Raw genomic sequence first — 57671 nt, 5'->3', positions numbered from 1 at the left:
ATAGCGCGGTAACCCCACCAAATCGTTTTGAAATGTTGCGCATCTTGACCAATGGCTCAGACGACATAACGGCACCTTTCTTGAGTTTGCAAAGCTCCGCCATGTCCGGAAAGTCCGGAAAACAGAACGCTTTGAAATTTTTAAAAAATGGTGGCGAAGAAAGCCTTTCGACGCCACCAGTTCAGGGGAGGTTCCTTATTTGCCCCAGATCGCACCGTACGCAGCGCGATATGGCGAATCTGGATCAAACGAATTGCTGTCGCCGAGTTTGGCTAGTCCTTCTTGAGTCACCAAGGCCGGTGAGGTGATGTAACCCGAACATGCTTCCCCAGAAATCGCTCGGTTCAACTCATCCACAAGCTGCCAACCCTGAAGATTCAAGGGCTCGGCCACTGTGATTGCTTGGTACTGGCCTGTACGGATCCGCTGGAACGCAGCTTCTGAGCCATCGCCGGCCGATCCGGCAAGTGGCGCGCCGTCACCTTTGATGCCAGCAGCGGCGAGGGCAGGGCCCATAAAGTCAAAATACAGGTCATTGATCGCTAACGCGTGTGTCCAGCTGCTGCCATATTTTTGCAAAAGGCTGGTTGTTAGTGGTCCCATCCGGCTGGATGTATCTGCAATCGGTGTGTCGACATATTCAAGAACTGTGCCGCCCATCGCTTCGATGGTTTCTTTGATCCGGTCCGCTTTGTCGATCGCAATCTGGTAGGTGGAGTCTGTGAAGATTACCGCACCGACATTGTCGCCACCGTCTTCTATGGCCCATTTTGCGGCCACTTCAGAAACGGTCATTGCGTTTGTGGACACGTTGGCGAAAATGCCGCCCGGCGCGTCACACCCGATTTTGGGGCCAGAGTGCCAAGAAACCATTGGGATGCCGGCGGTAGAAACGCCTTCCAGCGCAGCCTGCTGTTCCACTGCATCAAAGCCATTGATGATGATGCCATCTGGCTGCAACGCCATGGCTTGACCAATTGCGCCAGTGCGGCCTTGGATTGAACCCGCGCCGTCCAAGACACGAACGTCCCATCCGATCACTGCCGCTGCTTCTTCGATGCCTGTCGTCACACCAAGAATGCCGCCGTTTTTCAGGTCACCCGCCAAGATAACAATTGATTTGCCTTCGGCAGCGACTGGACCTGATGAGGGTCCGTCAAAAGCTGTTTCGGCGAACGCTGATGCACCCGTGCTGACAAGTAACGTCGTAGCAAGAAGCACCTTCATTGTTGTTCGTCGTTGCATAATATTCCTCCCTATATGCATGTCGTGAATTATGATGATTTCGCGCCCTTGTTGCGTTGCGCGTAGCCTGCGATCCCGATGGCGATCAGCAAGGTTACGCCATTAAACATTGGCTCAACCCAGAACGATCCGCCGAATTGCTGGATGCCTGAGATACCCACCGCAAGCACCGCAACACCGATGATCGTTCCAAAAACGTTGACCCGACCGGGCTTGATGGTGGTCGATCCCAAGAAGGCACCAACCAATGCAGGCAGCAGAAACTCTAGGCCCACGCTGGCTTGTCCGATACGCAATTTGGATGCCAAGATGACCCCGGCAAGAGCCGTCAAAAAGCCCGAGCTCATGAACGCGCCGATGACGTATTTGCGTGTTGGGATGCCGCTCAATTGGGCGGCCTTTTGGTTCGCGCCAATTCCATAAAGATAGCGACCCATCGGGGTGTATTCCAATACGATCCACATGATGATGGTGATGGCCGCCACGTAAAACCCAGTGATGGGCAGCCCAAATACAAACGTTCCGTTGATTGCATAAAAGCCGTCCGGAAGCAGGCCAACCATCTGGCGCCCCCCCGTGTGCCAAAGCGCCAAGGCATAAAGCACAGTGCCGGTACCCAGCGTCGCGATAAAGCTGTCGATCTGGGCCACTTCAACCAGAAGGCCGTTCAAGAAACCGGTGAACAAACCCAACGTCAAGACAATGCCAACCGCAATTGGCCACGGAATTCCGTAAATTGTCTGCAAGGAGATGGCGAGGATGTGCCATAAAACGATGCCATAGCCGACTGTCAGATCAATCCGCCCCGCGGCCATCGGGATCATCGCACCCAACGACAGCAACGCGATGATGGCTTTGTCAGAAATGATCGCGCGCAGGTTCAAAATCGTTGGGAATGTGTTGGGCAACAAGATTGAGAATAAAAGGATCAGCACCCCAGTGATGATCACCAAGCCGTAGACCGGCAACAGGCGCATCATGCGGCCGGCCAAGGTTAGCTTACTGAGCTCTGCCCGCGTCGGTTCAAGGGCATTAGACTTAAGAGATTGCATGGGGGTTTTCCTTCGCCAATCCATGATTGCCTGCCGAGGCGGCTTGGATCAGGTTTTCTGATGTTAGTCGGGTGCCTTTGAGCTCGCCAACGATCTGGCCTTGGCTAAACACAATCGCGCGATGGCAGATAGCGGCTACTTCTTCGAAATCTGTAGAGACGATTATTATTGCAACGCCAGCTTCCAAAGCCTTGTTCAACAAGGTGTAAATCTCTGCCTTAGCACCAACGTCTACGCCCGCTGTTGGATCCTCGCAAATCAACAATTTACGGTCTGTCGCAAGCCAACGACCCATCACCACCTTTTGTTGGTTTCCACCAGACAAGGCCTCGATTGCGAGGGTTGGATCATTCGGGCTCAGGGCGATGTCCTTGCCGATTTGAACAGCGGCTTTTGTTTCGTCGCTTCCCCACATAAAGGAAAAGGCCTTGCGGCCAACGGCTGCCGGATTAAGAAACGTGTTTTCGCGAATTGTGAGGTTCATAGCAATTGCTTCGCCGGTACGGTCACGGGCAACGAGGCCGATACCGGCATCCAAAGCTGACTGCGGTGAACTTAGATCAGGTATCGTACCGTCCAGAACGATGGTGCCGCGAAATGGCTCAACACCAAAAAGGGCACGGGACACATCCTCATGACCTGCACCGCGCAATCCAACCAGCCCAACAATTTCATTGCGGTGCAAGTCAAAGTCGACCGGCCCAGCTTCGCCCACATAAAGATCCTGAACACTCAATGTTTTTTCGCCGCGCGCTTCGGTCGGCTTGTGCACTTCGCGTGTCGCACGACCAACAATCATGTTGACCAATTCCTCGGGCGAGGTGTGGTCGATGGCGCGCACACCAACAACCTGGCCGTCGCGTAAAACTGCAACGCGGTCCGCAATGTCAAAAATCTCGTCCAACCGATGTGAAACGTAGATCATCCCAACGCCCTGTTCGCGCAATGGGCGCAGGGCCTTGAACAATCGATCCACTTCGTCCGCGGGCAATGACGCCGTTGGTTCATCCAAAACAAGAAAGTCACAATCGACAGCCAATGCGCGGGCAATCGCGACGAGCGATTTTTCCGTGCGTGATAAATCTTGAACACGGGTTGTCGGATCAAACGTGCAGTCGACCTTGGCCAAAGCCTGCCGTGCGAATTCGTTGACCTTGCTCCATTTGATTAACCCGTTTTTGCGCGAATATCCCAAAGCCAGAGCAATGTTCTCGGCGACGGTCATCCATTCAATCAAGCCCAGATCTTGGTGGATAAACGCTACTTTTTGACGTTCTCCAAAGCCGCTGGGGCGATGTGCATAGGGCTGGCCATCGATTAAAATCTGGCCGGCATCAGGTGCGTGAATGCCTCCGAGGACTTTGATGAGGGTCGATTTTCCGGCACCGTTTTCGCCCAGCAAAGCAACAATCTCGCCGCGCTCAACAGCGAGCGATACCGACTTAAGAGCGTAGGTGCCCCCAAAGTGCTTTTCGACTGAATCAAAAAATAAGCCGCCTTGCAAACGTTGCACCAGAATCCCCCCCCGTTCGAGTTTTTAACACTCAACTGCCTCTCCCAAGACTGTTGAGTTACCCGTAACGTATTGCTATCATTGTGGTGGAACCCGTCGCTGTCAACGCAAAATGTTACGGGTAACGTAAGCGGCCGTGGAGAGACACTATTTCTATTAAGAACAATCGAGTAGGTGTAAATGATGTGGCCAAGGCCGCAGGCGTTTCCAAGATGACAGTGAGTCGCGTTCTGCGTGACGAAGGCGGCTTTTCAGAAACTACGCGTGTCAAAGTGATGACGCAAATCGAACGATTAGGGTATCTGCCGAATCGACTCGCCGCTGTTTTTGCAGGCGACACGCGATCTACCTTTGTCGGGGTCGCTATTCCTGAGTTGGCGAACGAAGTATTCGGTTTGATTTTGGAGGGGGTTGATCGAAAGCTGGGCGCTTTCTCTCATCAAACGGTTCTTGGAGTTACCCAGCACGCGCTTGATCAAGAAGAGAAATGGATCGAACGGGTCCTTTCTTGGCAGCCCGCTGGCCTTATTCTGACAGGCCGTGCGCATTCTCAAAAATCGCAATCCATGTTGAGGTCTGCAGGGATACCGATCGTCGAGATTTGGGATCTCAATTCGTCTCCGATGGATATGTGCGTCGGGCTGGATCACTATGATAGCGGGTATGACATGGGTCGCCATTTGCTGTCCAAGGGCTACCGTAAATTTGGCTATGTCGGCACATCTCATATTTCGGCAAACGCTGCATCTGCGCGAATGGATGGTTTTGCAAAGGCCGTGACGGATTCTGGTGGGGAAGTGACCAAGCAGTTGTGCCTACACGATGTTCCCGGTTTTTATCCCGGATATTATGGCACGGAGCAGCTTTTGGCGTCGGCTCCGAATGTCGAAGCGGTGTTTTATCAAAACGACAACATGGCCGTTGGTGGTATGCAATATTGCCAAGCGCGGGGCATGGCGACGCCTGACGATATCGCAATTGCGGGGTGGGGCGACCTGCCGGTTCTTTCTATCCAACCATACCGCATGACGACTGTTCGCATCCCACATCTCAAACTTGGTCAGACCGCGGCTGAAGTGCTTCTTGACGCGCTGCAAGGTAGCCCCACCCAGAATGTCCATGACATCGGGTATTTGTTGGTGCCCGGGTCGACCACCTAGATCTGTACAGTTCCTGCAAAGCGGCTTGGTTGCCTTGCGAAATCAATCGCCAAACTTAACTTCGGCGGATAGAGCATCTGCGCAAGAAGGGAATTATGAATAACTGATATGTTCGTATATTCCATCTGACAGGAGCCAAACATGAGGGAGTTTTTATCACTTCTCCCAGCACGGATAGTTCTGCGCAGAGTAAATCATACCGCTGGGATTAGATGGCGAGTTCAGCATGGTACGTTTGGTCTTTGGCTTAATGGCAGTATCCAGCTGCTGTGGTGTGATTTTGAAGTTCTGTTAGGGCCCGCAGATCACAGTTATGGGGTGCCCGAGCTATGACTGAATCTGGTGTTTGGGGGATTTGAAGGTTGGCGGCGTATCTGGTTGATTTGTTGTTGCGAGACAGCAGCCCAACCGAAGGAGATACACCACCATGGAAACGACTAACATTGTTGATTTTTCGCGTCGAGACGGGATCACGGACGCGCTGACGGATTTATTGAGAACAGGAGCGCAGCAATTGATCGCAACAGCCGTTGAAGCTGAGCTTGAAAGCTATCTGTCTCAGTTTACCACCGCGCGCACTGAGGCCGGTCATGCGACTGTTGTGCGCAATGGGCATCATCCCGAGCGCCCGTTCCAAACGGGCATCGGCCCCGTGAACGTGCGCATTCCCAAGGTTCGCTCAAAAAACGGCCAGCCCGTGACATTCCATTCGGCCCTGGTGCCACCGTACGTGCGCAGAACCAAAACGTTGGAAGCGGCCTTGCCATGGCTGTATCTGAAGGGCATCTCCAGCGGTGAAATGGGCTCGGCTCTCAAGGTTCTTCTGGGCCCTGATGCGGCGGGATTGTCGGCAAATACGGTCTCACGGCTCAAGCGCGATTGGGCCAACGAATACGGCGAGTGGAGAAAGGCAGCGTTGGACGATGAGCCCTTGGTCTACATCTGGGCTGACGGTGTCCACAGCGGCCTTCGGGGCGAGGATGACAAGCTCTGCGCCCTTGTGATTGTGGGGGTAACAGCCCGTGGCAAGAAGCGGTTCTTGGCTATTGAGGACGGGGTGCGCGAGTCCACGCAGAGCTGGCGCGAGGCTCTCCTCAGCCTCAAAAGCCGGGGAATGAACGCCCCGAAACTTGCTATTGGAGATGGTGCCATGGGGTTCTGGGCCGCCATAGATGAAGTCTATCCTGAGACCCGTCATCAACGCTGTTGGCAACACAAAACTATGAATGTGCTCAACTGTTTGCCCAAGCTGTCTCAGCCAAAGGCCAAAGCTGCGATCCACAACATCTGGCAGGCTGAGACCAAAGATGATGCGGGCAAGGCCTTAGATTTGTTCATCAAAACCTACGAACCCAAATACCCCAAGGCGACGCTGTGCCTGCAAAAGGACCGCGAGGAACTCATGGCATTCTTCGACTTTCCAGCACAACACTGGCAAAGCATCCGCACCAGTAATCCAATTGAATCCGCCTTTGCCACGATCCGTCATCGCACCAAACGATCAAAGGGCTGCCTCTCACGCGACGGCATGCTGCACATGATGTTCAAGCTGGGGCAATGCGCCGAGCAAAACTGGAGGAAACTACGCGGCTTTGACTACCTCGCCAAAGTCATCACCGGCGTCGCATTCAAAGACGGAATTGAAGCCACTGAAAACAGCCAGATCGCCGCATGACCAGAAACCCTTAAACACCAGATTTGACAATAACTCGGGGTGCCCTCGAACAGGGTGATCACATCGATGTAGGGTGTCCAACAGGGCGCAGGAATGATCACCTGCTTGGCCTCTGTGCATACGTTCACACACTTGGACAAGGCCAGATTGGCAATGCGGTCAGCTTTTCGAACGGCATTCGACCCTCTTGGAACGCCTGATTTAGGCGACGTAAAGCGCACCGGTTGGTGTCGCCAGAAAGTCTGAAAGGGAGATATCCTCTTGTTTCAGGAACCCTTTATTGGGCAGTTTGCCATCGCGCACCATCTCGATGATGGCAACGACCGATCCGGCAGTTGTCCATGCAATGGCTGTTCGAGATTTTCCGGCGATCTCAATTGGCCGGTAACCACGTACAAATTCTCGGCGCGCCAGTTTGCCGTCCTTTGTGCCCTCTGCGGCGACGTGGACATAGACGACATCATCATCCACTGGCGGTTTTGCGTTGATCAGGATTTCGCCAGCTTCTTTGCGGCGATCACGCATCAATAGCTCATGAAAGAAGAAGTTCATTTGCGCGGCATGACCGGGGTAGCGCATTGTTTTATAATCAATATTTTTGACCTTCGCGAGGTAGGTTTCGCACATCGTGCCCAACCCGCCTGAAGTCGTGAAAGCCTCAAGTTTGATGCCATCAATATATATGTCCTCGAGCCATTCCATTGCGGACACCCATTTGATTTCCCCGTCTTCAATGACTTCGCAATCGTTAAGGTATTCGTTCACAACGCCTTCAGGCGACCAGTTGAACGCGTATCCCATTAAACCCGTCGGGTTTTGGGGCAGGGCACCTACCCGCATTTTGCAACTGCGGCAGTCATCCAAAGAGGCGATCAAATCGGCACCCACAATCCCAACAAACCCGGGCGCAAGCCCGCATTGCGGTGCCATCAGGCCTTTGGACGTCGCGCTCAATTCAATGATGGACTTGGTGGTAGCGACATCCTCAGTCAGGTCAAAGTAATGGATGCCAGCATCATGCGCGATCTTTGCGAGGCGTTTGTTCAACATGAACGGCAAGCAAGATAACACCGCGTCTTGTTCCGCGAATTCTTCGGCAACGCCAGCATCAGAGGACAGATCCAAAGCCTTGACGGAATAGGGTGTGTCTGGGGCGCTGGGGGACAAATCAATGCCCGTTACTTCAAACCCCGAACCAAGCAGCAAATCTGCCGCCAGTTTCCCCACTTTCCCGAGACCAAGCACTGCAATCTTTTTCATACTGTTAACCTTTTTTTTGGATGAGAAATTATGGAGCGCCTTGCCCAAAATAACTGGCGCCTGTCCTTTCTCAAAATATCTAGATGTCGAACTTAATGCCTTGCGCCAGCGGCAACTCGCGAGAGTAATTAACCGTGTTAGTCTGGCGCCGCATATAGGCCTTCCACGCGTCCGAGCCGCTTTCGCGCCCGCCACCTGTTTCCTTTTCACCGCCAAATGCCCCCCCAATTTCTGCGCCGGACGGTCCGATATTAACGTTGGCAATGCCGCAATCGGAGCCGGAGGCAGATAGGAACGTCTCAGCTTCGCGCAGATCGGTGGTGAAGATGCAGGAGGACAGACCCTGGGGGACATCGTTTTGCAGTGCGATTGCCTCTTCAAGGGTTTTGTACTTCACCGCATAGAGGATCGGCGCAAATGTCTCGTGATGCATGATGGCAGATTGTTCGGGCATCTCGACGATTGCGGGTACGACATAGGCCCCATTAGGAAATTCGTCCGCCAACGCTCGCCCGCCACCGTGCACTGTCCCGCCTTGCGACTTTGCTGTCTCAAGCGATGTCATCATCGCTGTCAGCGCGCCTTGATCTATCAGCGGGCCGACAAGAGTCTTGGCATCAAGGGGGTCCCCAACGGGTAGGGTTGAGTAGGCTTTTATCAAGCGCGGGATCAGTTCTTCATAGATGTCTTCGTGCACAATTAGGCGCCGCAAGGAGGTGCATCGTTGCCCGGCAGTTCCAACTGCTGAAAACACGATGGCGCGCAATGCCATTTCCAGGTCCGCTGAAGGAGCCACGATCATCGCATTGTTCCCGCCCAGCTCGAGGATCGTTTTGCCAAGGCGCTTTGACATGTTTGTCGCGACGGCCTTGCCCATTGGCACGGATCCTGTCGCAGAAATGAGCACCACATCGTCCGAATTTGTGAGTGCCTCGCCTAAATCGCGCTCGCCAATGAGGGATTGGATCAGACCTGCAGGTGCGTCTGTACCAAACCGTGACATGGCGCGTTCGCAAATGATCTGCACAGCCATTTGCGTCAGAGGTGTTTTTTCGGAAGGTTTTGCGATGACTGGGTCACCACACACAAGCGCTAGCGCCACATTCCAACACCAGGGGGCAACCGGAAAGTTGAAGGCCGTTATCACGCCGCACGTGCCAAGAGGGTGCCAGCTTTCACGCATCGCGTGACCGGGCCGTTCTGACGCAATAGTTAACCCGTAAAGTTGCCGCGACAGGCCCACGGCAAAGTCGCAAATATCGATCATTTCTTGGACTTCACCCAGCCCCTCCTGATAGATCTTGCCGCATTCTAGCGTCACGAGACGCCCCAGGTTTTCTTTTTCAGCGCGCAACTCTTCGCCAAGAATACGGACCAGTTCGCCGCGGCGTGGACCGGGCACCAACCGCCATGCTTTGAACGCATCGTTTGCTAGGGCGATCATGGCAGCGGCCTCTTCGATCGAATGCGTCTTCACTTTGGCAATTTCAGACCCGTCAACGGGCGTAGTGACAGACAATGATCCACCGGTTGTGACGTCTTCGGTCAGCCCGCAGGCAGTCAAAATCTCTTGAAACGACATGTGGTTTTCCTTTGATTTGTTGTTCGCCTGAGATGAACCGATCCGCGCCCTCGGCGCATCCCAGTAAATTGCCAGGTTTTTGGAATTTTCCGACATTTTGCTGGATCATGCTCGATCAACTGGTTCCGCAATGTCAGATCAACAAAGGAGATTATGATGTTAGGTTCAGACATACTTGTCGAAATGCTGGAGCTGTATGGCGTTGAGCACATTTTTGGCGTCCCGGGTGATACCAATGTTCCGCTCTATACTGCCTTGCAGCGGCGGGTCGGCAACATCGAGCAAATTATGTGCCGCGATGAACGCAGCGCGGGTTATATGGCAGACGCCTATGCGCGTATTTCTAACAAGGTCGGCGTGTTTGAAGCGCCGTCAGGTGCGGGTGCGATGTATTCACTACCACCAGTGGCCGAGGCGCATGCATCTTCTGTTCCGGTTATCTTGATGACAATTGACGTCCCGCTGCCCGGCGAAGGGCGCGGTGTGATCACTGAATTGGACACCGTCAAATTGTTTGAACCGGTGACCAAAGCGTCCATTCAAACTAAATCCCCAGAGAAAATTCCCGAAATTATCCGCCGTGCCTTCCGTATCGCGACCACTGGCAAACCTGGCGCTGTGCACATCGTAATTCCCGAGGACATGTTGCTTGCAGAAGTGCCGGTTGGAGAATTTTCTCTTCACGGTGAGGAGGAATGCAAGTCGTTCCCTGCATACCCAACCATGTCTGAGCCCGGTAAGGTTGAGGCTTTGGTTAATCTGATCGACAACGCCAAGCGGCCCTTGCTGATCGCAGGTGGTGGCGCAAATCGGTCGCAAGCACGCGCAGAGCTGCGGCGCTTTGCTGAGCAGATGAATATCCCTGTCGTAACGACGATTACGGGCCAGAGCACGATGCCCGATAATCACCCTCTTGCGATCGGCGTCATTGGCGATAATGGCTATCATCCGCATGCAAATATGGCGATGGAAGAAGCCGATTTGCTTGTGTATCTCGGCTCAAAGGTCGGCTCAGTGGTGTCGATTGGCTGGTCCTTTCCGTCCCACAATCCTGATCGTTTGGTCGCGCAAGTCGATATCGATCCGCAGGCCTTGTCCAATGTGACGAACAACACATTATCGATTGCAGGAGACGTGCGTTTGGTGCTTGGAGCATTGACTGAGGCCGCCAAAGATCATGCACCCAAAGGGAATGTGTGGATTGAAACGCTGAATGGCTACCGCACAGAATTTTGGGAGGGGGCAGAGCCCCTGTTTCACGACACCACTTTGCCATTGCGGCCCGAACCCGTGGTGCGCGCGTTCTCTGAGCGGCTGACCCATCCGGTCAATATTCTCTCGGATGCGGGTACGCCCACGCCTTATATGACGCGGTTTTTGCGGATGGGTGACACCGACAGCACATTCATTATTCCACGTGCTTATGGAGGATTGGGATATGCGATCCCTGCCGTTGTCGGGGCATGGAAAGCCGAGCCCGAAAAGGCGGTCATTGGGTTGTTTGGTGATGGATCTTTCAACATGAGCGTCGGCGAGTTGGAAACACTTGTCCGCCTGAATTGCCCGGCCACGCTGATCCAGTTCAACAACGGGTGTTTCGGGTGGATCAAGGGTCTTCAAAGGATGCAGGGCCGAGGTGTGAATGATTGCTATTCGGTCGATTTTACCAAGGCCAATGCCGCCGCAATTGCTGAATCGTTTGGCTTAAAATCTTGGCGTGTTCAGACATTGAAGGAGTTCGAGAGGGCCTTTGATGCAGCGCTTCTGCACGATGGTCCGTGCTTCATAGATGTCATTGTGGAATCTCTAGCTGAACGCATTCCCCCGGTCTTCTCGTGGCTGAAGAAAACCGGACGTGATCCGCTGTCGTTAACCTCAGAATCCTTGCCGTTCTGACCCATTCCAGATCATTTGCGCAGCGTCGAGGATGCTAAAGACAGGACGATCTGTCGCTGCGCGAATGGGCTCTGCATAGGGCGGCAAATTCCCGCATTCGAGCAAGAAACATTTGATACTCGGATTTCGCTGTAGCAGTGATTTCGCCTGGCTGATGGCGAAGGCCTCTATCTCTTGCGCATCGAGCGTACTGGGCTGTGATAGCTTCTCAGCGAGGATCGCATCTGAAAAAGGTTTGCAGCCATCAAGCCCTGCAATTTCCACGCCGCCAGGATCAATGCCTGCTGCCTGCAATGTTCCGTCGACAAGGTTTGGTTCTGATGCGGTTAGCACACCTATAGGTGCGCCGCCCGTCGCAATCTTCAAAATGGGATAAAGTGACAATGCGGAAACCATCACAGGGATATTTACGCTGGCTGCGATCTCATGCTGTCGATGCACTAGAAACCCGCAGGTCGAAACAAGGCCAATGGCGCCATCTGCTTCCAGCTTTTGCGCAACACCAATGAACGATTCAGTCAATTCGGCGCGCGGACCATGTGCAGCAACGACATCTGGTGCACCGGCACCTGTTACGGTCTCGATCTTAGTTGGGAAAGGGTAGCTATTGGGGTTTCCAGCATCACCCAAAATGCGTGGAAAGGCTGTGTCTAACATTAGCACGCCGAGAAACGGACGGTCTCTTTGCATTTCGCATGGCTCCTTCAGCAACTTGTTCGACAAACGAAGCGATTTCTCTGCACAAATTGCAGGTCTGTCAGCATTTTACTAGAAACTGTCGAGCTCGTTTGTTGGTATTACGGAGTATCTGAGAAGACCTGCGCCGCAATCCGTTGAGCTGTCTCCTTATATCGCCTGTCAAATCGTCGGCCAAATACGACATAGGATTTTGTGCGCAGAACGCCGGGTAACATCCCAATTTCATCGATAACGAGATCAAGATCTTCGATGCGAGGTGCCTCAACGCTGACGAATAAGTCAAAATCACCATTGATCGACAAGCAAACGCGCACTTCAGAATATTGAGAAATGCGATGTAAAACCTTGCGCGTTTCTTGCTGTTTTATCTCTAAAAACACCATGACTTGCACATTTTCTGCACTTGGGTTTCGGCTGAGAACAACAGAATACCCGGAGATAACACCAGAGTTTTCCATCCGCGCGATGCGCTCATGAACGGTCGAGCGTGCAACATTGAGACGGGCGGCGATATTGGAGGTCGACTCGCGCGCGTTGCGCTGAAGCTCACGAATGATGCTTCGATCGAGTTCGTCCTTCAGCCATTTTGAATTGGAATCTGTCATATTGCCGAAGAAATCATATCTTCCGGCAAATCGTCAAGTTACGTTTGCGCAGTTCATCGGACATAGTAGCCAAACCAAGAGCGAAGGGATGTATTATGGCTCGAACCTTGAACGAAAAGACAATCCGAGCTTGTCCCAATCGAGATGGCAGGATCCCCTATGCGCCAACCCAGCACTGTGCGATGGGGCACAACGCGGTGTCTTCATGCGTCACATGGTGAACTTTGGATCGATCAAGGTCAATGAAGGTTTACACGACGCCCATTCATTGATTTTTGTGCGAACACAAACTGGCCGTCAGGCATTCTATTAGGAGCATCCCCGGATGGATCGAGCGCTCATCGTTCATGAGAATTTTCTACGCCGCGTTAAGGCGGGCGATCTACCGGATGGGCCCGCCCCAAGCGATGTGGCCCCGGATGTTCTAATGCAAATCTTTCGGGCGCAATGTCTGTCTCGGCAATTGGATCGAACCAGCCGGGACATGCAAAAGGCAGGGCAGGGGTTTTACACCATTGGCTCCAGTGGCCACGAAGGCATGGCGGCCGTCGCAACGGCGCTAAGACCTACGGATATGGCATTCCTGCATTACCGCGATGCGGCATTCCAAATTGCCCGCGCAGGTCAGGTCCCGGGCGAAACACCCGCGTGGGACATTTTGCTTAGTTTTGCAGCATCGGCCGACGATCCCATTTCGGGCGGACGGCACAAGGTTCTTGGATCAGTGTCCCTGAATATTCCACCGCAAACTTCCACGATTGCTAGCCATTTGCCCAAAGCCATCGGAGCAGCTTACGCAATCGGCCTCGCAAGGCGGATTGAGGTCGAGCATGTGAAAATGCCATCTGACGCGTTGGTCATGTGTTCTTTTGGTGACGCATCCGCCAACCACTCTACTGCACAAGGCGCAATCAATGCCGCGTGTTGGGCAAGTTACCAGTCGGCGACGTTGCCATTGCTGTTTGTCTGTGAGGACAATGGTATCGGCATTTCAACACCAACACCAAAGGGATGGATCGCATCCAGCTTTGCGCATCGCCCGGGTTTAAAATATTTTACATGCAATGGGCTGGATATGGTCGAAACGTTGCGCGTTTCAAAACAGGCCGCCGCTTATGTCCGCGAGCATCGCAAACCTGCGTTCCTGCATATTCGTACTATTCGATTGTATGGCCACGCAGGTTCTGACGTCGAGGCAACCTACAGGGATAAAAAAGCAATCGAGGCGGACGAGGCAAACGATCCATTGCTGCAGTCGGTGCGGCTGTTGCGCGATGCAAATGCGTGCACGCCCGCGCAGGCTTTGGACGTTTATGAGGACACAGGCAATATTTGCGCTCGCATTTCAGGGCAGGTGGTTAAACGTCGCCGTCTGAGTACCCGCGCGGAAGTTAAGGCCAGCCTCATTCCACCTTCAAGACAATGCGCTGCAACCAACGGGCCAACCACAGACAAGCGCGAGGAGGTTTTCGGCAACGATCTGCGCGCGATGAAAGGCCCTCAACCGATGAACCGGCTGATTGGGTGGGCGCTGGCCGACTTAATGCTTGCCCATAAAGAAGTGGTTCTTGCCGGAGAGGATGTCGGCCGAAAGGGCGGCGTCTACGGCGTTACGCAGAAATTGCAGGCACGCTTTGGGCCGGACCGCGTCATTGACACGTTGCTGGATGAGCAATCCATTTTGGGTCTCGCCATTGGGCTTGGCCACAACGGGTTTGTGCCTATCCCCGAAATCCAATTTCTGGCCTATCTGCACAATGCTGAGGACCAGCTGCGCGGGGAAGCCGCGACGCTGAGTTTCTTTTCCGATGGGCAATTCACCAACCCCATGGTGCTGCGCATCGCCGGGTTAGGATACCAGAAGGGTTTCGGTGGGCATTTCCACAATGACAACTCGCTGGCGGTGCTGCGCGACATACCGGGGTTGATCATCGCCTGCCCATCGCGCGGTGACGATGCCGCCTGTATGTTACGCGAATGTGTGCGGCTGGCTCGCGGAGAACAACGCGTTGTTGTCTTTGTCGAACCCATCGCGCTCTATCCGATGCGGGACCTTCATGCCGACGGAGATAAAGCGTGGATGTGCACATATCCCGAACCTGATCGCCGCATTGGGCTGGGCGAGGTTGGTGTTGAAGGAAACGGCACCGACATTGCCATCGTCAGTTATGGAAACGGCCGATATCTGTCGGAGCAGGCTGCCTACATTCTAAAGGGTAAAGGCATAGATGCCCGTGTCATTGATATGCGCTGGATTGCCCCGATGCCCGAAGCCGCGCTTTTGGAAAAGACCAAAGATTGCAAAGCGGTCTTGATCGTTGACGAATGCCGAAAAACCGGCAGTCAATCTGAGGCGCTTATGGCGCTTTTCACAGAAGCCGGACGTCGCAAGATTGCACGGCTGACAGGAGACGATTGTTTCATCGCAACAGGCCCAGCTTATGCGGCAACATTGCCATCGACGAATGGGATCGTTGAGGCGGCAGTGGACCTGTGTGGGAGTAAATCATGAAGAAAACAGCGGTTATCATTTGCCCCGGGCGGGGCACCTATAACAAAGGCGAACTTGGATACCTGGGCCGCCACCATGCGGATCAATCAGATCTTATCTCGCAATTTGATGAATTGAGGACAGCGCGAAATCAAGAGACGATTAGGGATTTGGACAGCGCGGCACGGTTTTCCGGTGTGAAACATACCCGCGGCGACAATGCGTCGCCACTTATTTTCGCCTCCTCCTACTTCGACGCACAGGCCATTAGTAATGAGTATGACGTCCTTGCTGCCACCGGAAATTCTATGGGATGGTATATCGCGTTGGCCGTGGCTGGCGCTTTGGCTTCTTTAGCGGCCTTTGAGGTCGTGAACACCATGGGCACATTGATGCAAGACAGCATGATTGGGGGGCAAACCCTATATCCGTTTGTTGATGACAATTGGATCGCTGAACCGGGAAAAAAAGAGAGCCTTTTAGAAATGGTGGCTGATATTGCCACACGTCAAGACCACGATTTGGCCGTTTCGATCCACCTTGGTGGCATGTTGGTTGTAGCGGGAAATGAGCTGGGATTGCGCGCGTTTGAAAGTGCGGTGCCACCTTTGGGCGGCAGATATCCGATGCGTTTGCCCAATCACGCAGCTTTTCACACTGCTCTACAATGTCCGATAGCGAAGCAAGGGCAATCGCTTTTGTCTGAGGTCAATTTTAGCCCGCCCGACATTCCCTTGGTTGATGGGCGCGGCGCAGTTTGGCACCCTAGGTCGTGCAGGGCCTCGGACCTATGGGGATACACCTTGGGCCATCAGGTCGTGGAAACTTATGATTTCACAACGGCTGTTCAGGTCGCGGCCAAAACATTTGCACCAGACGTGTTCATCACCACCGGTCCGGGAACCACGTTGGGAGGTGCCGTCGCGCAATCATTGATTGCGATGAAGTGGGACGGCATTTCCAGCAAAGACGACTTTCAAAAACGTCAGGAAAAGGATCCTATCCTGGTTTCAATAGGCCGAGATGATCAGCGTTCCTTGGTCACTCGCGGATGACCAAAACAGCAGTTGTCGGCGCGGGGATTGTCGGCATTTGCACTGCTATCGCCTTGGCTGACAGAGGCCATCAAGTATCGCTGATAGACCGCAAAGCCCCCGGATCCGAGACATCTCGCTGGAATGCAGGTGTTCTGGCGACCAGTTCAATCATCCCGATCAATAACCCCAGCTTGTTTCCAAAGTTGCCGGGTATGCTGTTGGGCCGATATCCCGGTTTCCGGCTCAATCCCAAAGCCGCAGTTACGACAATCCCTTGGGCCGCGCGTTTTCTACGAAACGCTTTGCCAGCGGTTTCTGACCGCGTGTCAGCAGCACTCTGTGATCTGATTGAGCACTCCCGAAAATGTCATGCGGAACTCTCGGAACGAGCAGGGGGAGAATTGTGGAAATCTGAAGGGTGGCTCATTTCGTATCGCGGCCCCGACGGTTTTGAGCGTGCCAAGGCGCATGCCGATTTGCTTGAAAGGCGCGGCGTTCGCACACGCCCGTTGCAAACTGAGGAAATTGCCAAGGTCGAACCCGCTTTGCTTGGTGTTTTTACAGGCGCGGTTCATGTCTGCGATTCAATGCATACGGACCCTAAAACGCTGTTGGCTGCGTATCTGAGGCTTGCCAAAAACCTTGGAGTTACCGTCATCAAAGACACGGTTCTGGACGTCACGCCTAACAGCGCTGGGGTCTCACTTCGTCTGCAAATGGATGGCGTGGCCGAATTCAACAACGTCGTCCTCACAGCGGGACCTTGGACCAACAGCTTGCTCGCCAAACTTGGAATGAAGATACCTTTGGCGATTGAACGGGGATATCTCCAAAAATTCCCAACCAAATCTGCGTTGACCCGCCCATTCTTTGACGCAGATGGCGGCTACGTCGCGTCTCCACGATCTGGTGGGGTTCAGATATCCTCAGGAACAGAGCTCACTACATTGGCGACGCCTCCGGATCTAAATCAGTTCACCAAAGCGGTTGCCTTTGCCCGGGACGCGATTGATCTAGGGACGGCCGTTCAGCCCAAAGTCGCAGTAGGAAACCGTCCGACCTTGCCTGACAGTTTGCCGGTGATTGGACCGATTGGTCGAGTTCCGGGGCTTTGGATCGCGGCTGGGCACCAGCATGTGGGGTTAAGTACATCCGCAGGCACCGCCGATTTGCTGGCCTGTTTGATGTGTAATTCGCTACCTCGTATCGATGAAAGCCCCTTTAATCCAAAACGATTTGGCTTGTAACGCATGTTGCAAGCGCGACGACGTTGATCGCAGAAACGAAATATTGATCGTGAGCTCCAGCATTTTGTCTTAATTGTTCGGGTATCCGGCAAAATGGTAGGCAGAACCCGTCAGACCCTCACCAAACACTCGAACTCTAAGAGTCATATCAGGGAGTTCATGATGAAATTCGTCAAAATTTTGGCCGGGTCAGCGGCGTTATTTGCAGCGGCATCCACAGCGCAAGCTGAAAAATGGGACATGGCATTGGCCTATTCCTCAACCAATTATCATTCTGAAATCGCCGCGGAGTTTGCGGCAGCTGTCACGGAAGCGACCGCTGGGGATTTAGAAATCGTAACGCACCCCGGTGGATCATTGTTCGGCGGTTCCGAAATCTTTGGCGCAGTTCGCAAGGGTCTGGCACCCATTGGCGAGCGGCTGATTTCGGCATTGGGCAACGACAACGCGCTTTTTGAGGTCGATTCCGTGCCGTTCCTTGCGACCGGCTTTGAGGGGTCAAAGAAACTTTATGAAGCGTCTAAACCAGCCTTAATCGAAGCGCTGGAAGAAAGCCGTCTGCACTTTCTTTATTCCTGCCCATGGCCACCGCAAGGTTTCTATTCGGTCAAAGAGGCCAATTCGCTGGACGACATTTCGGGCATGAAATTCCGCGCCTACAATGCGACGACTTCGAAAATGGCTGAGGGGCTTGGCATGCTGCCAACCAAGATTGAAGCGGCTGAACTCAGCCAAGCTTTTGCGACCGGTGTTGCTCAGTCCATGATTTCGTCTGGGTCTACCGGATATGACCGCAAACTATGGGAACACGTCGGCTACTACTACGACGTAAAAGCATGGTTGCCGCGCAACATGGTCATTGTGAATGGCAAAGCCTGGGCCCGTCTGAGCGACGATAACAAAGCCGCTGTCGAAACCGCAGCAGCAAATGCTGAGGCCACATGCTGGACCAAGGCAGAGGAGTTGGACGGCTGGTACGTTGAGCAGTTCGAAGCCAACGGCATGCAAGTCAAGACGTTGAACGCGGACATGCAGGCCGAGTTCGAAAAAGTCGGTGCAGAGTTGAAAGCCGCGTGGCTTGAGCGCGCGGGAGACGCTGGTGCCGCCGTCCTGGACGCATACGCAAACTAAAAAACAGCGATGGGCAGTCATGTGATTGCCCGTCGGCACGTTTTTGGGAGGGGAAATATGCTGAGATCAATTTCAAAGATCCTTGACGGAATTTACCGGATTGGGGCTGTGGTATCCGGTGCATTGCTGATTTTGCTGTGCTGCCTCGTGCTGTACAGCATCAGTTCACGGATGTTCGGGTTCTACGCTGGCGGTGCCACTGATGTGGCCGGCTATGTGATGGCGACAAGCACATTTATGGCCCTTGCCTATACCTTCCGCACCCAAGGCCATATCCGCGTCGCCCTGCTTATTCAGAACCTTCAGGGATCGCGGCGCGGCATGGTCGAAATCCTTGGCCTAGGTGTCATGTCTATCGTGATGACCTTCCTCGCATTCTACATGTACCGCCTTGTCTATGACAGCTGGGACTTTGGCGAGCGTAGCGAAGGGGCCGATGCAATCTTGATGTGGATTCCTCAGCTGCCGGTCGCGGTTGGTGCATTCCTTTTGGCGGTTTCAGTCGTGCACACGCTGATCCAAGCCGTCTTTGATTATGATGCAGTGAACCCAGAAACCAGTGAACATGAAGGACCTAATGAGGTATGAGCGAAGTTCTTGCAGTCGTAATTTTCCTTTCAACGCTGTTTGTCCTCTTGGGATTAGGCGTTTGGGTTGGCACAGCTCTTTTGACCACGGCAATCGTGGGCATGTGGCTATTCACATCAACACCCATTGGTGACGCTATGGCCGTCACCATCTGGTCAGAACAGTCTTCTTGGACCCTGACAGCGTTGCCCTTGTTTATCTGGATGGGCGAAATTCTGTTCAGAACGAAGCTGTCAGAAACACTGTTTAAGGGGCTCGCACCGCTGTTGCGCGGCCTTCCCGGTGGCTTGTTGCACGTCAACGTCGGCGCATCAGCGGTTTTCGCAGCAATCTCAGGATCATCGGCAGCGACGGTGGCGACAGTCGGCAAAATGTCGATCCCCGAGCTGCGTGCCCGCAATTATCCCGAAAGCATGATCATTGGGACGTTATCAGGCGCAGGGACGCTGGGGTTATTGATCCCACCATCCATCGCAATGATCATTTTTGGCGTCACAGTGAACGAAAGCATCTCAAAGCTGTTTATGGCGGCGATGATCCCGGGCTTGTGCCTTGCGCTGCTTTTCATGGGCTATATCGTGATCTGGTCCCTGATTAATCGAAAGACGTTCAAGCCCATTTTTGATGATGTTGGCTCTGAACCGTTGGGCAAACGGATGTTTGATCTCTTGCCTGTGCTCCTGCTCATCGGCGCTGTTATTGGGTCGATCTATTCAGGTGTTGCGACCGCAACCGAAGCTGCTGCCCTTGGCGTGTTAGGTTCGATCCTGCTGTCGCTGGCGCAACGCACATTCACACTATCCAGCTTTTCCGAAAGCATCATGGGGTCTGTGCGCACAACCGCCATGATCATGTTGATCCTGATGGGGGCCGGGTTTTTGTCGCTGGCAATGGGCTTTACCGGCATCCCACGTGCATTGGCTGAAACCATCGGTGCTTGGAATTTGTCACCCTTCGCGTTGATCGCGATTTTGACAATCTTCTACATCATCCTTGGATGCTTTTTGGATGGCCTGTCATCGATCGTCTTAACGATGGCCGTGATTGAACCGTTGGTGCGTTCCGCTGGTTTCGACATGCTCTGGTTCGGGGTCTACCTGATGATCGTTGTCGAAATGGCGCAAATCACGCCGCCAATCGGTTTCAACCTCTTTGTATTGCAGGGCATGACCGGCAAGGACATGGGCTTCATCTCAAAAGCGTCATTTCCAATGTTCTGCGTGATGGGTGTTTTCATCATCATCCTAGCCTTCTTTCCGGGCTTGGCGACGTGGTTGCCTGAGTTACTCAGTAAATAGGAGCTGATAAATGACCCAACGAATTCTCTTGGCCATGGTAGACATCGCACACCGCGACAATGCCATCGCGCTCTGCAAAGAAGCGATGGCCCATTGTCGTTCAGGCGACGAGCTGCATGTGGCCTATGTTATGCCTTACGGCCATTTCAGCTACGTCGAACCCTTCGTATCAGAGGAAAGCATCAAGTCTGCCGCAGCACGTGCTCATGAAGAGTTGAGCGGCATTTGTGTCAATGCGGGCGTTAGTTCGATTGAACATGTTTTGCGCGGAGGCGTAGGCGAGCAAGCCATATTGCTGGCCGATAAAATCAAGGCAGATCTAATATTGGTCAATGCTCACCGACCTGAAGTTAAACTTCACACACTTGGAGCATATGCGGCTCAGATCATGCGGCATGCATCATGTAGTGTTTTGGTGAAACGGTGATGCCGAGAACCGCCAGTTCTGCCTTGGGCGGGGGTATCGATAGGGACGGCCTGACAGGGGGCGAATTTATCCCGCAAGTCGTCACACCACATCAAAACAAGCCCCTGCCTTAGCTGGTGGGGGCTTTTTCTGTGTATGATGGGTCTGGATCGTTTGATCGCTCCCCGTTTATTAGGCAGCGTATTCTTGTTCTCGCACCCTCGTCTTCCCGCTGCTTCTTTTGCCCCTCTGCGGTGGGCGGGATAGGTAGGCCGTAGATGCGGCCAATATGGTCTAAAAAGCCGGAGCGTCCTTTTGCGGCTTCTTCCCTACCGAGATCAAAGATACCTTTTCGCATCGTATCCCCGGTGTGGTGGTCATGGACAAGCATAGATGCTGTCTTTCCCGCACCCTCACACTTTTCCGCGAGTGGCCTGCTATTCATCTTTGCAATATCGGCTTGCCGCTCCGCACCAGTCACCCCCTCCGCAGACACGCTCCCTTCGCCAATAATCAGCGCTGCGGCTATAAGTGCAAATTTCATTGTTCGCTCCAATCTATCAGCGCCCGATAATGTCATGTTCGGGCGGGGGTGTCATCGCTCCTCGTCGTCCATGCTTCTTTGCCCACCATCACCCGGCGGATCGCCTCGGCGGCATCTTTGAGGGTGCAGGGGGCCGGAGCTAACAAGTAATCGAAAAGATCAGGTTCATCCTGTGGAAGCCCAAGTAGATCACGGGCTTGGGCCTGGATGTCTTCCCAGAAATACCCCTCAACCATATCGTGGTATCGCATTCCTCGGGTGTCACCAAAGAGATGCACCGCTGTACCTGCGATACACCCAGCGGTGCCGAAAGTGTCTAAACTGACTGTCGTGTCGAACCTAAATTTTGGATCAGAGTTGGTTTGAATGAAATCGGCTAGTTTGGTGAGGCGTTCAATATTCAATAGGTACTTCTCTCGGAATTGCGAGAGTTCCGTTTATGCTACTTCGTCTGGAGAACTTTGATACAGATCAATTGGTTCTGACTTTACCGGGACGCAACAGGGGGCATATTGGGATAACGAACCAACGCCAGTACAACGGCCAAGCGCTGCTTCGGTGCGTTTCTGTTTCATCGAAGCGAAAGCCATGCGTGGAAAGTCTTTGTCGCGTTGCGGCGCTCGTCATGAGCCATTCATTTATTGCTGTGGTTATGAGGGCTTCAATGGGTACCTGAAGCCGGCCGTACGGTCTTGAATGTGTACCGTTGGCAGATTTGCTCCAGTTCGGAGCGATCGTCGCGCCCAAACCCCAAAAAAACAACAGTTTCGACTAAAACTATGGGACGTTTGATTCGTTTCAATTGAGGCGGATTGATGCGCAAATGGCGCCTAGTCCTGCAAGATCACGCCAATTGGTTCCAAGTCAAAAACGCCATATTTCCTCAATTTTTGGTGATATTGAGGCCATATGTTGTGCCGATTTTGTGGCAATTGGTTCGAGCATGGAAACGCAGTTTGCAGTCGTTCTCAGCGGCTTTGTCGTGAAGTGAACAAAAAACACCCTAGTTTCATGATGCTGGACCCCAATGAAAAAAGTGCAGAAGAAACAATGAACTACCCATGGGGGAAGGGCCGTGAAATATTCTCGCCCCAATTGTGCCTCATTGTTCCTCATTCGTGACACTTTTGGGACATTTTTCCCTTTGTGGCCTTCTGACACTCCGGTATCACTGTGCTTGCCCAACTGGGGGGTAAAGGAAATAGGTTACGGGGGCGGCTGCATTTCGAACGCGTCATTGCGATGTGGGAGACGTGTGTACGCTGCTATTTTGCAATCCGTACCACAAGGTGTGCTCAAAATTTGACGCATACTAAGGCCGTTTGTTGGCTGTCTTCCCCCATGTTGATCTGATGTGTTTCTCGTGCGTGTTGCTCGTGATCTGCGAAATACCCGTCGCAAGACGGTTTGAGTGAATGAAGACGACCAAATGAAATGCCCTGATCTGCTGTCCAGCGATCAGGATTCTGATTTTGGGGTTTGTTTCGAATGGTGCGTTTACCGCGAGACCAGCCAAAATGGTGAAGTTTGTAATAAGTTCGGCCGCATTGCGCGCCTGTGAGTAAAGATGATCGGGAGACTTTTCAATGATCAGAACTATTGATTTCAATGGCTTGACTGCGGGAACAATTGTAAACGGCCAGTATCAAGCCGACGGTGTGGCTGTTTCAGCCATTGGCGGCAGCGGCGACGCCATGATCTTTGACACGGCCAACCCAACGGGCGGCGATACTGACCTTGAAACGTCGAACCTCGGCAACGTTCTTATCGTATCTGAGGATGGCGACAGCAATGATCCCGATGACAACGCCAACGGTGGTTGTCTGGTTTTTGATTTTGAGAATGCAGCGCTTATCCAAGAACTATCCTTCCTCGATATCGAAGAAACGGCCTGCATGATTTTTTACGATGCAGACGGCAACGTCCTGAGTGAGCAATTTGTCGGGCCAACGGACAATAATGGCCAGACGACTGTGCAACTGGACGTATCTGGCGTCGCGCGGCTTGAGGTTGTGCTTAACGGGTCTGGCGCGATCGACAATCTGATCTACGATGAGGGTGCTCCAGCTGTTGGTGATGGCGACGGGATCGTGACGGGGACCGATGGGGATGATCTGATCGATCTTGCCTATACCGGCGACGCTGAAGGCGACCGGATCGACAACAACGACGCATTGCTTGCTGGCGAAGCGCCGCAAGACGACATCGTTGATGCAGGGGCTGGCAATGACACCGTGACAGCGCTTGAAGGCGATGATGATGTCTATGCAGGCAGTGGTGATGATGTGGTTGACGGTGGTGCTGGCGACGACGTGATTTACGGCGACAGCAATCTGCCCGGCGGCGTCAACGAAAACAGCACAGTCCGCGAAAGCTTTGAGTGGGACCTTGCCGGAACAAACGACGGCGCGGCGCAGGGCGGCTTTAGCCAAGATACCGGCAATGCAAACGTCACTTTCTCGATCTTGTCCGAAACACCGCGTGTTCTGACGGAATTTTCCGATGCTGATCAATTCATTGATGACATCGAAGACGATGGTGCCGCAATTGACGCCAACAGCTCGTTGGACAGCGAAACCCGCGGTTTCGGCCAGATGGCCAGTTATCAGCTTGGTTTTGACACTGCCGTAAACAACGTGGACTTTCGCATCAATGACATTGATGGCGACGGCGTGGTGCGCGTCCTGGCGTTTGACGCGGATGGAAATGCGATCCCTGTCACTCTGACAGGCGGTTCTGATCTAACTCTTTCGGATACTGACAGCGTTGCGGGCAATGACACCGCTGACAGCGATGGCGGGTATGAGCCCAATACAAGCCCTGCATATTCTGTGTTGGTCGACATCCAAGGCCCGGTTTCGCGCATTGTGATTGAGCACAGCCAAGATGGTTCCGCAAATTCTGCCATCAACGTCACGGACGTATATTTTGATGCCGCAATTGTTGGCGATGACGGCGTGGCCGGCAACGACGACCTCAGCGGTGGCGATGGCAACGATGAGATATTTGGCGAGGCCGGCAATGACACGCTAACCGGTGGCGAAGGTCAAGACAGCCTGTCGGGCGGCGATGATGCGGATTTATTCATTGGCGGCAACGCAGGCGATGTTGTGTCTGGCGGCGACGGCGGTGATGACAACGATACACTTGATCTCTCGGGCGAAGGCCCGCTGCGGGTGCTGACGCGGACTGATGACGCTGATGGCAATTCCACCTCTGGCACGATCGGGTTCCTTGGTGCGGATGGGAGCGTAACCGGCACGCTGGCCTTCAACGAGATCGAAACCCTGATTTTGCCCGATGGTGCCGGTGGCAATGCACTCGGTGACCCCATTGCAGTAGATGACACTGCCAGCACGGATGAAGATACCGCGGTGATAATTGAGGTCTTGGGCAACGATTCCGACCCAGAAGGCGATCCGATCACTTTGGTCTCAGCAGAAAGCTCCGAAGGCGACGTGATCATAAACGCCGACGGCACGCTGACCTTTACGCCAGCTGAAAACTCCAACGGGGACGCGACGATCTCTTATACGATCGAAGATGACAACGGTGGCTCTGATACTGCCCAGGTCATCGTGACGGTCGCGCCTATTAATGACGATCCTGTCGCTGTTGATGATGCTGATCTGACCGATTTCGAGACGCCGGTGACCATTCCGGTTCTTGGCAACGATACAGATGTTGATGGAGACACGCTGAGTGTCGCAGAGACCTCCAGCGATGATGGCTTGGTTGCGATAAACGGCGACGGTACAATTACATTTACCCCTGCAGATGGCTTCTCCGGTGACGCGGCCATCAGCTATACCGTCTCTGACGGGAACGGCGGCACAGATACGGCCGTGGTCACCGTCACAGTTGGCGAAGACCCGCGTGACGGCTTTGTTGACGGCACCGATGACGGTGAGTTGATCGACATAGCCTATACAGGCGATCCTCAGGGCGACATGGTTGATGCGGGCGACGCGCTCTTGCCGGGTGCGGGTCCCGATGACGACTTTATTCGCGCAGGCGGTGGGGACGATACTGTCTTTGCCGGCGAAGGCGATGATGTGGTTTTGGGCCAGCTGGGCGATGATGAGCTGTTCGGCGAAGTAGGCGATGACACCATCATTGGCGGCTCGGGAAATGACACGGTTGTTGGCGGTGAAGGCGATGACTTTATCAACAGCGGCTCTGGCGCAGTATTACCTGACCGTGGCTACCCCGGTCTGTTCCCACCTGATCCCGATCCTGAGAATGACCGCGATTCCGTCGACGGCGGTGACGGTGATGACACCATCATCACAGGCGATGACCGTGACACCATCACAGGTGGGGACGGCGATGATGTGATCAACGCGGGCATCGATGATGACATCGTGCAAGGCGATGATGGCGACGACCTTATTATTGGCGGCGAAGGCAATGACGACATCCTAGGCGGCGAAGGCGACGACACGATCTATGCCGGCAATGCCCCTGGTGTCCTCGATATCCTTAATATCGAAGATGATGGCACCAACCCGTTTTTTGGCCCCGATCTGCGCCCAGACAATGGCCGCGACACGGTTGAAGGTGGTGCGGGCGATGATGTGATCTTTGGCGCGGATGATGATGACCTGCTGTTCGGTGGCGCAGGTGATGATCTTCTGGACGGCGAAATCGACAATGACACGCTGCGCGGCGGCATAGGCGATGACACGCTGATCGGTGGGCAAGGCGATGACAGCCTTATCGGCGGGCAGGGCGACGACAGCCAAGATGGCGGCATCGGTGACGACACCCTGCGCGGCAATCGCGGCGACGACACACTGAACGGCGGCGATGGTGACGACCGCCTCTTGGGCGGAAGCGGCAACGACAGCTTCATGGGTGGTGACGGCGATGACACCATGCTGGGGGGCGCGGACCGCGATGAGTTCACCGGCGTGAATGCAGGCGATGTGGTCAACGGCAACGAAGCCGGCGACGATTTTGATTGCCTCGATCTGACCGGTTCTGCCCCTGAAGGGGGCCGCCTTGAGATCGAATATGATCCCTTGAATGGTGAAAACGGCACGGTCTTTTACTTTGATGAAGACGATAATCCTGCAGGCGAACTTGAATTCACCAACATCGAAAAAGTGGTGCCGTGCTTTACGCCCGGTACCCGCATTGCCACGCCCAAGGGCGAGCGTTCGGTCGAGGATCTGCAGTTAGGCGACCGGGTCATCACCCGTGACAACGGCATTCAAGAAATTCGCTGGGTCGGCGCTCAGGAATTCTCCGGTGAAGATTTCGCAAGAGCCGAACATCTGCGCCCTGTGCTGATCCGGCAAGGCGCGCTTGGCAACGATCTACCCGAGCGCGATATGATGGTCTCTCCCAACCACCGCGTGTTGGTGGCCAACGACAAAACGGCGCTTTATTTCGAGGAACGCGAAGTGTTGGTCGCAGCCAAGCACCTCACCGGTCTTGAGGGCGTGGATGTCGTGGATGCTTCTGGCACAACCTACATTCACATCATGTTTGAACAGCATGAAGTGATCCTGTCTGACGGTACCTGGACCGAGAGTTTTCAGCCTGGTGATAATTCTCTGGCGGGCGTGGGCAACGCTCAACGTCAAGAAATTCTGGAGATCTTTCCAGAACTCGCCACCCGCACCGGGATAGACGGATACACCTCCGCACGCCGTTCCTTGAAAAAGCACGAAGCGCGGTTGATTACGACAAAATAACAGCGCATCATAAAGCGCAAGAAATGCAGCTACTGCTAGGGGTTAGTGACCTTGGCAGTTCGGAAACGGAGCGAGAAATCGCTCCGTTTTTGGTTTTAAGAGGACTGTGATTGCCACGCGGCCCAATCTTCGGGCGTATCAAGGTCGCGGCGTGCACGGTTGCCGGGCAGAGGGATCAACTTGATGTGAGGCATCGCTTCTGCCGCAACTTTCTCGCCACCGTTGTCACCCAAAATACCCTGGAATTTCGGGAATAGGCTGGCGGCAAAAACGGCAGGGTGGCCGGGTTTTCCGTCCTGTGTCGCCCCACGCCAAATCAAGATATCTGAATTTAGATCAACGGCTTGGGCGACAGACCTCAAGTCTTCCTCTTGCAGATCAGGCAGGTCTGACAGCAATACCATCGCCGCCACCGCATCCGGGGGCAAAGCCGCAAAGGCAGCACGCAGACTGGCACCCATACCCTCTGCCGCATCCTTGACCGGGAGAACCGTCACATCCAGCCCCTCGAGGGCCGCATACCGCGCATGGGGAAACGGCGGCACAGCAACAATGACCGGCCCTTGCGTCACGCTGCGCGCTATTTTTGCCTGACGCCGCACCAGCGGCACGCCGTTTATCTCCAACAGCAGTTTATCCCGGCCCATTCGGCGCGATTGCCCGGCGGCAAGCACGATGATCGGCAGATCAATCGCAGGGTCGCTCATCCGCGCATCCGAGCGCCATCCGCGTCAAACAGCGGCGTGGTGATCAAGGTTGCAAGGCGCATCTGACCTAGAATTTCAATCTCTACTTCCAATCCATCTTGCGCAACATCACGCGGTACAAACCCTTGCGCGATGGACTTGGCCGCATGGTGCGAATACCCCCCTGAAGTACAAAATCCGATAACGTCACCCTTCAGCCATATCGGCTCATAGCCTTGGACATCCGCATCCGTCGCGGCGACGTCAAACGCCACAAGGGTGCGGGCGGGCGGCGTTGTGCGCTCTGCCTCTGCAGCGGCACGCCCAATGAAATTGGTGTTTTTCTTAAAGCTGATAAAACGGTCCAGCCCGGTTTGGGCCGCCGTATAATCCGGCCCGAATTCCAGCAACCAGCCGCCAAAGAACTTATCGAGGCGCAAGGACATCATCGCGCGCATGCCAAAAGGCACCATCCCAAATTCCTGCCCGGCGGTCCAAAGCGTGTTCCACAGTTGTCGCTGGGCCATCGGATCACAGTAAATCTCGAACCCCAGATCGCCAGTGTAGCTGACGCGCTGCACCAGACACTCAGACATACCAATGGTCATCGGCCAGACATCGAGGAACTTCATTTCTGCGATATCGGTGCGGGTGCAGGCTGCAAGGACCTTGCGCGCATTCGGCCCGGCGATCTGAAATCCGGTCCGGCTGTCAGAGATGTTTTCAACCGCGACACCCTCATCAAGGTTCTGCAAAAACCAACGGTAATGATAGGCTTGCGCGCCATAAGATGCCGTCAGCTGAAAGCGGTCCGGCGCCAAACAGGAGATCGTGAAATCCCCGATCAACTTGCCCTTGGGCGACAACATTGGCGTCAGGCTCAGGCGCCCCAATTGTGGGACACGGCCCGCCATGATCCGATCAAGCCACGCACGCGCACCGATCCCGGTCACGAGGTATTTGCCAAAGTTCTGTACTTCGTTGATGCCAACGGCCTCGCGCACTGCGCGGACCTCGCGGGCCGTTGCATCAAACGCGTCTGAGCGGCGAAAGGATGGTGTTTCAAAACTCGGCTCATCGCCCGTAGCAAAGTAATTAGCGACCTCAAGCCCGAATTGCTGGCCCCAAACAGCCCCCATGGAGCTGAAGATATCATACATCGATGTTGTACGGTTGGGTCGCGCGGCGGGTAGTTCTTCGTTGGGATAAGACACTGAAAAGCGCTTTTGGTAATTCTCGGTCACCTTTGGGAGCGTATACCCGGGCGTGATCCATGGACCAAAACGCGCAACATCCATGGCAAACACATCGCGCTCAGGCTCGCCCTCGATCATCCATTGCGCCAGCGTCAATCCGACGCCGCCGCCTTGCGAAAATCCTGCCATGACACCACACGCAGACCAGTAATTGCGCACCCCCGGCACCGGGCCAACCAGTGGATTGCCATCGGGTGCAAAGGTGAAGGGGCCGTGGATCACGTTTTTGACGCCAGCAGTTTCGAGGTCTGGGAAACGCTTGTAAGCAAAGTTAATGCTGTCTTCTATCTTGTCAAAATCATCTGCAAGCAGGTCCTGACCAAAGCTCCACGGGGTGCCATCTACGGCCCAGGGACGGCATGTTTGCTCATAAAACCCAATGCACAATCCGCGACCTTCTTGGCGCAGATAGCTTTCACCGGCGGGGTCCATCACATGGGGGTGCTCATGGCCGTCCTGCATCATTTCAACGATCAACGGCACGTCTTCGGTGACCAGATATTGATGCTCCATCGGGTGCAGCGGGAAATAAATGCCGGCCATCGCGCCGACTTCGCGCGCCCACAGACCACCTGCATTCACGATATGCTCTGCGTGGATGGTGCCCTTGTCGGTGACCACGTTCCACGTGCCGTCCGCGCGTTGGGTCGTCTCGCGCACCATGCAGTGGGTTTCGATTGTCGCGCCGCCCATACGCGCGGCTTTGGCATAGGCGTGCGTGGTTCCAGAAGGGTCCAAATGCCCATCAAGCGGGTCGTATAATCCACCGATGATGCCATCAATGTTGGTGACCGGCGCGATCTTTTTGATCTCTTCGGGCGTGACGATTTCGGTCTCCAGCCCCATAAAACGGTGCTTGGCCCGCTCTGCCAGCAGCATGTCAAAGCGGTCTTGATTATCCGCCAATGTGACACCGCCCACGTGGTGCAAACCACACGACATGCCGGTGATTTCCTCAAGCTCCTTATAAAGCCGGATGGTATACCCCTGCAGTGCGGCCATATTGGTATCGCCGTTGAGCGTGTGAAAACCACCCGCTGCGTGCCAAGTCGACCCTGATGTCAGCTCGGAGCGTTCCAGCAACATCACATCGGACCAGCCAAGTTTTGTCAGATGATACAGGACCGAGGCACCGACGACGCCCCCACCAATGACGGCCACGCGGGTTGTTGTTTGCATGTTGGTTCTCCAGCTCTTGTCTAGTGCAAGTTGCGGGGATGGTGGACGCGAGGCAAGAGCATTCGCGACCCAATTCGTCGCAGATGCCACATTCGACTGGCTAGATGACGCTGTTGCTGCGCGGCCGGTTTATGTGTGCGGCGTTGTTCCTGCGCGACGAGGAATGTCGGGAACGGGCTATCACATGGTCCGTGCTGGGGGCAGGGTGGGGCGAGGAAACACATCTCGGGACGGACATTCATGCGAACCCATGCTCAGGCAGTTATCATCGGGGGCGGCGTGATTGGCTGCTCCATCCTTTATCACCTGACCAAGATGGGCTGGACCGATGTTGTCTTGCTGGAGCGGGATGAACTGACATCCGGTTCTACCTGGCACGCGGCGGCCAACATCCACGGGCTGCACGATAACAACAATATCACCCGTATCCAAAATTACACCATGGATCTCTATAATGCGCTCGAAGAAGAGACCGGGCAAAGCTGCGGCGTGTTCCAGCCCGGATCGCTCTATCTGGCGCAAACAGAGGCGCGCGAACACCAGTTGCGCCTGCAAGCGGCTAAGGCAAAATACTACGGGTTAAAATTTCACGAGGTCAGCCGGTCCGAAGCTGAGGCGCTGCACCCGCTGGTCGATTATGACGGCATTCGCTGCATCATGTATGAACCCTCGGGCGGCAATGTGGACCCTTCCGGCGTGACCAATGCCTATGCCGCGGGTGCGCGCCAGAACGGCGCTGAGATCATCCGGTTTTGTCCCGTTACAGGGACCGAACAGCAACCCGATGGCACATGGATTGTCCGCACAGCCAAGGGTGACATTGCGACTGAATGGGTGGTGAATGCTGCAGGCCTTTGGGGGCGCGAGGTCGCCGCATTGGCCGGACTGACGCTGCCGTTGCAACCGACAGAGCATCAGTACTTCGTGACTGAAACCATTGCCGAGATTGCTGGGTTGGACCGCCGTTTACCGTCTGTTGCTGACCGTGATGGCGAATATTATCTGCGCCAAGAAGGGCAGGGTTTGTTGGTAGGGGCCTATGAAAAGGACATGCGGTTTTGGGCCGAAGAGGGCACGCCGCAAGGCTTTGGCCATGAGCTCTTTGCCGATGATCTTGAGCGGATCGAAGATAACATGATGCGCGCCATCGACCGTGTCCCAGCGGTGGGTGAGGCGGGCATCAAACGGGTCATCAACGGCCCGATGATTTGGTCACCAGACAGCAATGTGCTGTTCGGCCCCGCGCCTGAGCTGTCGAATTATTTTTGCTGCAACGGCATCATCCCGGGGTTCAGCCAGTCTGGCGGCATGGGCTTGTTGGCGGCCGATTGGATTGTCACCGGAGAGACCCGATACGACATGTTTGCATGGGACATGGCACGGTTCGGTTCGTGGGCCGACAAGGCATTCACTAAGGCCCGCGTGCGTGATCAATATGCCAACCGTTTCAAGATCCACTTTCCAAACGAGGAACGTGAAGCAGGGCGCGCCGTTCGCACACGGCCGGCTTACGACATACAACGCGGGATGGGGGCGGTTTTTGGGCTGAACTACGGCTGGGAACACCCGCTTTATTTCGGAGACGAGATCGGGGCGCAAGACCAGACGCACGGGTTCACACGTCAGGATTGGTGGGAGGTTGTGGGGCGCGAATGCCGGATGCTGCGTGAGCATGCGGGCATCATCGACATCTCGAACTTCGCCAAATACCTCTGCAAAGGCTCAGGCGCTGAAGAATGGCTGAACGCTGTTTTTGCCAATACAATGCCCAAATCTGTCGGGCGGTCCTGTTTGACCCCGCTGATCGGGAAGCGGGGCGGGATTGCCGGGGATTTCACCGTGACGCGGTTGGGTGAAGATGAATTCTGGATCATCGGGTCTGGCATGGCGGAGCGTTATCACCAGCGGTTCTTTAAGGAAGTGCCGTTGCCGATGGGCACCACGTTTGAAAGCAAAACGGATGCCATGTGCGGTTTTAACGTGGCTGGTCCAAAATCGCGCGATATGCTGCAGCGGCTCACAAATACGTCGTTGGCGACGGTCGATTTTCCGTTCATGCGTTCCGCGTGGATTGAGCTGGCCGGGGTCAAGGTATTGGCCTTGCGGGTGTCATTCACGGGCGACCTAGGGTGGGAACTGCATTGCGCTGAGGCCGATCAGGTTCGATTGATGGAGGCGTTGCTGCAGGCAGGTTCAGACGTTGGAGCAGGCCCCGTGGGCAGCCGTGCATTGATGTCACTGCGCATTGAAAAAGGCTATGGCAGTTGGGGCCGGGAGTACTCACCGGAATACTGGCCCCAAGAGGTTGGCCTTGCGCGGTTGTGCAAGATGGACAAGGATTTCCTCAACAAAGATGCCGTGGCGCAAACCCTAACGCAGACTGCGCGCGAGCAGATGGTCGTTCTGAGCTTGGATGCCGGCGACACCGATGCTTCGGGTGCGGACGCCACTGGGGGCGAGCCTATCTTCAAAGACGGGGTCGGTATCGGTCGCGTCACCTCGGGTGCTTACGGCTATAGCGTGGGGCAATCACTGGCGCTTGGGTTCGTGAAGGACGTCTCACCGGGTGACAGTGTCGATGTGATGGTGCTGGGTGTTGAGCACAAGGCGACTGTCTTGGCTGAACCGCCGTTTGATCCCAAAGGACTGCGTTTGCGCGTTTGATCCTAACGCCCCCTGAGCCAAGGGGGCGTTTACCTAAAAGGTTGGAGCCGCCTAAAGCTCGCGGATTTTCAGCTGTGTGATCCGGTTGCCGTTGCGGTTTGTGACCTCGAAGCGAAACCCGTGAAAGAGAAAAACCTGACCGGCCGTGGGGATCATCTGGGCTTCATGGATCACCAGCCCTGCGACGGTGTTTGCTTCTTCATCGGGAAGCGTCCAGTCCGTCGCGCGGTTCAAATCGCGGATCGTCATGGCACCGTCGACGATATATTGCCCGTCCTCTGCCTTTTTCACCGGGTGATCGGCGTCAGGATCGAATTCATCCGTAATCTCACCGACAATCTCTTCGAGAATATCTTCGAGCGTGATCAATCCCTGAAGCGAGCCATATTCATCAACCACCAACGCAAAATGCGTGCGGCGGCGCAAGAATTGGCGCATCTGCTCATCTAGGGTCGAAGTTTCGGGCACAAAATACGGCTTCATCGCCACATCCGCGATGTTGAAATCCTTGAGTGAGCCGGGCGTCCGGCCCGTGGGGCCAATTTGCAAATACATCGCGCGCAGCAAATCTTTGGCGTGGATAACACCAATGATGTTTTCAGGATCGCCGCGAAAGACGGGCAGGCGGGTGTGATTGGATTGCAAACACTGTTCCAACATTTCAGTTGGATCAGACGCCGCATCAATCATCTCGATCCCTGAGCGGTGGAGCATGATTTCTTCGACAGCACGTTCGCGCAGGTCCAGCGCGCCCAAGATCCGGTCGCGGTCTTCTTTTTCGACAACTCCCTCGGAGTGGCCCAAATTCAAAGCGCCCGCGATTTCTTCACGGACCGCCAGAATGTTACTGTCGGGGTCAATTTTTACACCGAACAGGGAAAGAATGCCGCGCACCAGAAAACGCACGGCGCTGACCAAGGGCGAACACACCAGCACCACGAGCATGATCGGGCGCGACACCAAGGCCGCGGCGCGCTCAGCATTGGTGATGGCATAGGTTTTTGGCAGCACCTCAGCAAAGATTAGTACCAAAAGGGTCATCACCAATGTGGCAATGGCCACGCCCGATTCCCCAAAAAGCCGTGTGAAAAGCGATGTAGCCAATGCAGCTGCGAGGATATTCACAAGGTTGTTGCCCAACAAGACCGACCCGATCAGGCGCTCGTTGTCTTCGGTAATGGCAAGCGCACGTTGAGCCCCGCGCGAACCCTTGTCAGCCTGCGTGCGCAATTTTCCGCGTGATGCTGCCGTCAGGGCCGTTTCGGAGCCTGAAAAGAATCCCGAAAGAACCAGCAAAAACAGGATGATTCCTGCGCTGATCCAAAACGCCGAGTCGACGGTTGCTTGGGACATGTCCATGTGAGAAACCTTGTGTGAAGTACCTCATTGTTATGAGTGTTGTGCCGAAGTTCTTCAAGGGAGTGCTCGCATGAGGCATGTTGATTTGGGGGCCCGCAACGGTCCGGTCCTGCTGTTTGGCGGTCCGTATTCCAATGTGCAGGCAACGCGCGCGCTTTTTGACCTCGCTGCGGCACAAGAAATCGCCACTGATCACATGATTTGCACCGGTGATGTGGTCGCGTATTGCGCCGATCCTGTAGCCACCGTTGCGGCCATCCGGACCTCAGGCTGTACGGTGGTTGCGGGCAATTGTGAAAAACAGCTGGCGGCAGATGCTGATGATTGTGGATGTGGGTTTGATGCGGGCAGCACTTGTGACCGGCTGAGCGTCGAATGGTACGCCTTTGCGCGCGCGCGGCTCAACCTTGAGAGCAAGGCGTGGATGGGCGCGTTGCCCGATGTCGTCACCTTTGCGCATCAAGGACGGCGATACGGCGTAATCCACGGCGGCGTGACAGATGTAGCGCGGTTCATTTGGTCCAACTCAGAGCGCGACCTATTTGATCACGAATGGCGCGTGCTTGAGGCGCAAGTGGGTCCTGTTGACGGGGTGATTGCCGGTCATTGCGGCATTCCGTTTATCCACGAGGCGGCCAGAGGCCCGTGGATTAACGCGGGGGTCATTGGCATGCCGCCTCATGATGGGCATCAACAAACCCGCGCCGCCTTGCTGGAGGGTGGTGAGGTCAGTTTTCACCGGCTTAGCTATGATGCTGCAAAGGCGTCCCAAGAAATGATCGAGGCAGGACTCTCAAGGGGTTACGCTGACGGATTGCTCAGCGGTTACTGGCCGTCCGAGGATATCTTGCCCGAGGCCTTGCGCGGAGCGTCATTTGCCAGAGGGTGATGCTCGAGCACCAGCTCGGACAGGCGCGCCTCTAGGACATGGGTATAGATTTCGGTTGTGGCGACATCAGCGTGGCCCAGCATGGTCTGGATCGCCCGCAAATCAGCCCCTCCCGCAAGCAGATGCGTGGCAAACGCGTGTCGCAATGTATGTGGTGTCACCTTTGAGGGATCAACGCCGCCAGACACAGCGAACTCCTTGATCAGCAGATAGAACCGGTGCCGGGTCAGATAACCAGAGACGCCGCGCGACGGGAACAAATAGCGTGAATGAAGTTCTTTGCGGGGTGTTTTCTTGGTCTCTGCTTCTTCTCGGATGGTCAACCACGCGGCCAACGCGTCGCGCGCCGGGGGCGACAGCGGTACCATGCGTTCCTTGCCACCCTTGCCAAGGATCAACAGCAACCGAGGATCACCGCGCGCGGATGCCACGGGCAAGCCGACCAATTCGCTGACCCGCATGCCCGTCGCATACAGCAATTCCATCAGGCAGACGTTACGAATGCGGTCATGCGCGTTTCGGCCAGAGCTCCGCGCCGCCTCCAAAAGGCGGTCCACCTCTTCAATACTCAGGATTTTAGGCAGGCGCTTGTCTTGTCCGGGCCCACTGATTTGGATCGCGGGGTTTTCTGTGCGCAACCCTTCCTCAAAAGCAAATCGGAACAGTTGTTTGATCGCTGAAAGCCGCCGGGCGCGGGTGGATTTGGCAAAACCTTGGGCGTCACAATGAACAAGATAGTCTTCGATATCTGCGCGGGTGGTCGCGGCAAAATCGCGGCCTCTACGGCTAAGCCAAACGTCAAAGTCCTTTAGATCACGGCCGTACGCCAGCAACGTATTGGTCGCGGCCCCAAGCTCAGCTGCCTGCGCCTCAAGGAATGCTGATATCCACGTTGAAGGTATCATTGGCTGCGTTCTAACAAGACGACCTGCAACGCGGCGCGGCGCGCTGTATCCTCAAGCCCGAGTGCGCGTAGGTTTGACAGCGCGTGGGTCAAAGTATCTGCGTTGCCACCAGCCCCCTCATTCAGTTGCGCCAGCACCTGCAGGATGCTTGCTCCAAGGCGACCTTGGCGGGCATTACGCAACAACGCTTCGTCCGGGGTGGGGGTAGCAAAGGCATCAAAAACCGCGGCGGCCAGTGTTTCGCTCGGCCGCCGCTTTGGCACATCTCCTTGGGCCACGGCCACCAGCATATCGGTACGGGTGCGGTCTGTGGGGAACGCGGGGGGCTTGGCAGCAGTTGCTTCATACTCTGGCGATAAAAGCCCTGCCTCAAAGCGGATATCCGCGGCTGCTCCGGTAAGCTTGCGGTTCTGCAAGGCACCTGAAAACAAAGTAGCAAAGGCCACTTCAAGCTCGGCGGATTGCATTGCCTGCCAAACCACAGGCAATGTGCGTTGAACGGCTGCATCATCGCGGGCCTGCAGCGCCTTTTCGAATTTCTGCAACGCTGAAACCCGATCCCAGATGCCCCCCGATGCGGCTGGCTTGCGATCAGAATAGAGGCCCAATAACCGGTTGTCGGGTAACGCTCCTGCGCGGGTCAGGCGTTCTGCTGCTTCAAGTTGGGATTTCCAACCGGCAATATCGCGAAGATCTGCAACCGCATAGGCACGCGGCAGCGGTCCGGTGGGCAACGGCTCTCCGATGCTCTCAAAAAGCCGAAACGTCAGAGGATCAATCTTGCGCGGATTTTGCATCGGCGCTGCATCTTCGAATAAACCCGGACTTAGGAACCTGTCCAGCAGTTCCAATTTTTCAGCAGACCCGAGCCCCAGAGCCTTGGCAGAACCAAGCGTAAGAGAGGCGGTGTTCCAATCGCCGCCGCGCGCAGCACAGAAAATCTGCACACCAATGTCTGAAGACAGGTACGGCGCGCGCGATAGGGCCCCGCAGGCCGCATCTTCGGTCCCGTTTAACAAACTGATCCGCATCCACAGATCAAAATGCGCAGGTGACACAGTGGTGCCGGCTTGTTCGATCAGGGACTGTGCCGGATCAAGTGCGCCCAACATCATCAGTTTTTCGATCCGCGCGAGCGTTAGGGTATCTTGGTCTGTATTGCCATCTCGGGGCGGTCCCGCTTCAGCCAGCAGCACCGTATATAGCAATGCGTTCCCCGCCGGCAGCCGCATGTCTGGCAGGCGGGTGATTTGGCGCTTGAGCGACCTCGCGTCGCTGCCCGACCAAATATCGGCGGGCAGCCCGGTAACGGAAGAGGGAACCAACCCGACGTCGCGCGGTCTCGCACCATCCAGCGCGCTCGTGGTAACCTGCGGCGCAGTGCCACTGTTGGTCACGGGCGGCTCATTCATGGGCGGGAAGGCCGCTTGTTTTTCGGGCCCTATCTGCTGGATCAACGGTGTCGGCGCGTCAAGCCAATCGATCACCGACAAGGGTGCTGCCCCCACAGGTATTGCCGTTTGCGCGACGGCAGGCAGCGTGTGTCCCAGACCAAATCCGAGACCCAGCGCCAAGCCGAATGTGGCGCTCCGCATGGGTTCAGTTCTCCGGTAAGGTGACGGGCAGACGCGTTTCACTTTGCGGTGCCGCGAAATCAACGCCCAAGAATGGGCCGATATACGCATACCCAACGAGCCCGATAAATCCGATAATCACAAGGATCATCAAGAACTTGAGCAATTTTCTCATAGAGTTCGCCTGCCTGACTTTTGCTGCCTTTCCACAAACTATATATGGCCTTTCTAGTAAGATCACGTCATTCAGAGAGAAATGAGCAAAATTCAGCAACCTCAGGCCGATGGCCCTTCTGCGCCCCCCGACTACCATCTGAAAAAGACGGTGGCTTTGGTGGGTATGATGGGTGCTGGCAAGACCGCCGTGGGCCGTGCGGTGGCGGTAAAATTGGGCGTGCCTTTCTTGGACACTGACGCTGAAATCGAAGCGGCCGCAAACCTGAGTGTGCCCGAGATATTTGAACGCGACGGCGAGGCATTTTTCCGCAAACGCGAAACCGAAGTGATTGCACGACTTTTGCAAGCAGAGCGCGGGATATTATCCACCGGTGGTGGCGCTTATTTTGCCGAGGTGAACCGCGATAATATCGGAGAGTTCGGTGTGGCGCTGTGGTTGAATGCTGATCTGAAACTGTTGTGGAACCGGGTCCGTCACAAAGACAGCCGACCGCTCTTGCGCACGGAAAATCCACGCGCGACGCTGGCCGATCTGTTTGATGCGCGTAACCCGACCTATCAAAAGGCCGAGCTGCAGGTGGTTTGTCAGCCATCTTGGTCGATTGATGCGACCGCAAAGATGGTAATCGAAGCGCTGTTAACGCGCCCGGATGTGTTGGAGAAAACAGATGCGTGAGACCGTGCATGTAGGCCTGCCGGGCCGTGAATATGACATTCAGATTGGCCCGGGCTTGCTGCGCGAAGCAGGCGATCACATTGGTCCGTTGCTGCGGCGCAGCCGCGTAGTGGTTATCAGTGACGAGAATGTTGCGGCCCTGCATCTGGACACATTGCGCAGCGGCCTAGCGTCGCAAAACATTACTCTGGAGGCTTTGACACTGCCACCGGGCGAAGGCACCAAATGCTGGGAGCAGCTGCAGCGCTGTGTTGGTTGGCTGCTTGATCAACAGGTTGAACGGGGCGATGTGGTCATTGCACTTGGCGGTGGTGTAATCGGCGATCTTGTGGGCTTTGCAGCAGCAATCCTGCGCCGCGGCGTGCGATTTGTGCAGGTGCCGACGTCCCTTTTGGCGCAAGTCGACAGTTCGGTGGGCGGCAAAACCGGGATCAACGCGGCCCAAGGTAAAAACCTGATCGGAGCATTCCATCAGCCTTCGTTGGTTTTGGCAGATACCGATGTTTTAGAAACACTGACGCCGCGCGATTTTCTGGCCGGTTACGGTGAAGTGGTGAAATACGGCATGCTGGGCGATGCGGCGTTCTTTGACTGGCTCGAAGGGCAGGGACCTAAACTGGCGGCAGGCGATATGGCCTTGCGCGTCGAAGCCGTGCGTCGATCCGTTCAGATGAAAGCCGATATCGTGATGCGCGATGAGACCGAGCAGGGCGAGCGCGCACTGCTCAACTTGGGCCACACATTTTGCCATGCGCTTGAGGCCGCGACAGGTTACGGCGACCGTTTGATGCACGGCGAAGGTGTTGCGATTGGGTGTGCGCTGGCGTTCGAACTGTCAGCGCGGCTGGGCCTGTGCTCACAAGAAGACCCAAGCCGGGTGCGCGCGCATCTGCGTGACATGGGCATGAAGGTCGACCTGCGCGATATTGACGGGGATCTGCCGGATGCTGAAACGCTGTTGGGGTTGATGGGGCAGGACAAAAAGGTTGTGGATGGCAAACTCCGCTTCGTTCTCGCGCGCGGCATCGGAGAGGCGTTTGTCACTGGCGATGTGCCGGCCGATAAGGTCCTAGCCGTTTTGCGCGACGCCGCATAATCAGGGCCGCCGCATCACCATCGCGGTCTTGTCCTTAGATGTGAAACCAAGCGCTTCGTAAAAACCGGCTGCCGCCCGGCCCGTGCCAGTCATCAGCATGATTTTATGAGCGTTTGCAGCCCAGGCCGCATCTATTGCACCTTGCATCACGCACCGGCCAAACCCGCATTTTTGATGGGCGCGGCGGGTCACAACATTCTCAATAAGGGCGTAGGGCCGTGCATCCCACAGCGCATTGGGCAGCAGATGCAGCGTCACCATTGCGGTTAACTCGTCTGCCCTGAAAGCCCCAAATACCGTCGTGCCAGAATGTGCAATCACCGCATCGAACGCTGCAGGATCAACCTGCGGCGGGCCTACGGTCAGCTCATTGTAGAGAACAAGCGCCTGGTCCGCGTCCTGTGATGTAAGGACGCGGACCATTGCTTGTGTATCTTCAGAACGGGATTTCATCGTCCAGATCGCGTGATCCGCCACCTTGACCGCCACCGCCTTGACCGCCGCCACCACCGGAAGAGGATGGGCCGCTGTCATAGCCTTGATCATAGCCACCGCCGCCTGCGCCGCGGTCGTCATAACCACCTCCGCCACCTCCGCCGCCGCCTCCGCCACCACCGCCATCGCGACCGTCGAGCATGGTCAGTGTGCCGTTAAAGCCTTGCAACACGATCTCGGTGCTGTACTTGTCGGTACCGCTTTGATCTTGCCATTTGCGGGTCTGCAATTGGCCTTCGATGTAAACCTTGGAGCCCTTCTTGAGGTACTGCTCGGCGATGCGCACAAGCCCTTCTTGAAAGATTGCCACCGAATGCCATTCGGTCTTTTCGCGCCGCTCACCGGTATTTTTGTCTTTCCAGTTTTCCGACGTTGCGATGCGCAGATTGCACACCTTGCCGCCATTTTGGAAACTGCGCACCTCGGGATCACGTCCCAAGTTGCCGATAATGATCACTTTGTTCACTGAGCCGGCCATATCGCCCCCCTATTTTACTCTGTCCTGCACGCCATGGATTCGATTCCGAATCCGCCTCGACGCTTTTCAGCCGTGTTTATACGATGCGCAGTCTTGATCAGCCATGCTTAAGGGAAGGTTTCCGCAGCAATGCATCACATAGCGGATACATATTATTCCAGTCTGGTCTTGTGGAGCCATTTTGCTATAGTCGCGTCAAGTTGGTTTTGGGTACAGGTTATTTAATGCGCCGTATTATAGCAGGTATGACCGCGATTGCGGTTTCAGTCGGAACGCCTGTTTCTGCTGAAATCTTTTCGTCAAAAAGCCGGGTTAAGCTGTTTGCTAGTCAAAAGCGTATCCTCGATACCCGCGCAGCCAAGCAATATAAAAACTCAGTCCGCTTGCAGCCTCCCAAGGTCGTGACCCCGACGAAGTGGGATGACGAGGGGCCGGGCAAAAAATACCGTGGCCGTTATAAGGGCCAGTATCTGAACATGGCGCGCAGTGCCGCGCAAAAGCATGGCGTTCCTGAGGATTTGTTTTTGCGCCTTGTGCAGCAAGAAAGCGGCTGGAACCCAAAAGCTCTTTCCCACAAAGGTGCCATGGGGTTGGCGCAGCTGATGCCAGCGACGGCACGTAAGCTGCGGGTTGATCCGACAGTCCCGTCCGAGAACCTTGAAGGCGGCGCGCGCTATCTCAAACAGCAGTACCACACGTTCGGAACATGGCGGCTCGCTTTAGCGGCTTACAATGCCGGTCCCGGTGCCGTTAAAAAATACGGTGGCATCCCTCCGTATAAAGAAACCAAGAACTACGTTCGGATCATTCACGGGCGTTAAGCGCTTGTAATAATAATCTAAAGTGTAGCCGCTAGTTGAGCGACGATGCCCCTCAGATTGCTTTTCCCGTACCGTGTTTGACATCAATACCGTTTGTCTAAACCGTAATCCGAGAGCAACACAGGTCCTTTTACTGCTCTCAGCCAGCAATATGCGACATCAAATTCCTTATAGATGCCATTGCACGAACCCACGCCCGCCCAATTTCTGCCCCCTTTGGAAACCATGTTCACACAAACGAGTGACGATGGAGCGCAGAATGAGCCTCAATAATTTTAACGATCGAATAGCCCGCATTAACAACAAGACAGCGTATAGTGCCGCTGACATGGCGCGCGGCGAAGGCACTGCGACTTTGATGTATAGCTCCCCTGCGCGCGAAGCCCCCCGTGGCCGTTCGCACAACAAAGCGATCAAACATTATAAGGCGATCCTGATGGGATTGGTCCTTGGCGCGATTATCGGCATTGTGGCCGCTGGTCTCGACAATGGCGACAGTCTTTGGGGCCCTGGTTTTGCCTATCACGAGATGATCATGCTGCCGGTTTTGGTGGCCCTTGTTGCTGCACCGCTTTTGGCCATGGCAGGTTGCGCGATGCGCCACCGCTCGCCCACCTTCTTTTATTGCTCCGCAGCTTACTTTCCTGCAGTGATCGCCGCCGCTTTGCTTGGTGGCTAAAGCCGGTCTGCAAACCACTTCGGCGACACAAAGCGCCCCTCATCAGAGGCGCGCCACATGTCTAAGAACAATTAGATCGGTTTGTTGATGGTCTGACCGCTATTCGGCGGCCACACCAACTTCGATCACCGGTTCCATCTCATCGAACTTCTCTTGGCTCAGGTGGCATTTCACCTGATGACCGTCAGCAAGCAGCCGAACGGGCGGCACTTCGGTATCACACAGATTACCCGGCACTTCTGTTTTCCAGCGACACCGCGTCTGGAAAGGGCAACCGGGCGGTGGGTTCATCGCAGACGGAATATCGCCTTCTAGCACGATGTGCTTTTTCTTGACGGACGTGTCCGCAATTGGGACCGCCGACAGCAACGCCTCTGTGTAGGGGTGATAGGGTGGGGAAAAGACCTGATCGGTCGTGCCCAATTCGACCACATGGCCAAGATACATCACCATCACGCGGTCGCTGAGATAGCGTACGATGGACAGATCATGGCTGATGAACAAAAGCGTGGTTTTTTGTTTGCGTTGGATTTCCATCAGCAGGTCGGTAACGGCGGCCTGAACTGACACATCCAGCGCCGATACTGGCTCATCTGCAACGACGATCCGTGCATCGCCCGCAAAGGCACGCGCAATGCCGACCCGTTGCTTTTGACCTCCCGACAGCTGGCGGGGCATCCGGGTGGCAAATTCACGCGGGAGCTTCACCAGATCCAACAACTCCAGCATCCGTTGCCAGCGTTCTTTCTCGTTCTTGCCGATTTTAAAGATCTCTAGTGCCCGCACGATCTGGCGGCCCACCGTCATCGACGGGTTCAACGTGTCGAACGGGTTCTGGAACACCATCTGAATGTCTGCGACGTTCTGGGTTGTGCGCTCTTCAATCGGCACTTCGCCGATGCTTTGGTCGTCGAGCAGGATTTCACCATCCGTCGCCGTCTCTAGCCCCATAAGCACCTTGGCAAAGGTTGATTTACCACAGCCAGATTCGCCCACAATCGCCAGCGTTTCGCTTTCGCGGGCTTCAAAGCTGAGCGTCTCGTTGGCTTTGACGACCTTGGTATCACCGCCACCAAACATCGCATTGGCCGCGACCTGATAGTATTTTTTGAGGTTGTCGATCTTGAGAACGATCTTGCCGATCTCGCCCTTGGTCTTGACCTCGGCCAGCTCCAGCGGTGCTTTCCAATCGATCTCTTTGTATTTTAGGCAGCGCGTCTCGTGACTGCCTGTGTCATCAGCGGGGAACATTGGAATGAACCCTTGGTCGCACACGCCAGCCTCGAAGTAATCGCAGCGCGGGCCAAAATTACAGCCTTCGGGCCGTTCATGCGGCAACGGAAAGTTGCCGGGGATCGCAATCAATGGACGGGCGTTTTTATCAGCGCCGGGCAGGGGGATCGAACGAAACAACGCCTGCGTATAAGGGTGCTGCATCTTGTCGAACACGTCTTCGATTGATCCGCGCTCAACCGCTTCGCCAGAATACATCACACAGATGCGGTCGCAGGTCTCAAGCACCAGACCTAGGTTGTGCGAAATGAACAGCATCGAAGTGCCGTATTTCTTGCCCAGATCCTTGACCAGCTCAACCACTGCCGCCTCAACCGTTACGTCGAGAGCGGTGGTCGGTTCGTCCAAAATCAACAGCGACGGCTCAGACATCAACGCCATCGCAATCACGATGCGCTGCTGTTGACCACCCGACAATTGGTGCGGGAATGATTTCAAGATGCGCTCAGGGTCGGGCAGTTTCACATCCGTGACCACCTGCAACGCGCGTGCGGCAGCTTCTTTTTCGTTCATACCGGCATGGATCATCGGCACTTCCATCAACTGCCGGCCAATCTTCATCGCAGGGTTTAGGGACGCCATTGGCTCTTGGTAGATCATGGCAATTTCAGAGCCGCGAATATCGCGTAACTCATCATCGCTCATCTTGCCTAGATCACGGCCTTTGAACTTGATCGAGCCGCCAACAACGCGCCCGTTCTTGCCCAAGTCCTGCATAACGCCCAAAGCGACAGTGGATTTACCGCACCCAGATTCGCCAACCAGCCCCACAGCTTCACCGGGTTTGACCGAGACCGAAAAATCCATGACCGCCGGGATTTCCCGCAGACGTGTGAAAAACGAAATCGACAGCTTGTCGATCTCAAGGATGGGGCCGTCATACTCGGTCTTGGGCATCAGTCTCTCCTCGTCGAAAGGCAAAGGGGGTCCCTTTAGCTTTCCAAATAAACTCCGGAGGGGTCGGAAATAGCTCCCGATCCCTCCGTCACATTAGTCGCGCAGACTTTCTTCGCGCAGACCGTCCGCAAGCAGGTTCAAACCTAACACCAACGTCAACAGCGACAGGGCCGGTGCAATGGCTGCATGGGGATAGATCGACAACAGGCGGCGCCCATCATTGATCGTCGTGCCCCAATCCGGGCTCTCTGACGCTAACCCCAATCCAAAGAACCCCAAGGTTCCTAAAAGGATGGTGGTATAGCCAATGCGAAGGCAAAAATCGACGATCAGCGGCCCACGTGCATTCGGGAGGATTTCCCACAGCATGATGTACCAAGGGCCTTCGCCCCGAGTTTGCGCCGCAGCAACATAGTCGCGGGTTTTGATGTCCAGTGCCAAGCCACGTACGATCCGGAAAACCGTAGGTGCGTTCACAAAAACAACCGAGACGAAAACAACCAGAATACCTGAGTCGATATCAAACAGGTCCATGTAAGCGGGCAAGCCGGGCATCTTTTCTGGAACAATCGCGCCATTGGTCGAAATCAGCGACAGGTACAGCCAAAAGCCAATCGACAGCACCACAATCAGCAAAGGCGTTCGAAAGCTTGGTTGGGTGTAGTAGCGCGAATTAAGCAAGATCGTCAGGAACACCAGCGGGAAGATAAAGAGAAATACCGCCATGTAATTGGGAATGCCTGTCAAAACGATTTCTGGTGTGACCAGCAGGTAAAAGAGCAAGATCACCGGGAAAGCGAGGATCAAGTTGGCCAGAAAGCTCAGAACCGTGTCGAGCTTGCCGCCATAATATCCCGCAGGCAGACCCAGCGTGATCCCAACCATAAAGGCGAAAAGCGTGGCCATTGGTGCGATCTGCACAACAACCCATGCGCCCTTGAAAAGCCGGCTAAAGACGTCGCGTGCCAGATTATCACCGCCCAGAAGGAAGTAAGCATAATCGCCTTCCTCAGCGCGGGACAAAGGCGTCCCGGGCAGTTTGTTCTTCATCCCAGATACTTGGCTGAGGGTGTCGTGGGTTACGATCATATCCAGAACGCCACCGAAGAACCCGGCAAAGACCCAGAACATCACCAACCCAAAGCCAACCATGCCGACCATGCTGTCGAAAAGCTTGCCGTAGAGGCCTAGTTTCCTTTTGAAGGTGATCGAAACCACAAAGGTCACGATCAAAGCGATCCACACAGGCAATAAGCGCTGCGACACCGCACCGATGATACCGGCTCCAGTGCCCATAAAGATGCCACCGATCAAGTAAACGAGCACCAGCGCGACTACCGCAAGAAAGGCGTAAGAAATGACCTTGCCGATCAGCCCCGACAGGCCCTCGTTCACGGCCATCGTGCCATCAGCAGCCATTGCGCGCCCGCCCGATGAGGCAAAGATGCCCACCAAAAGCTGCGTCACGATTGCGAGAAATGTGACCACAACGGCCAACATTAGGATTATATTCAGCCCCGATAGAGAGCCAGTCCAGGATAGATTTTCCATGTCTTAGCCCTCCTCAGGAAATACGAATACGGGGGTTCAGGTACACATAGCCGATGTCTGAAATCAGCTGCGTGACCAGCACGACCACCACGGATACAACCGACACAGCCAACAACAATTCAATGTCATTGTTGCCCGCGGCTTGCACCAGCAACCAGCCGAAGCCCTTATAGTTAAACAACGTCTCAACGATCACGACACCGTTCAACAGCCACGGGATTTGCAGCATGATTACCGTGAAAGGTGCAATCAACGCGTTGCGTAGCGCATGTTTGAGAACAATATCGCTGAACTTCACGCCCTTGAGGCGGGCCGTTCGGATGTATTGTGCGGTCATAACTTCGGTCATTGAGGCCCGCGTCATCCGCGCGATATAGCCCATCCCATAAAGCGAAATCGTCAGAACCGGCAGAAAGAAGTTCTCAAAATTAGCGCTTTCCATGGCGGATGTCGCGGATCCCTTGAACCACTTGAGCCCAAATGCCGAAGACGCAAAAACCGCAATGAATATCACGCCCGACACATATTCTGGTGTCGCCGTTGTCACAATCGAGGCGGTTGATAATGACCTGTCCAGTTGCGATCCCTCTCGCATCCCGGCCAACACCCCAATGAGCAGGGCAGAGGGCACCATTAACAGCATCACCCAGAACATCAGCTTGCCCGTAAGGCCTAGCCTCGTTGCCACCAACGATCCCACGTCATCTTTGAAAACGGTGGATTTACCCCAATCGCCCTGCAAAACACCACAAAAGCTGTTGCGTTCTTCGACGGGCGTGCTGTTGCCATAGCAGCGGCCGAATTCCTTGCCATCGTCGGCAACCGTTTCCCAGCCGGGCAAGACACCCAACCACTGGCCAAATTTCACCGGCGTTGGCTGCAAATAACCGCGATCCCCCAGATAAGACGTCACCGCCTCGTCTGACATGCGAAAGTTACCCTGGGTTTTGGCCAGTTTTTCGAGGTTCGGATAAAGATTGGTGAGCCAAAACACGATGAACGTCAGGCAAAGCGCCGTCAGTAGCATCACGCCCAAGCGTCTGAGTATGAATAGTCCCATGAGGTGCCCCTGTCACGTGGCTGCGGCGGGTTGATCCCACCGGGTGACGGGCATTTTGCCCGTTCATTAAAGATGCGGAAGTATCGAGATGATTATGTGATCTGCTTTACCCCCGTCACGCCCCGTTTTCTCAGGGAATTAGCCTCAATTTTGAGGTGCGTTGACCCCATGAGGCAACACTTGAGGCATAACGTCAATGTCGTGGTCTGACATTTTATTGCCTAAAAGCGACAAAAAACTCTCGAGAATGCGACATTTCCGGTGTGTGGGGTGCTCACGCGATTGGCTTTGCGCGCAATTGGCTGGGTGGTTTGCCGACGTGCTGCTGGATGAAACGGGTGAAATAGGCCGCACTACCGAAACCCAAATGTCGGGCAATATCTTTGGCCGAATGGGACGAACCGGCCAACATATCGCGCGCTTCATAAAGCACCCGTTCCGTCAACAGATCCGCTGCGGTTTTGCCAGTTGCTGCTTTGATCGCGCGGGTGAGGTGGGTCGGCGTGACCGCCATTGCTCTTGCATAATCCGCCATTGGAGCGCCGCTGGCATACCCCTCTGCAAGGTGTTTCGCAAAACGTGACGACAGGCGTGCCGCAGCATTTCGCGGAGGGGGCAGGTGCTCTTCTTCGGCAATCAAGCGGCGCAGCCAGACGGACATAAGCCCGGCATGCGCTTCAAGCGCGTCTCGCTTTAACGGGCGGCCTTGGGATTGTTCACGCTGCGCAGCCTCGATCAGGGCGCTGAGTTCGGTCTGCAAATGAACATCGCGGATTCGCAATTGGCGCGGTATCTGCGGCAGGCGCAATTCTGTGTCTTGCGGGATCACCACGACCTGCCCAAAACCCTGTCGGCCCAGCTCCAGCGAAAAGAGCGCACCAGCCGGAACATAGACCGCGTTATGGGCACCGACGCCGCTGCGCTGCCCATCAAGCATCAAGCGTCCTTGCCCTCGGGTCACCCATATCAGCACATTGTAGGGACGATCATGGGCAAGCGATAGCCGCCAATCTTCACCTTTACCAAGCTGGCTGAGGGTGATTATGGCGACGTCTTCCTGGATCACTGATAAGCCCCCGTAATGTTCCAAATATACGATCTGACCTGCAGTTTATTCTGAAAACTACTTCGTGTCAGTCCGAAAAGTGATACCGACTATCCAAGAGAAAGATGTTGCCAATCCGCCATTTTGCTGCGCTGCCACGTGCGTTGGCGTTTCGCAAATTGCCGGGTCGCGATGATTGCCGTCTCGCGCGCCTCCTCTAGACTTAGCGTTCCGCGTAGATGCGCCAACAGTTCTGGGACGCCGATGGCCTTATGGGCGGGCAAGGCAGGATCATACCGTGGTGCGATGGCCGCAACTTCATCAAGCGCGCCTTGCTCCAACATCTGATCAAAGCGCCGTACGATGCGCTCGTTGAGCCAATCGCGGTCAGCATCAAGCGCGATGCGCGTGCAATTTTGCGGGGCCAACACAGGTTGCCCGGTGTCTGTCTGCCATGCAGCCAAGCCGCGCCCCGTGGCCTGATACACCTCCCAAGCGCGTTGGACGCGTGCCCGGTTTTCCAGATCAATCCCCGCAGAGGTTTCGGCATCCAGTCCCGCAACTAGAACGTCCAGCGCCATTGCATCCGCTTCCGTGCGTATCCCAGGCGGCGTCGCAGGAATATCTGCTAGCCCCTCGGTCAGCGCTTTGAAATAAAGGCCAGTTCCACCGACGATGATTGCCCGCTCTCCGGCTGCCAACAAAGCAGCAACTTCTCTCAGCCAATGTCCCGTTGAATATGGCGCGTCTTCGGAGAGATGCCCGTACAAACGGTGAGGGGCCTGTGCTTCTTCTTCCGGTGATGGCCGCGCAGAAATCACCCGCCAACAGCCGTAAACTTGGCTCGCGTCGGCATTCACGATCACGCCGCCCTGAGCCTGCGCAATTGCCAAGGCCAGCGCTGATTTTCCGGACGCTGTCGGCCCCGCGATCAGCACCGGTTTGACGGGATCAAGACCGTCCAGCAGCTGCTCTGTTTGGCGCGTGCTCATTTCTTTTCCCTCAAAGCAATAGGCGGCATTGAACCTTGGCCCGGTTTGCGACATTTTGCGTCCAAACAAAACCCCGTGAAAGGTGCCCCCATGTCCAGCGAAGATCAAACCTCTTTCAAACGGGTGATGCTCAAGATTTCCGGCGAGGCGCTGATGGGCGACAAGGGCTACGGCCTGAACCCGCCAACCGTTGAGCGGATCGCCCAAGAGGTCAAATCAGTCCATGATATGGGCGTTGAGATTTGTATGGTCATTGGCGGCGGCAATATCTTTCGTGGCTTGCAAGGCTCAGCCCAAGGGATGGAGCGCACGACAGCCGATTACATGGGCATGCTCGCCACAGTGATGAACGCACTTGCGATGCAATCTTCGTTGGAAGGTTTGGGCATCCATACCCGTGTTATTTCAGCCATCACCATGAACGAAGTTGCGGAACCTTATATCCGCCGCCGCGCCGTGCGCCACCTTGAGAAAAAGCGCGTCTGCATTTTTGCTGCCGGTACCGGCAACCCGTATTTTACCACAGACACGGCCGCCACGCTGCGCGCCAATGAGATGTCCTGCGAGGCGATCTTTAAAGGCACCAAAGTGGACGGCGTCTATGACATGGACCCCGAAAAACACCCCGAAGCCAAGCGTTATGACACGGTGAGCTATGACGATGTGTTGCAAAAGCGGCTGGGTGTTATGGATGCTTCTGCCATCGCATTGGCCCGTGATAATAACCTGCCAATCATCGTATTTTCGCTTGATGAACCCGGCGGGTTCAAAGGCATCTTGGCTGGCAAAGGGACGTACACCCGCGTTCAAGGCTAGCATGGTCCGGGTGATCGGCCTGCATGTGTAACTGGCAAATGCGCGACCGGGAAGTCACTGATTGTCCGAGGTTTCACCTGTAATCGCGTTATGGGCGCACATGCTCCAGAATGTTAGCCATGCGCCGTAGCCCGACAGCTTTGAGAAATCCTCGAGCCAGAATGAGAAGGGTCCGTGGACTTTGAACACATCCACAAGGACCGAAAGCCCCAAGAACGCAATCGCCACATAGAGCCCTCCAAGGTCGATCCCAGCCCCCTCACGGCGCAGGGAAAGCGCTAGCCACGCTGCAATTGCCGCATAGAGGAGATACAGAAGAATTTCCGGCAGGCCGAGTAATTCGGGCAGCACTTCTTCATGCAACAAAAAGAGATCATCAAGGGTGAGCGCGAGGCTGAGCCAAGCAGCACCCCACAAGACATTACGCCTACCGGATGCAATGGTCGCCGCAAATGCGCAGATCGCTGTGCAGCCAAACATCAGTGCGATCCCGAGATGGGACAAAAGACCACCATAAGCGGGGTAATTAAACTCAGCCGCCGGGTCGCGTACCAATTCTCTGACCGGGACACCACCCAGTGCGAATAAAAGCGATATAGCTGTCGCGCCCAAGAACAGACCCCACCCGACGCGTGTCGCGAGGTGTAGCCGCATGAATTTTTGCATGATGTCAGACACTACGATGCTACCTTGAAATGCGGTTTTGGCACAGTGGTGCGCGCCATAATATGTTGCCGCTGCCTAAAGAAATTTTCATACCCAATATTAATCATCATCACTCGAACGGCGAAACTGCGCCCAACCCATTGCCGCGGCATGTGACGCATGCGCCACATATGCGTATGCTCTGAACACGGACAGGGGTTCTTTGGGCGCGAAACGTCGGCACCTCAGACACCGGCGGCAGCAGTATCCGCACGCAGCCCTAGTCAAGCTGGCGTTACTTAAGTATAGCGGGTTGAAACGAAAAATGACTAAAGGTGCCAAAATGGCAGATGATTTTCTACTTGATACCGATGACCTTGAGCGGCGCATGGACGGCGCGTTTGCCTCCTTGCGCACTGAATTCGCGTCGTTGCGCACGGGTCGCGGCTCTGCGTCGATGCTGGACCCGATTATGGTGGATGCCTACGGGGCGATGACGCCGATCAACCAGGTTGGCACCGTGAACGTACCGGAACCACGGATGGTAACGGTCAACGTTTGGGACAAAGGTCTGGTTGGCAAAGTTGAAAAGGCGATTCGTGAAAGTGGGCTAGGGATCAATCCGCAGCTTAACGGCACGATCATCATGCTGCCGATTCCGGAACTAAACGAAGAACGCCGGACCCAATTGACCAAGGTTGCCGGTCAATATGCAGAAAATGCCCGTGTTTCGATCCGCAATATCCGCCGCGACGGCATGGACCAGATCAAAAAGGGCAAAGCTGACGGCCTTAGCGAAGACGACCAAAAGGTCTGGGAAGACGAAGTTCAAGACATCACCAAGAAGTACACAACCATGATTGATGATCAGCTTGAGAAGAAGCAAGCTGAGATCATGCAAGTCTAACGAACCACTCCTGGCCCTAAACAGCCGCAACTGTGTTTGCAGGGATTTCGAAAGCCTATGAGTACACCAACTAATCCTGTTCCAGGTGGACCGCGCCATGTGGCCATTATTATGGACGGAAATGGGCGTTGGGCAACGCAGCGCGGGCGTCCGCGTTTGTTTGGCCACCATGCGGGTGCCAAGCGGGTGCGTGAAGTGGTCGAATCCTGCCCCGAGTTTGGTGTCGAATACTTGACCATTTTTGCGTTTTCGACCGAAAACTGGAAGCGGACCCAAGTTGAAATCGCAGGCCTGATGAGCCTTTTTAGGCGTTACATTTCCAAGGAAACCCGTTCGCTGAGCGAATTCGGTGTGCGCGTCCGTTTCATTGGGGACCGCGTACGGCTGGACAAAAAGCTCACGCGTTTGATGTCAGAATTGGAAGAAGCCACTTCGTGTAATACCCGTGTGCACCTGACGATTGCGCTAAATTACGGGGGCCGTGACGAAGTTGCGCGCGCTACACACCGTTTGGCGCAAGATGTCGCCTCGGGCAAACTTGATCCCGATAGTGTAGATGAAGAAACGCTGCCAAAGTACTTGGATACATACGTTTTACCTGATCCTGACTTGGTGATCCGTACCAGTGGTGAGGCGCGCATTTCGAATTTTCTACTGTGGCAATCGGCGTATGCAGAGTATGAATTCATTGACACGCTTTGGCCTGACTTCTCTCGCGAAGAGTTTGGCCGGCTTTGCGCCGCTTACGGCGGGCGAGATCGCCGTTTTGGCGCAGCTATAGGCTAAGGAGAACGGCCCTATGAATTCGCCTGCCCCCCCAAACCCCGAAAGATGGTCTGATCTCTCTCCCCGGTTGATCTCTGCTGGTGCAATGGTCTTGATCGGTGCTGTTGGCATCTGGATGGGTGGTCACGTTTTTCACCTATTGGTCGCTATTATCTGTGGGTTGATGGTGTGGGAACTTGTCGGAATGCTGCGCCCCGGCGTGCGCGATGTCGCGTTGAAACTGGGTGCCTTGACGGGTGTTGCGGTGTTGTTATCGGTGTATCTGCCCATCGGGTTTGCCCTGCCTTTGCTGCTGGCCCCGGCACTTGTAGGTTTTGGTCAGCTTGAACGAAACCGCACAATTTTCATGGCCTTCACAGTGATGATCTTGATGGCGGGCTTCGGCATGATGCAGGTGCGCGACGACATGGGGCTTGGCTGGATGCTGTGGCTGGTGCTGGTTGTGGTGGTGACAGATGTGGTTGGATATTTTGCGGGCCGCGCGATTGGCGGGCCAAAGTTTTGGCCCAAGGTGAGCCCTAAAAAGACGTGGTCGGGAACGGCGGCAGGTTGGGTCGGTGCCGCAGCTGTAGGCTTGTTATTTTCGATCAACACAGGCGTAGGCATCGAATTGGTCGGGATTTCCATAGCGATTTCAATGGCATCTCAAATGGGCGACATTGCTGAAAGTGGGATGAAGCGGAAATTGGGCGTCAAAGACAGTTCAAACCTGATCCCGGGCCATGGCGGATTAATGGACCGCTTTGATGGCATGTTGGGTGCGGCACTCTTTTTGCTGATCATTGGCCAATTCATTGGCTTTCCGCCGGGCGCAGGTTAGGCGACTTGCCCCGTAAGGTTAGCATTCTAGGGTCCACAGGCTCCATTGGGCAGAACACCATTGACCTGATCCTGCGGGCACCAGATGAATATGAGGTCATTGCGGTGACGGGCGCGCGCAACATCTCGCAGTTGGCAGCCGATGCGCGTGCGCTAAGTGCTCAGATTGCCGTGACCGCACATGATAATTTGCTGGATGAGTTGCGCGCGGCTCTTGAAGGATCAGGCATTGAAGCTGCGGCGGGTGCGCAATCGATCACGGAGGCTGCAAGCCGGCCTGCCGACTGGATCATGTCCGCCATTGTCGGGGCTGCGGGCCTTGAACCGGGTATGGCCGCGTTGGCGCAGGGCACAACGCTGGCGCTTGCCAATAAGGAATCGCTGGTGTGTGCGGGCCGTTTGGTACTCGAAACGGGCAGGGCGCACGGCGCCACGATCATGCCGGTTGATTCAGAGCATTCCGCCGTGTTTCAGGCCCTGGTCGGTGAGGAAATGGCCGCTGTTGAGCGGATCATCATCACTGCGTCTGGCGGGGCGTTTCGGGATTGGCCCTTGGATGATCTGGCGCAGGCCACCTTGGCCCAGGCCTCCAGCCATCCCAACTGGGACATGGGGCAGCGGATCACCATCGACAGCGCTTCTATGTTTAACAAAGCGATGGAAGTGATTGAAACTCGTGAGTTTTTCGATGTTAAGCCTGAGGAAATCGAAGTGCTGGTTCATCCGCAATCGATGATCCATGCGTTGGTTGGATTTAATGACGGCGCGTTGATGGCGCATGTCGGCCCACCAGATATGCGCCATGCCATCGGGTATGCGCTGCACTACCCTGATCGGCGCAAATTGCCTGTGGAACGGCTTGATCTTGCAGCTATTGGCCGGTTCGATTTTTATGCCCCCGATATGCGTCGATGGCCTGCTTTGCGCATTGCGCGTGAGGTGATGGCGCGGGGCGGTCTGGCGGGTGCCGTATTCAACGCCGCCAAAGAAACAGCCCTTGATGGGTTCATAGCAGGACAGCTTGCGTTCACGCAAATGTCAGACATCGTGGCGGCCACTCTGGACACGTTGGAGCACGGTGGAGGCCATATTGATGCCACCATGACCCTTGATAACGTGCTGCAGATAGACCATTTGGCACGCAAGGCAGCAAAAGCTGCGATCGATAAAACAACAAACAAATACGTAAAAACGTAAACTGAAGGCAGGATAGGCATTTGGATATTTTAGCGCTCATACCGCAGTTCGGCGGGCTGATCTGGACTATTTTGGCATTTGTCATCGCGCTGTCGGTGATTGTGGCGGTGCATGAATACGGCCATTACATCGTCGGACGTTGGACAGGCATCAAAGCGGATGTGTTCAGCCTTGGTTTTGGTCCGGTGATCTATGCGCGCAACGACAAGCGCGGCACACGCTGGCAGATCGCAGCGCTTCCCTTTGGTGGATATGTAAAATTTGCTGGCGACGCTAACGCCGCTTCTGGCAAAGACGAAGACGCAATGGCTGATGTCGCCGCTGACCCAGTCCGGCTGCGCGAAACGATGCACGGCGCTCCCTTATGGGCACGCTCGCTCACCGTTGCAGCAGGCCCCGCGTTTAACTTTGTCATGTCCTTTGCGATCTTTGCGGCACTGGCGATGACAATTGGCATAGCCAAAGATCCGTTGACCGTTGGTGAACTAAAACCGATGCCGGTGATGGCCTATGAGTTGGCGCCGGGTGACACTATTTTGCAGGTTGAAGGCGAAATTTTGCCTGATCCCGAAGATCGCGACGCGGGCCGCGCATTCCTAGAGGCATTGCCCTTAACGCCAACCCTCGAGTACCGCGTGTTGCGTGACGGCGTTGAGCAAGATATTGTAGGCCCTCACTATTCTCCGGCTTTGATTGGCCGCGTGATGCCGACCTCTGCGGCAGATGTTGCGGGCTTGCTCAAAGGCGATGTGATTACCGGGATCGACGGCGAGCCAATTTCCACTTTTCAGGAACTTAAGACCACGGTTGAGGCGTCAGACGGCCGGCCCTTGCTGTTGAATGTTTGGCGTGATGGCGCGCTTGAGACATTTACCTTTGCGGCAAAGGTAACGGATGAACAGCAAGCAGATGGCAGCTTTCAAAAAGTGCTGCGCATTGGCATCGGCAGTTCCAGCCCGTTTGAACCTGCGTTGGAATCCCGTGGGATAGGGGCATCGCTGATGACAGGTGTCGCGGGCGTTTGGGCGATCATCACAAATTCGCTTTCGGGCCTCGCAAACATGATCACAGGGGTGATCAGTACGTGCAACATGTCCGGCCCGATTGGGATTGCACAGGTCTCTGGGGCAGTGGCCAGCCAAGGACCAGTGGCGTTCATCGAGTTCATTGCTGTGCTAAGTACGGCAGTGGGGCTGCTGAACCTATTTCCGATCCCAGCACTGGATGGCGGTCATTTGGTTTTCTACGCCTATGAGGCCGTGACCGGCAAGCCGCCAAGCGACAAAGCCCTGCGGGTGCTGATGTCTGTTGGCCTTGCGCTGATCTTGTCGCTGATGGTGTTTGCACTCGGGAATGACCTTTTCTGCCCATGATACTATTGAAATTCGGCAACGCCTTAATCTTGCCACATTTCATTCAAGAATGCGCCGTATTCGCCCTGTATCCAACTTGTGCGCGAAAGGAGCGATATAATGCAGACGATTTCCAAAGGATACCGAGGCCTGAGCCTTTTGATGGATCTCAATTGGGACCGCGTGCTTTATGTCTGCACGATCGGTTTCGCGCTCGCCGCCGGCGCATGGGTCGGCAGCCTTTAACCTCTCAAATATAGTCGACATCGCCAGATGAAGGGGGCCTGCGTGTTGCGCGGGCTCTATATAGTTGTGCAAAAAGGGTGGTTGTTTTTGACAAGCGGGCCCGCGTTCGGTACTCAGAAACATAATGAGGTAAAAATAAAAGCGGGTCAGAGCAATGGTACTGGAGAACACGGGTGAAAACACCCGGTCACGGGCATTTTCGAAATCATGCGGCATAACACTTAAGGGTATTGGTCTTTCTGTATTGTTATCAACTGCTTGGATGGCACCGGCTGCTCCAGTTGCAGCGCAGGAATATCGGTTCAATTCAGTTGAAATCGAAGGGAACACCCGGATCGGCGACAGCGCGATCCTAAGTCAGGCCGGAATCGCAAGAGGGCAAACCGTTACTGCCGGACAGCTAAATGACGCCTATCAGCGCTTAAATACCAGTGGTTTGTTCGAAAGCGTTTCGATTGAACCTGCCGGTGGGACCCTGCGGATTACCGTGGTCGAGCTTCCCACGATCAACCGCATCAGCTTTGAAGGCAACCGCCGCATCAAAGATGAGGTGTTGGCAACCGTTATCAGATCTACCGAGCGGCGTGTATTTAACCCCTCCGACGCCGAGAAGGACGCAAACTCTATTGCCGAAGCATATTCGGTCGATGGCCGCCTGTCCGCACGGGTACAGCCGCGTGTGATCCGCCGCGACCAAAACCGCGTTGACTTGGTGTTTGAAGTTTTTGAAGGCGACAATGTTGAGATTGAGCGGATCAGCTTTGTCGGCAACCGCGTATACTCTGATCGGCGTTTGCGCCGCGTACTTGGCACCAAGCAGGCCGGACTTTTCCGCGCCTTGGTCACACGAGACAGCTATGTAAGAGACCGTGTCGAGCTGGATAAGCAGATGCTGCGCGATTTTTATCTGTCGCGCGGTTATGTCGACATGCGGATCAATTCGGTAAATGCTCAATTGACCGAAGAGCGTGATGGCTATTTCGTGGGCTTCAACATCGTTGAGGGACAGCAATTCAAATTCGGCCAAGTCTCTTTGGTGTCAGAGCTTCCGAATGTGGATAGTGAAACATACCGCAAGTTGGTTAAGGTCCGTTCAGGTGCGGTCTATTCCCCATCGGTCGTCGAAGCAGACATTACGCGGCTGGAACGCGAAGCGATCCGTGACGGTGTGGATTTCATGCGCATCGAGCCGCGCGTGACACGCAACGAGCGCAGTCAAGAATTGGATATCCAGTATGTGCTCACCCGCGGCGCGCGCATTTTTGTGGAACGCATCGATATCGAAGGCAACACAACCACACTGGACCGTGTAATTCGTCGTCAATTCGACAGTGTAGAGGGCGATCCGTTCAATCCGCGTGAAGTACGCGAAAGTGCCGAACGCATCCGGGCCTTGGGCTATTTTGCGAACGCAGAAGTTAACGCACGCGAGGGCTCGACGCCCGAGCAGGTCGTGGTTGACGTTGATGTCGAAGAACAACCCACAGGGTCGCTTAACTTTGGTGGTGCATATTCGAACAACGACGGCTTTGGTGTTGCGATTGGCTTTTCTGAGCGCAACTTCCTTGGTCGTGGGCAACGGCTGAACCTGAATATCGCGACTGCATCAGAAGCTGCACGTGCAGGTATCCGTTTTGTTGAGCCTTCTTTGTTGGGTCGGGATTTGGAGTTCTCGTTGGAGCTCGACTATTCCGAGACGAACTCTTCGTTTTCAACGTACGACACCAACCGTCTTACGTTCAGACCGGCGATCAGCTTCCCGGTTAGCGAAAATGGCCGATTGTCGCTGCGCTATACAGCGCAAGAAATTGAAGCCCAAGCGCGCGACCCCGCCGACAACGGTCTTGTTGTTCAAGACGACATCGATGCCGGTCAGTTGCTCAGCTCGTCCATCGGGTATCAATATTCCTTTGACACGCGCCGCGCTGGACTAAATCCGACTGCGGGGATGCTCTTTGAGTTTAGCCAAGACCTTGCCGGCATTGGTGGCGATCAAGAAT

49 protein-coding genes (2 of these 49 cut by a window edge) are annotated in these 57671 nt (G+C 55.1%); 25 read left to right on the top strand and 24 right to left on the bottom strand.

Features of this window, described 5'->3' with window-relative positions:
* From C1J03_RS13115 to C1J03_RS13100, 4 genes are all read right to left on the bottom strand, one after another.
* Nucleotides 1–103: the start of an ATP-binding cassette domain-containing protein gene (locus C1J03_RS13115; RefSeq protein ID WP_254694038.1), read on the bottom strand. 692 nt of this gene lie to the left of the window's left edge; only the first 103 of its 795 coding nucleotides appear in the window; the start codon lies at nucleotides 101–103; its stop codon lies beyond the left edge, outside the window.
* A 92-nt stretch (nucleotides 104–195) separates the two neighbouring features.
* Nucleotides 196–1245 (bottom strand): substrate-binding domain-containing protein, encoded by a 1050-nt coding sequence (locus C1J03_RS13110; RefSeq protein ID WP_114887006.1) that lies wholly within the window; start codon nucleotides 1243–1245, stop codon nucleotides 196–198.
* A gap of 29 nt (nucleotides 1246–1274) precedes the next feature.
* Nucleotides 1275–2297, bottom strand: a complete 1023-nt coding sequence (locus C1J03_RS13105; RefSeq protein ID WP_114887005.1) for an ABC transporter permease — start codon at nucleotides 2295–2297, stop codon at nucleotides 1275–1277.
* Nucleotides 2284–3810, bottom strand: coding sequence for a sugar ABC transporter ATP-binding protein (locus C1J03_RS13100; protein WP_114887004.1), 1527 nt, complete (start codon nucleotides 3808–3810; stop codon nucleotides 2284–2286). The genes C1J03_RS13105 and C1J03_RS13100 overlap by 14 nt, the downstream gene beginning before the upstream one ends.
* 185 nt (nucleotides 3811–3995) lie before the next feature.
* Between C1J03_RS13100 and C1J03_RS13095 the strand changes: the two genes are divergently transcribed.
* Both C1J03_RS13095 and C1J03_RS13090 read left to right on the top strand, forming a co-directional pair.
* Nucleotides 3996–4970 (top strand): LacI family DNA-binding transcriptional regulator, encoded by a 975-nt coding sequence (locus tag C1J03_RS13095; protein ID WP_302661601.1) that lies wholly within the window; start codon nucleotides 3996–3998, stop codon nucleotides 4968–4970.
* A gap of 427 nt (nucleotides 4971–5397) precedes the next feature.
* Nucleotides 5398–6645 carry an IS256 family transposase gene (locus tag C1J03_RS13090; protein WP_114883178.1) on the top strand — a complete coding sequence of 416 codons (1248 nt, stop codon included), beginning with the start codon at nucleotides 5398–5400 and terminating at the stop codon, nucleotides 6643–6645.
* Nucleotides 6646–6846: 201 nt separating this feature from the next.
* On the opposite strand, the gene C1J03_RS13085 is transcribed toward C1J03_RS13090, so the two are convergent.
* Both C1J03_RS13085 and amaB read right to left on the bottom strand, forming a co-directional pair.
* Nucleotides 6847–7905: a saccharopine dehydrogenase family protein gene (locus C1J03_RS13085; protein ID WP_114887003.1), complete on the bottom strand. Its 1059-nt coding sequence runs from the start codon at nucleotides 7903–7905 to the stop codon at nucleotides 6847–6849.
* Between the two features lie 79 nt (nucleotides 7906–7984).
* Nucleotides 7985–9487 carry an L-piperidine-6-carboxylate dehydrogenase gene (amaB, locus tag C1J03_RS13080; protein WP_114888995.1) on the bottom strand — a complete coding sequence of 501 codons (1503 nt, stop codon included), beginning with the start codon at nucleotides 9485–9487 and terminating at the stop codon, nucleotides 7985–7987.
* A 153-nt stretch (nucleotides 9488–9640) separates the two neighbouring features.
* Between amaB and C1J03_RS13075 the strand changes: the two genes are divergently transcribed.
* On the top strand, nucleotides 9641–11383 hold the full coding sequence (locus C1J03_RS13075; RefSeq protein ID WP_216825854.1) for a thiamine pyrophosphate-binding protein: 1743 nt from the start codon (nucleotides 9641–9643) through the stop codon (nucleotides 11381–11383).
* On the opposite strand, the gene C1J03_RS13070 is transcribed toward C1J03_RS13075, so the two are convergent.
* A complete protein-coding gene (locus C1J03_RS13070; RefSeq protein WP_114887001.1) occupies nucleotides 11363–12073 on the bottom strand; it encodes an aspartate/glutamate racemase family protein in 711 nt (236 codons plus the stop codon). The genes C1J03_RS13075 and C1J03_RS13070 overlap by 21 nt on opposite strands.
* Nucleotides 12074–12180: 107 nt before the next feature.
* Nucleotides 12181–12687: an Lrp/AsnC family transcriptional regulator gene (locus tag C1J03_RS13065; protein ID WP_114887000.1), complete on the bottom strand. Its 507-nt coding sequence runs from the start codon at nucleotides 12685–12687 to the stop codon at nucleotides 12181–12183.
* Between the two features lie 325 nt (nucleotides 12688–13012).
* Here C1J03_RS13065 and C1J03_RS13055 point away from each other — a divergent pair, with 325 nt between their 5' ends.
* The 7 genes from C1J03_RS13055 to C1J03_RS13025 all read left to right on the top strand — a co-directional run bounded on the left by C1J03_RS13055 (nucleotide 13013) and on the right by C1J03_RS13025 (nucleotide 20906).
* Nucleotides 13013–15199 (top strand): dehydrogenase E1 component subunit alpha/beta, encoded by a 2187-nt coding sequence (locus C1J03_RS13055; protein WP_114886998.1) that lies wholly within the window; start codon nucleotides 13013–13015, stop codon nucleotides 15197–15199.
* On the top strand, nucleotides 15196–16233 hold the full coding sequence (locus tag C1J03_RS13050; protein ID WP_114886997.1) for an ACP S-malonyltransferase: 1038 nt from the start codon (nucleotides 15196–15198) through the stop codon (nucleotides 16231–16233). The genes C1J03_RS13055 and C1J03_RS13050 overlap by 4 nt, the downstream gene beginning before the upstream one ends.
* Nucleotides 16230–17462, top strand: a complete 1233-nt coding sequence (locus C1J03_RS13045) for an NAD(P)/FAD-dependent oxidoreductase (protein ID WP_114886996.1) — start codon at nucleotides 16230–16232, stop codon at nucleotides 17460–17462. Before C1J03_RS13050 ends, C1J03_RS13045 begins: the two co-directional genes overlap by 4 nt.
* Nucleotides 17463–17621: 159 nt before the next feature.
* Nucleotides 17622–18593: a TRAP transporter substrate-binding protein gene (locus tag C1J03_RS13040; RefSeq protein ID WP_114886995.1), complete on the top strand. Its 972-nt coding sequence runs from the start codon at nucleotides 17622–17624 to the stop codon at nucleotides 18591–18593.
* A gap of 57 nt (nucleotides 18594–18650) precedes the next feature.
* A complete protein-coding gene (locus C1J03_RS13035) occupies nucleotides 18651–19181 on the top strand; it encodes a TRAP transporter small permease (RefSeq protein WP_162798534.1) in 531 nt (176 codons plus the stop codon).
* Nucleotides 19178–20479, top strand: coding sequence for a TRAP transporter large permease (locus tag C1J03_RS13030; protein ID WP_114886993.1), 1302 nt, complete (start codon nucleotides 19178–19180; stop codon nucleotides 20477–20479). Before C1J03_RS13035 ends, C1J03_RS13030 begins: the two co-directional genes overlap by 4 nt.
* Before the next feature lie 10 nt (nucleotides 20480–20489).
* A complete protein-coding gene (locus C1J03_RS13025) occupies nucleotides 20490–20906 on the top strand; it encodes a universal stress protein (RefSeq protein ID WP_114886992.1) in 417 nt (138 codons plus the stop codon).
* Nucleotides 20907–21015: 109 nt separating this feature from the next.
* Here the strand turns inward: C1J03_RS13025 and C1J03_RS13020 are convergent, their stop codons facing one another.
* Entirely contained in the window at nucleotides 21016–21429 is a 414-nt protein-coding gene (locus C1J03_RS13020) for a hypothetical protein (protein ID WP_114886991.1), read from the bottom strand.
* Nucleotides 21430–21461: 32 nt separating this feature from the next.
* Nucleotides 21462–21833, bottom strand: coding sequence for a hypothetical protein (locus tag C1J03_RS13015; RefSeq protein WP_114886990.1), 372 nt, complete (start codon nucleotides 21831–21833; stop codon nucleotides 21462–21464).
* 1182 nt (nucleotides 21834–23015) lie between these two features.
* Between C1J03_RS13015 and C1J03_RS13010 the strand changes: the two genes are divergently transcribed.
* Entirely contained in the window at nucleotides 23016–27131 is a 4116-nt protein-coding gene (locus C1J03_RS13010; RefSeq protein ID WP_114886989.1) for a Hint domain-containing protein, read from the top strand.
* Between the two features lie 95 nt (nucleotides 27132–27226).
* Here the strand turns inward: C1J03_RS13010 and C1J03_RS13005 are convergent, their stop codons facing one another.
* Nucleotides 27227–27838 (bottom strand): nucleotidyltransferase family protein, encoded by a 612-nt coding sequence (locus C1J03_RS13005; protein WP_114886988.1) that lies wholly within the window; start codon nucleotides 27836–27838, stop codon nucleotides 27227–27229.
* Nucleotides 27835–30252 (bottom strand): GcvT family protein, encoded by a 2418-nt coding sequence (locus C1J03_RS13000; RefSeq protein ID WP_114886987.1) that lies wholly within the window; start codon nucleotides 30250–30252, stop codon nucleotides 27835–27837. The genes C1J03_RS13005 and C1J03_RS13000 overlap by 4 nt, the downstream gene beginning before the upstream one ends.
* Before the next feature lie 240 nt (nucleotides 30253–30492).
* Between C1J03_RS13000 and C1J03_RS12995 the strand changes: the two genes are divergently transcribed.
* Nucleotides 30493–32916 (top strand): GcvT family protein, encoded by a 2424-nt coding sequence (locus C1J03_RS12995; RefSeq protein ID WP_114886986.1) that lies wholly within the window; start codon nucleotides 30493–30495, stop codon nucleotides 32914–32916.
* A gap of 51 nt (nucleotides 32917–32967) precedes the next feature.
* Here C1J03_RS12995 and C1J03_RS12990 read toward each other — a convergent pair whose 3' ends face one another.
* Nucleotides 32968–34275 carry an HlyC/CorC family transporter gene (locus tag C1J03_RS12990; RefSeq protein WP_114886985.1) on the bottom strand — a complete coding sequence of 436 codons (1308 nt, stop codon included), beginning with the start codon at nucleotides 34273–34275 and terminating at the stop codon, nucleotides 32968–32970.
* 70 nt (nucleotides 34276–34345) lie between these two features.
* Between C1J03_RS12990 and C1J03_RS12985 the strand changes: the two genes are divergently transcribed.
* Entirely contained in the window at nucleotides 34346–35164 is an 819-nt protein-coding gene (locus C1J03_RS12985) for a metallophosphoesterase family protein (RefSeq protein ID WP_114886984.1), read from the top strand.
* Here the strand turns inward: C1J03_RS12985 and C1J03_RS12980 are convergent.
* Genes C1J03_RS12980 through C1J03_RS25550 form a run of 3 tightly spaced genes read right to left on the bottom strand, consistent with a single transcriptional unit; the run spans nucleotide 35101 to nucleotide 37818 of the window.
* Nucleotides 35101–36069, bottom strand: coding sequence for a site-specific tyrosine recombinase XerD (locus C1J03_RS12980; RefSeq protein ID WP_114886983.1), 969 nt, complete (start codon nucleotides 36067–36069; stop codon nucleotides 35101–35103). The genes C1J03_RS12985 and C1J03_RS12980 overlap by 64 nt on opposite strands.
* Nucleotides 36066–37664: a hypothetical protein gene (locus C1J03_RS12975; protein WP_114886982.1), complete on the bottom strand. Its 1599-nt coding sequence runs from the start codon at nucleotides 37662–37664 to the stop codon at nucleotides 36066–36068. The genes C1J03_RS12980 and C1J03_RS12975 overlap by 4 nt, the downstream gene beginning before the upstream one ends.
* A gap of 4 nt (nucleotides 37665–37668) precedes the next feature.
* Entirely contained in the window at nucleotides 37669–37818 is a 150-nt protein-coding gene (locus tag C1J03_RS25550; protein ID WP_174234465.1) for a hypothetical protein, read from the bottom strand.
* 81 nt (nucleotides 37819–37899) lie between these two features.
* On the opposite strand from C1J03_RS25550, the gene C1J03_RS12970 reads away from it, so the two are divergent.
* Together C1J03_RS12970 and aroB are read left to right on the top strand one after the other, a co-directional pair.
* Nucleotides 37900–38496 carry a shikimate kinase gene (locus tag C1J03_RS12970; protein ID WP_114886981.1) on the top strand — a complete coding sequence of 199 codons (597 nt, stop codon included), beginning with the start codon at nucleotides 37900–37902 and terminating at the stop codon, nucleotides 38494–38496.
* A complete protein-coding gene (gene aroB, locus C1J03_RS12965; protein WP_114886980.1) occupies nucleotides 38489–39592 on the top strand; it encodes a 3-dehydroquinate synthase in 1104 nt (367 codons plus the stop codon). Before C1J03_RS12970 ends, aroB begins: the two co-directional genes overlap by 8 nt.
* Here the strand turns inward: aroB and C1J03_RS12960 are convergent, their stop codons facing one another.
* Together C1J03_RS12960 and ssb are read right to left on the bottom strand one after the other, a co-directional pair.
* Complete coding sequence (locus C1J03_RS12960) at nucleotides 39593–40138, bottom strand: GNAT family N-acetyltransferase (RefSeq protein ID WP_114886979.1); 546 nt, start codon at nucleotides 40136–40138, stop codon at nucleotides 39593–39595. It lies immediately after the preceding gene.
* Nucleotides 40029–40565, bottom strand: a complete 537-nt coding sequence (ssb, locus tag C1J03_RS12955; protein ID WP_114886978.1) for a single-stranded DNA-binding protein — start codon at nucleotides 40563–40565, stop codon at nucleotides 40029–40031. The genes C1J03_RS12960 and ssb overlap by 110 nt, the downstream gene beginning before the upstream one ends.
* A gap of 224 nt (nucleotides 40566–40789) precedes the next feature.
* On the opposite strand from ssb, the gene C1J03_RS12950 reads away from it, so the two are divergent.
* A complete protein-coding gene (locus tag C1J03_RS12950) occupies nucleotides 40790–41386 on the top strand; it encodes a lytic transglycosylase domain-containing protein (protein ID WP_254694037.1) in 597 nt (198 codons plus the stop codon).
* A 259-nt stretch (nucleotides 41387–41645) separates the two neighbouring features.
* A complete protein-coding gene (locus tag C1J03_RS12945; RefSeq protein ID WP_114886976.1) occupies nucleotides 41646–42065 on the top strand; it encodes a hypothetical protein in 420 nt (139 codons plus the stop codon).
* A 99-nt stretch (nucleotides 42066–42164) separates the two neighbouring features.
* On the opposite strand, the gene C1J03_RS12940 is transcribed toward C1J03_RS12945, so the two are convergent.
* The 5 genes from C1J03_RS12940 to miaA all read right to left on the bottom strand — a co-directional run bounded on the left by C1J03_RS12940 (nucleotide 42165) and on the right by miaA (nucleotide 48903).
* Nucleotides 42165–44255, bottom strand: a complete 2091-nt coding sequence (locus tag C1J03_RS12940) for a dipeptide ABC transporter ATP-binding protein (RefSeq protein WP_114886975.1) — start codon at nucleotides 44253–44255, stop codon at nucleotides 42165–42167.
* 93 nt (nucleotides 44256–44348) lie between these two features.
* Nucleotides 44349–45806 carry an ABC transporter permease gene (locus C1J03_RS12935; RefSeq protein ID WP_174234464.1) on the bottom strand — a complete coding sequence of 486 codons (1458 nt, stop codon included), beginning with the start codon at nucleotides 45804–45806 and terminating at the stop codon, nucleotides 44349–44351.
* A gap of 13 nt (nucleotides 45807–45819) precedes the next feature.
* Nucleotides 45820–46866 (bottom strand): ABC transporter permease, encoded by a 1047-nt coding sequence (locus C1J03_RS12930; RefSeq protein ID WP_114886974.1) that lies wholly within the window; start codon nucleotides 46864–46866, stop codon nucleotides 45820–45822.
* 274 nt (nucleotides 46867–47140) lie between these two features.
* Nucleotides 47141–47929, bottom strand: coding sequence for a helix-turn-helix domain-containing protein (locus C1J03_RS12925; RefSeq protein WP_441351139.1), 789 nt, complete (start codon nucleotides 47927–47929; stop codon nucleotides 47141–47143).
* A 92-nt stretch (nucleotides 47930–48021) separates the two neighbouring features.
* A complete protein-coding gene (gene miaA, locus C1J03_RS12920) occupies nucleotides 48022–48903 on the bottom strand; it encodes a tRNA (adenosine(37)-N6)-dimethylallyltransferase MiaA (RefSeq protein ID WP_114888993.1) in 882 nt (293 codons plus the stop codon).
* Nucleotides 48904–48993: 90 nt separating this feature from the next.
* Here miaA and pyrH point away from each other — a divergent pair, with 90 nt between their 5' ends.
* Nucleotides 48994–49719 carry a UMP kinase gene (gene pyrH / locus C1J03_RS12915; RefSeq protein ID WP_114886972.1) on the top strand — a complete coding sequence of 242 codons (726 nt, stop codon included), beginning with the start codon at nucleotides 48994–48996 and terminating at the stop codon, nucleotides 49717–49719.
* A 54-nt stretch (nucleotides 49720–49773) separates the two neighbouring features.
* Here pyrH and C1J03_RS12910 read toward each other — a convergent pair whose 3' ends face one another.
* Nucleotides 49774–50397, bottom strand: a complete 624-nt coding sequence (locus C1J03_RS12910) for a hypothetical protein (RefSeq protein ID WP_114886971.1) — start codon at nucleotides 50395–50397, stop codon at nucleotides 49774–49776.
* Nucleotides 50398–50707: 310 nt separating this feature from the next.
* Between C1J03_RS12910 and frr the strand changes: the two genes are divergently transcribed.
* The 7 genes from frr to bamA all read left to right on the top strand — a co-directional run.
* On the top strand, nucleotides 50708–51271 hold the full coding sequence (gene frr / locus C1J03_RS12905) for a ribosome recycling factor (protein ID WP_114888992.1): 564 nt from the start codon (nucleotides 50708–50710) through the stop codon (nucleotides 51269–51271).
* A gap of 57 nt (nucleotides 51272–51328) precedes the next feature.
* Nucleotides 51329–52057, top strand: a complete 729-nt coding sequence (uppS, locus tag C1J03_RS12900; RefSeq protein WP_114886970.1) for a polyprenyl diphosphate synthase — start codon at nucleotides 51329–51331, stop codon at nucleotides 52055–52057.
* A gap of 13 nt (nucleotides 52058–52070) precedes the next feature.
* On the top strand, nucleotides 52071–52877 hold the full coding sequence (locus tag C1J03_RS12895) for a phosphatidate cytidylyltransferase (RefSeq protein WP_114886969.1): 807 nt from the start codon (nucleotides 52071–52073) through the stop codon (nucleotides 52875–52877).
* Nucleotides 52878–52882: 5 nt separating this feature from the next.
* Nucleotides 52883–54073: a 1-deoxy-D-xylulose-5-phosphate reductoisomerase gene (gene dxr, locus C1J03_RS12890; protein ID WP_114886968.1), complete on the top strand. Its 1191-nt coding sequence runs from the start codon at nucleotides 52883–52885 to the stop codon at nucleotides 54071–54073.
* Nucleotides 54074–54093: 20 nt separating this feature from the next.
* Nucleotides 54094–55446 (top strand): RIP metalloprotease RseP, encoded by a 1353-nt coding sequence (gene rseP / locus C1J03_RS12885; protein ID WP_114886967.1) that lies wholly within the window; start codon nucleotides 54094–54096, stop codon nucleotides 55444–55446.
* Between the two features lie 99 nt (nucleotides 55447–55545).
* Nucleotides 55546–55671, top strand: coding sequence for a hypothetical protein (locus C1J03_RS25965; RefSeq protein WP_302661600.1), 126 nt, complete (start codon nucleotides 55546–55548; stop codon nucleotides 55669–55671).
* Between the two features lie 262 nt (nucleotides 55672–55933).
* Nucleotides 55934–57671: the 5' portion of an outer membrane protein assembly factor BamA gene (gene bamA / locus C1J03_RS12880; protein WP_254694269.1), read on the top strand. 512 nt of this gene lie beyond the right edge of the window; only the first 1738 of its 2250 coding nucleotides appear in the window; it begins with the start codon at nucleotides 55934–55936; its stop codon lies off the right edge, out of view.

Source organism: Sulfitobacter sp. SK012 (assembly GCF_003352085.1).
In the GTDB taxonomy this organism is placed as follows: Bacteria; Pseudomonadota; Alphaproteobacteria; order Rhodobacterales; family Rhodobacteraceae; genus Sulfitobacter.
This window is presented reverse-complemented; position numbering and strand designations above follow the sequence as displayed.

Coding starts and splice junctions, on each gene's coding strand:
- C1J03_RS13110 (WP_114887006.1), bottom strand. CDS start 1,245: ATGCAACGACGAACAACAATGAAGGTGCTTCTTGCTACGACGTTACTT.
- C1J03_RS13105 (WP_114887005.1), bottom strand. CDS start 2,297: ATGCAATCTCTTAAGTCTAATGCCCTTGAACCGACGCGGGCAGAGCTC.
- C1J03_RS13090 (WP_114883178.1), top strand. CDS start 5,398: ATGGAAACGACTAACATTGTTGATTTTTCGCGTCGAGACGGGATCACG.
- C1J03_RS13085 (WP_114887003.1), bottom strand. CDS start 7,905: ATGAAAAAGATTGCAGTGCTTGGTCTCGGGAAAGTGGGGAAACTGGCG.
- amaB (WP_114888995.1), bottom strand. CDS start 9,487: ATGTCGTTTCAAGAGATTTTGACTGCCTGCGGGCTGACCGAAGACGTC.
- C1J03_RS13075 (WP_216825854.1), top strand. CDS start 9,641: ATGATGTTAGGTTCAGACATACTTGTCGAAATGCTGGAGCTGTATGGC.
- C1J03_RS13070 (WP_114887001.1), bottom strand. CDS start 12,073: ATGCAAAGAGACCGTCCGTTTCTCGGCGTGCTAATGTTAGACACAGCC.
- C1J03_RS13065 (WP_114887000.1), bottom strand. CDS start 12,687: ATGACAGATTCCAATTCAAAATGGCTGAAGGACGAACTCGATCGAAGC.
- C1J03_RS13055 (WP_114886998.1), top strand. CDS start 13,013: ATGGATCGAGCGCTCATCGTTCATGAGAATTTTCTACGCCGCGTTAAG.
- C1J03_RS13050 (WP_114886997.1), top strand. CDS start 15,196: ATGAAGAAAACAGCGGTTATCATTTGCCCCGGGCGGGGCACCTATAAC.
- C1J03_RS13045 (WP_114886996.1), top strand. CDS start 16,230: ATGACCAAAACAGCAGTTGTCGGCGCGGGGATTGTCGGCATTTGCACT.
- C1J03_RS13040 (WP_114886995.1), top strand. CDS start 17,622: ATGATGAAATTCGTCAAAATTTTGGCCGGGTCAGCGGCGTTATTTGCA.
- C1J03_RS13035 (WP_162798534.1), top strand. CDS start 18,651: ATGCTGAGATCAATTTCAAAGATCCTTGACGGAATTTACCGGATTGGG.
- C1J03_RS13030 (WP_114886993.1), top strand. CDS start 19,178: ATGAGCGAAGTTCTTGCAGTCGTAATTTTCCTTTCAACGCTGTTTGTC.
- C1J03_RS13025 (WP_114886992.1), top strand. CDS start 20,490: ATGACCCAACGAATTCTCTTGGCCATGGTAGACATCGCACACCGCGAC.
- C1J03_RS13020 (WP_114886991.1), bottom strand. CDS start 21,429: ATGAAATTTGCACTTATAGCCGCAGCGCTGATTATTGGCGAAGGGAGC.
- C1J03_RS13010 (WP_114886989.1), top strand. CDS start 23,016: ATGATCAGAACTATTGATTTCAATGGCTTGACTGCGGGAACAATTGTA.
- C1J03_RS13005 (WP_114886988.1), bottom strand. CDS start 27,838: ATGAGCGACCCTGCGATTGATCTGCCGATCATCGTGCTTGCCGCCGGG.
- C1J03_RS13000 (WP_114886987.1), bottom strand. CDS start 30,252: ATGCAAACAACAACCCGCGTGGCCGTCATTGGTGGGGGCGTCGTCGGT.
- C1J03_RS12995 (WP_114886986.1), top strand. CDS start 30,493: ATGCGAACCCATGCTCAGGCAGTTATCATCGGGGGCGGCGTGATTGGC.
- C1J03_RS12990 (WP_114886985.1), bottom strand. CDS start 34,275: ATGGACATGTCCCAAGCAACCGTCGACTCGGCGTTTTGGATCAGCGCA.
- C1J03_RS12985 (WP_114886984.1), top strand. CDS start 34,346: ATGAGGCATGTTGATTTGGGGGCCCGCAACGGTCCGGTCCTGCTGTTT.
- C1J03_RS12980 (WP_114886983.1), bottom strand. CDS start 36,069: ATGATACCTTCAACGTGGATATCAGCATTCCTTGAGGCGCAGGCAGCT.
- C1J03_RS12975 (WP_114886982.1), bottom strand. CDS start 37,664: ATGCGGAGCGCCACATTCGGCTTGGCGCTGGGTCTCGGATTTGGTCTG.
- C1J03_RS25550 (WP_174234465.1), bottom strand. CDS start 37,818: ATGAGAAAATTGCTCAAGTTCTTGATGATCCTTGTGATTATCGGATTT.
- C1J03_RS12970 (WP_114886981.1), top strand. CDS start 37,900: ATGAGCAAAATTCAGCAACCTCAGGCCGATGGCCCTTCTGCGCCCCCC.
- aroB (WP_114886980.1), top strand. CDS start 38,489: ATGCGTGAGACCGTGCATGTAGGCCTGCCGGGCCGTGAATATGACATT.
- C1J03_RS12960 (WP_114886979.1), bottom strand. CDS start 40,138: ATGATCAAGGCTATGACAGCGGCCCATCCTCTTCCGGTGGTGGCGGCG.
- ssb (WP_114886978.1), bottom strand. CDS start 40,565: ATGGCCGGCTCAGTGAACAAAGTGATCATTATCGGCAACTTGGGACGT.
- C1J03_RS12950 (WP_254694037.1), top strand. CDS start 40,790: ATGCGCCGTATTATAGCAGGTATGACCGCGATTGCGGTTTCAGTCGGA.
- C1J03_RS12945 (WP_114886976.1), top strand. CDS start 41,646: ATGAGCCTCAATAATTTTAACGATCGAATAGCCCGCATTAACAACAAG.
- C1J03_RS12940 (WP_114886975.1), bottom strand. CDS start 44,255: ATGCCCAAGACCGAGTATGACGGCCCCATCCTTGAGATCGACAAGCTG.
- C1J03_RS12935 (WP_174234464.1), bottom strand. CDS start 45,806: ATGGAAAATCTATCCTGGACTGGCTCTCTATCGGGGCTGAATATAATC.
- C1J03_RS12930 (WP_114886974.1), bottom strand. CDS start 46,866: ATGGGACTATTCATACTCAGACGCTTGGGCGTGATGCTACTGACGGCG.
- miaA (WP_114888993.1), bottom strand. CDS start 48,903: ATGAGCACGCGCCAAACAGAGCAGCTGCTGGACGGTCTTGATCCCGTC.
- pyrH (WP_114886972.1), top strand. CDS start 48,994: ATGTCCAGCGAAGATCAAACCTCTTTCAAACGGGTGATGCTCAAGATT.
- frr (WP_114888992.1), top strand. CDS start 50,708: ATGGCAGATGATTTTCTACTTGATACCGATGACCTTGAGCGGCGCATG.
- uppS (WP_114886970.1), top strand. CDS start 51,329: ATGAGTACACCAACTAATCCTGTTCCAGGTGGACCGCGCCATGTGGCC.
- C1J03_RS12895 (WP_114886969.1), top strand. CDS start 52,071: ATGAATTCGCCTGCCCCCCCAAACCCCGAAAGATGGTCTGATCTCTCT.
- C1J03_RS25965 (WP_302661600.1), top strand. CDS start 55,546: ATGCAGACGATTTCCAAAGGATACCGAGGCCTGAGCCTTTTGATGGAT.